Origin of the sequence: Paenibacillus sp. MSJ-34, from assembly GCF_018918005.1 — a bacterium.
GTDB lineage: Bacteria > Bacillota > Bacilli > Paenibacillales > Paenibacillaceae > MSJ-34.
The window spans coordinates 57,672-113,462 of the sequence record NZ_JAHLPR010000012.1 but is presented as its reverse complement, the minus strand read 5'-3'; the positions used below and the strand labels follow the sequence as shown (position 1 = coordinate 113,462).

At 51.4% G+C, this 55,791-nt stretch carries 48 protein-coding genes and 1 pseudogene (1 of these 49 cut by a window edge); 15 read left to right on the top strand and 34 right to left on the bottom strand.

Going from position 1 to position 55,791, the window contains the following annotated elements; all coding sequences use genetic code 11:
* Window positions 1-142 precede the first annotated feature (142 nt).
* The 13 genes from KQI79_RS08470 to KQI79_RS08410 form a co-directional block, all read right to left on the bottom strand.
* The gene (locus KQI79_RS08470; protein WP_253298020.1) at window positions 143-928 is read right to left on the bottom strand and encodes a DUF1906 domain-containing protein; all 786 of its coding nucleotides are present in this window, start codon (window positions 926-928) and stop codon (window positions 143-145) included.
* A 364-nt stretch (window positions 929-1,292) separates the two neighbouring features.
* A complete protein-coding gene (locus KQI79_RS08465; protein ID WP_216537793.1) occupies window positions 1,293-1,790 on the bottom strand; it encodes a hypothetical protein in 498 nt (165 codons plus the stop codon).
* A complete protein-coding gene (locus KQI79_RS08460) occupies window positions 1,768-1,995 on the bottom strand; it encodes a hypothetical protein (RefSeq protein WP_216537792.1) in 228 nt (75 codons plus the stop codon). The genes KQI79_RS08465 and KQI79_RS08460 overlap by 23 nt, the downstream gene beginning before the upstream one ends.
* 43 nt (window positions 1,996-2,038) lie before the next feature.
* Window positions 2,039-2,392 carry a DUF6906 family protein gene (locus KQI79_RS08455; RefSeq protein ID WP_216537804.1) on the bottom strand — a complete coding sequence of 118 codons (354 nt, stop codon included), beginning with the start codon at window positions 2,390-2,392 and terminating at the stop codon, window positions 2,039-2,041.
* Complete coding sequence (locus tag KQI79_RS08450; RefSeq protein ID WP_216537791.1) at window positions 2,389-3,225, bottom strand: ATP-binding protein; 837 nt, start codon at window positions 3,223-3,225, stop codon at window positions 2,389-2,391. The genes KQI79_RS08455 and KQI79_RS08450 overlap by 4 nt, the downstream gene beginning before the upstream one ends.
* Window positions 3,226-3,467: 242 nt before the next feature.
* Window positions 3,468-3,890 (bottom strand): phage protein GemA/Gp16 family protein, encoded by a 423-nt coding sequence (locus KQI79_RS08445; protein ID WP_216537790.1) that lies wholly within the window; start codon window positions 3,888-3,890, stop codon window positions 3,468-3,470.
* 9 nt (window positions 3,891-3,899) lie between these two features.
* Window positions 3,900-4,412, bottom strand: coding sequence for a host-nuclease inhibitor Gam family protein (locus KQI79_RS08440; RefSeq protein ID WP_216537789.1), 513 nt, complete (start codon window positions 4,410-4,412; stop codon window positions 3,900-3,902).
* A 14-nt stretch (window positions 4,413-4,426) separates the two neighbouring features.
* Window positions 4,427-4,639 (bottom strand): hypothetical protein, encoded by a 213-nt coding sequence (locus tag KQI79_RS08435; protein WP_216537788.1) that lies wholly within the window; start codon window positions 4,637-4,639, stop codon window positions 4,427-4,429.
* A complete protein-coding gene (locus KQI79_RS08430; protein WP_216537787.1) occupies window positions 4,636-4,980 on the bottom strand; it encodes a hypothetical protein in 345 nt (114 codons plus the stop codon). The genes KQI79_RS08435 and KQI79_RS08430 overlap by 4 nt, the downstream gene beginning before the upstream one ends.
* Before the next feature lie 13 nt (window positions 4,981-4,993).
* A complete protein-coding gene (locus KQI79_RS08425) occupies window positions 4,994-5,974 on the bottom strand; it encodes an AAA family ATPase (RefSeq protein ID WP_216537786.1) in 981 nt (326 codons plus the stop codon).
* A 15-nt stretch (window positions 5,975-5,989) separates the two neighbouring features.
* Window positions 5,990-8,065 carry a Mu transposase C-terminal domain-containing protein gene (locus KQI79_RS08420; protein ID WP_216537785.1) on the bottom strand — a complete coding sequence of 692 codons (2,076 nt, stop codon included), beginning with the start codon at window positions 8,063-8,065 and terminating at the stop codon, window positions 5,990-5,992.
* Window positions 8,066-8,243: 178 nt separating this feature from the next.
* A complete protein-coding gene (locus KQI79_RS08415) occupies window positions 8,244-8,456 on the bottom strand; it encodes a helix-turn-helix domain-containing protein (protein ID WP_216537784.1) in 213 nt (70 codons plus the stop codon).
* Complete coding sequence (locus tag KQI79_RS08410) at window positions 8,453-8,758, bottom strand: hypothetical protein (RefSeq protein WP_216537783.1); 306 nt, start codon at window positions 8,756-8,758, stop codon at window positions 8,453-8,455. The genes KQI79_RS08415 and KQI79_RS08410 overlap by 4 nt, the downstream gene beginning before the upstream one ends.
* Before the next feature lie 290 nt (window positions 8,759-9,048).
* Between KQI79_RS08410 and KQI79_RS08405 the strand changes: the two genes are divergently transcribed.
* From KQI79_RS08405 to KQI79_RS08395, 3 genes and pseudogenes are all read left to right on the top strand, one after another.
* A complete protein-coding gene (locus KQI79_RS08405; RefSeq protein WP_216537782.1) occupies window positions 9,049-9,468 on the top strand; it encodes a helix-turn-helix domain-containing protein in 420 nt (139 codons plus the stop codon).
* Window positions 9,469-10,037: 569 nt separating this feature from the next.
* Window positions 10,038-11,321 (top strand): annotated as a pseudogene (locus KQI79_RS08400) (ABC transporter ATP-binding protein); the annotation flags it as partial.
* Window positions 11,318-13,204, top strand: coding sequence for an ABC transporter ATP-binding protein (locus tag KQI79_RS08395; protein WP_216537781.1), 1,887 nt, complete (start codon window positions 11,318-11,320; stop codon window positions 13,202-13,204). The pseudogene KQI79_RS08400 and the gene KQI79_RS08395, both read left to right, overlap by 4 nt.
* A 164-nt stretch (window positions 13,205-13,368) precedes the next feature.
* Here the strand turns inward: KQI79_RS08395 and KQI79_RS08390 are convergent, their stop codons facing one another.
* Window positions 13,369-15,138, bottom strand: a complete 1,770-nt coding sequence (locus KQI79_RS08390; RefSeq protein WP_216537780.1) for a methyl-accepting chemotaxis protein — start codon at window positions 15,136-15,138, stop codon at window positions 13,369-13,371.
* Between the two features lie 242 nt (window positions 15,139-15,380).
* Window positions 15,381-17,636 (bottom strand): YusW family protein, encoded by a 2,256-nt coding sequence (locus KQI79_RS08385; RefSeq protein WP_216537779.1) that lies wholly within the window; start codon window positions 17,634-17,636, stop codon window positions 15,381-15,383.
* A 65-nt stretch (window positions 17,637-17,701) separates the two neighbouring features.
* Here KQI79_RS08385 and KQI79_RS08380 point away from each other — a divergent pair, with 65 nt between their 5' ends.
* The gene (locus KQI79_RS08380) at window positions 17,702-17,845 is read left to right on the top strand and encodes a hypothetical protein (RefSeq protein ID WP_216537778.1); all 144 of its coding nucleotides are present in this window, start codon (window positions 17,702-17,704) and stop codon (window positions 17,843-17,845) included.
* 450 nt (window positions 17,846-18,295) lie between these two features.
* On the opposite strand, the gene KQI79_RS08375 is transcribed toward KQI79_RS08380, so the two are convergent.
* Genes KQI79_RS08375 through sigI form a run of 3 tightly spaced genes read right to left on the bottom strand, consistent with a single transcriptional unit; the run spans window position 18,296 to window position 20,708 of the window.
* On the bottom strand, window positions 18,296-18,466 hold the full coding sequence (locus KQI79_RS08375; protein ID WP_216537777.1) for a hypothetical protein: 171 nt from the start codon (window positions 18,464-18,466) through the stop codon (window positions 18,296-18,298).
* 23 nt (window positions 18,467-18,489) lie between these two features.
* The gene (locus tag KQI79_RS08370) at window positions 18,490-19,983 is read right to left on the bottom strand and encodes an anti-sigma-I factor RsgI family protein (protein WP_216537776.1); all 1,494 of its coding nucleotides are present in this window, start codon (window positions 19,981-19,983) and stop codon (window positions 18,490-18,492) included.
* An 8-nt stretch (window positions 19,984-19,991) separates the two neighbouring features.
* Window positions 19,992-20,708: an RNA polymerase sigma-I factor gene (gene sigI, locus KQI79_RS08365; RefSeq protein ID WP_216537775.1), complete on the bottom strand. Its 717-nt coding sequence runs from the start codon at window positions 20,706-20,708 to the stop codon at window positions 19,992-19,994.
* A gap of 247 nt (window positions 20,709-20,955) precedes the next feature.
* Here sigI and KQI79_RS08360 point away from each other — a divergent pair, with 247 nt between their 5' ends.
* From KQI79_RS08360 to KQI79_RS08340, 5 genes are all read left to right on the top strand, one after another.
* On the top strand, window positions 20,956-21,924 hold the full coding sequence (locus KQI79_RS08360; RefSeq protein WP_216537774.1) for an ABC transporter permease: 969 nt from the start codon (window positions 20,956-20,958) through the stop codon (window positions 21,922-21,924).
* Window positions 21,925-21,938: 14 nt separating this feature from the next.
* Window positions 21,939-22,826: a carbohydrate ABC transporter permease gene (locus tag KQI79_RS08355; protein WP_216537773.1), complete on the top strand. Its 888-nt coding sequence runs from the start codon at window positions 21,939-21,941 to the stop codon at window positions 22,824-22,826.
* Window positions 22,827-22,899: 73 nt separating this feature from the next.
* Window positions 22,900-24,582 carry an extracellular solute-binding protein gene (locus tag KQI79_RS08350; protein WP_483311372.1) on the top strand — a complete coding sequence of 561 codons (1,683 nt, stop codon included), beginning with the start codon at window positions 22,900-22,902 and terminating at the stop codon, window positions 24,580-24,582.
* A gap of 91 nt (window positions 24,583-24,673) precedes the next feature.
* The gene (locus KQI79_RS08345) at window positions 24,674-26,578 is read left to right on the top strand and encodes a cache domain-containing sensor histidine kinase (RefSeq protein ID WP_216537771.1); all 1,905 of its coding nucleotides are present in this window, start codon (window positions 24,674-24,676) and stop codon (window positions 26,576-26,578) included.
* Entirely contained in the window at window positions 26,571-28,178 is a 1,608-nt protein-coding gene (locus KQI79_RS08340; protein ID WP_216537770.1) for a response regulator transcription factor, read from the top strand. The genes KQI79_RS08345 and KQI79_RS08340 overlap by 8 nt, the downstream gene beginning before the upstream one ends.
* Here KQI79_RS08340 and KQI79_RS08335 read toward each other — a convergent pair.
* The 9 genes from KQI79_RS08335 to KQI79_RS08295 all read right to left on the bottom strand — a co-directional run bounded on the left by KQI79_RS08335 (window position 28,126) and on the right by KQI79_RS08295 (window position 37,015).
* Window positions 28,126-28,569, bottom strand: coding sequence for a threonine/serine exporter family protein (locus KQI79_RS08335; protein ID WP_216537769.1), 444 nt, complete (start codon window positions 28,567-28,569; stop codon window positions 28,126-28,128). The two genes, KQI79_RS08340 and KQI79_RS08335, sit on opposite strands and share 53 nt — an antisense overlap.
* Window positions 28,570-28,651: 82 nt before the next feature.
* A complete protein-coding gene (locus tag KQI79_RS08330) occupies window positions 28,652-29,413 on the bottom strand; it encodes a threonine/serine exporter family protein (RefSeq protein WP_216537768.1) in 762 nt (253 codons plus the stop codon).
* Window positions 29,414-29,843: 430 nt separating this feature from the next.
* Window positions 29,844-30,740 (bottom strand): transposase, encoded by an 897-nt coding sequence (locus KQI79_RS08325; protein ID WP_216537767.1) that lies wholly within the window; start codon window positions 30,738-30,740, stop codon window positions 29,844-29,846.
* A gap of 549 nt (window positions 30,741-31,289) precedes the next feature.
* On the bottom strand, window positions 31,290-32,747 hold the full coding sequence (locus KQI79_RS08320; RefSeq protein WP_216537766.1) for an erythromycin esterase family protein: 1,458 nt from the start codon (window positions 32,745-32,747) through the stop codon (window positions 31,290-31,292).
* Between the two features lie 76 nt (window positions 32,748-32,823).
* On the bottom strand, window positions 32,824-33,546 hold the full coding sequence (locus KQI79_RS08315; RefSeq protein WP_216537765.1) for an ABC transporter permease: 723 nt from the start codon (window positions 33,544-33,546) through the stop codon (window positions 32,824-32,826).
* Window positions 33,536-34,456 (bottom strand): ABC transporter ATP-binding protein, encoded by a 921-nt coding sequence (locus tag KQI79_RS08310; protein ID WP_216537764.1) that lies wholly within the window; start codon window positions 34,454-34,456, stop codon window positions 33,536-33,538. Before KQI79_RS08310 ends, KQI79_RS08315 begins: the two co-directional genes overlap by 11 nt.
* Before the next feature lie 117 nt (window positions 34,457-34,573).
* A complete protein-coding gene (locus tag KQI79_RS08305) occupies window positions 34,574-35,518 on the bottom strand; it encodes a sensor histidine kinase (RefSeq protein ID WP_216537763.1) in 945 nt (314 codons plus the stop codon).
* Window positions 35,515-36,216 carry a response regulator transcription factor gene (locus KQI79_RS08300; RefSeq protein ID WP_216537762.1) on the bottom strand — a complete coding sequence of 234 codons (702 nt, stop codon included), beginning with the start codon at window positions 36,214-36,216 and terminating at the stop codon, window positions 35,515-35,517. Before KQI79_RS08300 ends, KQI79_RS08305 begins: the two co-directional genes overlap by 4 nt.
* A 61-nt stretch (window positions 36,217-36,277) precedes the next feature.
* A complete protein-coding gene (locus KQI79_RS08295; RefSeq protein ID WP_216537761.1) occupies window positions 36,278-37,015 on the bottom strand; it encodes a glycerophosphodiester phosphodiesterase in 738 nt (245 codons plus the stop codon).
* Between the two features lie 214 nt (window positions 37,016-37,229).
* Here KQI79_RS08295 and KQI79_RS08290 point away from each other — a divergent pair, with 214 nt between their 5' ends.
* The 3 genes from KQI79_RS08290 to KQI79_RS08280 all read left to right on the top strand — a co-directional run bounded on the left by KQI79_RS08290 (window position 37,230) and on the right by KQI79_RS08280 (window position 40,515).
* Window positions 37,230-38,225 carry a carbohydrate ABC transporter permease gene (locus KQI79_RS08290; protein ID WP_230192134.1) on the top strand — a complete coding sequence of 332 codons (996 nt, stop codon included), beginning with the start codon at window positions 37,230-37,232 and terminating at the stop codon, window positions 38,223-38,225.
* Window positions 38,222-39,043: a carbohydrate ABC transporter permease gene (locus KQI79_RS08285; RefSeq protein WP_216537760.1), complete on the top strand. Its 822-nt coding sequence runs from the start codon at window positions 38,222-38,224 to the stop codon at window positions 39,041-39,043. The genes KQI79_RS08290 and KQI79_RS08285 overlap by 4 nt, the downstream gene beginning before the upstream one ends.
* 74 nt (window positions 39,044-39,117) lie before the next feature.
* Window positions 39,118-40,515, top strand: a complete 1,398-nt coding sequence (locus KQI79_RS08280) for an ABC transporter substrate-binding protein (protein WP_216537759.1) — start codon at window positions 39,118-39,120, stop codon at window positions 40,513-40,515.
* Between the two features lie 36 nt (window positions 40,516-40,551).
* On the opposite strand, the gene KQI79_RS08275 is transcribed toward KQI79_RS08280, so the two are convergent.
* The 7 genes from KQI79_RS08275 to KQI79_RS08245 form a co-directional block, all read right to left on the bottom strand.
* A complete protein-coding gene (locus KQI79_RS08275; protein ID WP_253298019.1) occupies window positions 40,552-42,264 on the bottom strand; it encodes a putative bifunctional diguanylate cyclase/phosphodiesterase in 1,713 nt (570 codons plus the stop codon).
* A 136-nt stretch (window positions 42,265-42,400) separates the two neighbouring features.
* Complete coding sequence (locus KQI79_RS08270) at window positions 42,401-43,351, bottom strand: alpha/beta fold hydrolase (protein WP_216537758.1); 951 nt, start codon at window positions 43,349-43,351, stop codon at window positions 42,401-42,403.
* Window positions 43,352-44,137: 786 nt separating this feature from the next.
* Window positions 44,138-44,920 (bottom strand): TetR/AcrR family transcriptional regulator, encoded by a 783-nt coding sequence (locus KQI79_RS08265; RefSeq protein WP_216537757.1) that lies wholly within the window; start codon window positions 44,918-44,920, stop codon window positions 44,138-44,140.
* A 216-nt stretch (window positions 44,921-45,136) separates the two neighbouring features.
* Window positions 45,137-45,331 (bottom strand): helix-turn-helix transcriptional regulator, encoded by a 195-nt coding sequence (locus tag KQI79_RS08260; protein ID WP_216537756.1) that lies wholly within the window; start codon window positions 45,329-45,331, stop codon window positions 45,137-45,139.
* Window positions 45,332-45,341: 10 nt separating this feature from the next.
* A complete protein-coding gene (locus tag KQI79_RS08255) occupies window positions 45,342-45,641 on the bottom strand; it encodes a hypothetical protein (RefSeq protein ID WP_216537755.1) in 300 nt (99 codons plus the stop codon).
* Between the two features lie 114 nt (window positions 45,642-45,755).
* Window positions 45,756-46,751 carry a linear amide C-N hydrolase gene (locus tag KQI79_RS08250; protein WP_216537754.1) on the bottom strand — a complete coding sequence of 332 codons (996 nt, stop codon included), beginning with the start codon at window positions 46,749-46,751 and terminating at the stop codon, window positions 45,756-45,758.
* Complete coding sequence (locus KQI79_RS08245) at window positions 46,748-47,245, bottom strand: XRE family transcriptional regulator (protein ID WP_216537753.1); 498 nt, start codon at window positions 47,243-47,245, stop codon at window positions 46,748-46,750. Before KQI79_RS08245 ends, KQI79_RS08250 begins: the two co-directional genes overlap by 4 nt.
* Before the next feature lie 171 nt (window positions 47,246-47,416).
* Here KQI79_RS08245 and KQI79_RS08240 point away from each other — a divergent pair, with 171 nt between their 5' ends.
* The 3 genes from KQI79_RS08240 to KQI79_RS08230 form a co-directional block, all read left to right on the top strand.
* The gene (locus KQI79_RS08240; protein WP_216537752.1) at window positions 47,417-49,201 is read left to right on the top strand and encodes an ABC transporter ATP-binding protein; all 1,785 of its coding nucleotides are present in this window, start codon (window positions 47,417-47,419) and stop codon (window positions 49,199-49,201) included.
* Between the two features lie 90 nt (window positions 49,202-49,291).
* Complete coding sequence (locus KQI79_RS08235; protein ID WP_216537751.1) at window positions 49,292-54,232, top strand: AAA family ATPase; 4,941 nt, start codon at window positions 49,292-49,294, stop codon at window positions 54,230-54,232.
* A 70-nt stretch (window positions 54,233-54,302) separates the two neighbouring features.
* Window positions 54,303-55,791 carry the 5' portion of an RNA polymerase sigma factor gene (locus KQI79_RS08230; protein ID WP_253298018.1) on the top strand. Its footprint extends 320 nt past the window's final position, so only the first 1,489 of its 1,809 coding nucleotides appear in the window; its start codon is at window positions 54,303-54,305; its stop codon lies beyond the right edge, outside the window.

Sequence of the window (55,791 nt, the reverse complement as noted above, 5' to 3'; positions counted from 1 at the left end):
TCGGGTTCTTTAGCATACGCATTTTTGAAAATTGCTTTCAAAAACACGTTTACATCGATAATTTTAACTCAAGCACCCCAAATTGAGCCTCAATCGCCCGGTTTATTCCGAGATCCTATATACCAAAGCAGAGAGTTGTCAATTATCCGACCTTGATGATCCCGGCGGCTTTTCGAACTTCATCAGCCAGGCGGTTATATTCTGCCTTTGCCTCTTGGGAGTCGGTAGCATACCAAGCAGCCGAGAGGAAACGAATGATTTTTTCTGCATCTTCCTGTTTCATCTTCGGTTTCACCTCCTCGGGTTGGGATGGTTTAGGTACTTCGGTCGATTTCGTATCCCACCAACCTTCATTGCCAAAAGACTCGTTTAAATCTAGCGTAAGATTGATTCCGGCAAGCCTTGTATCATTTTTGTACTGATAAATGTTAGCGTATGCGCTTTGTTTACCCCGGCTCCAGGCGTAGGTTTGCCAAAAATGGGTACATGCTTTGCGCTTATACATGGCCTCGATCACGGCGTACGATCCGTAGACGCCAACCTTATACCCATGTACTTCTGCCGCAGCAGCACGCAAATACGATTCGATATTGTCGTAATCCTTCGGTTGAGCGTCGTAATCTACCGCGAAATAGATCACTGTTCCGGGCGGCTGCTTAATCAATTTCGCTTCCTTGTACGCTTCAACGCCGTCAACCTTTCCCGCTGCCGCACCCCCAGCAGGGCGTGAGGCAGTCGTTTCAAATACCGATACCACTTTCATCCCGACGGCGCTGATCGCTTCCGCCTCCGATCTAGTGAGTCTTTTCCACGCCAGCCGCTCTGGCACAAGATAGCGGCAAACAAATTTCATTCCGGCAGCGGCCAAAGCTTTGGCCGTGTCTGCCTTGACAGGGATTGCACAATCAATTCCTTTCATCTTCTTCATACTCCTTTCTAATTGGTGTAAAGGTAGCTCCTTCGTGGCCGCATTCTTCGCAAACGAATTTTCCGACGCCTTTCTCGAAGGAACCAACAAATCTTTGATCGCCATAGCATTTCGGACAGATATCCATGTTCAAGCTCCTTTCGGTTCAAAATTGATTTCAAGACGCCGAGTCGCTTCATCGTAATGGATCGACTCGATGACTCGATCGTTGTCCTCGCGTTCCACCTGAAGGCACAAGCTCCGAAGGCCAACTGCTACGGTGCTTGCCGTTAGACAGGTTGACGAGAAGAGAACAAGCATACATTCGGGTCTTTCGGCGTAGCGTAAGGCACTCGTTCGATCTTCGACGACTTCGACTTCATAGTTATCCACCATCCCCCCCGGCAGCAGCGCGGCGGACAATGGATTTGATCATATGCCCGTTACCAATCTGCACTTCGCCATCTGTCAGGCGCTTAACTTTGTAGCGCACCGCCGAAGATAAAAGTTGTTTCTCCGTCACGATGGCGTCAACTAGCTTTAGACCATCGCGCTTGTATCCTCCTAATAGGGGGTTAGGAATCATTTTAGGGACTCTGACGACATCCCCAACATCGGCAGACTCCCGCATCTTGATGATGTCCTTGACCTTCCGAGTAACATCCCGTTTTAACGCTGTTTTTTGCTTTACGGTCATCTTGGTTGTATGGATGGAATAGTCACGAAGGCGAATTGATCTCAATGCGATATCGAATTTATTGCCGTTATCAGCACACTCCAGAGCCAGCGCTTCAACGCAACCGATCCGGTCGATCCATTGGAACGTTTTCGAATCGACAGGGATCAGTTCTTCGTGTGCTTCATCCAAAATAACCTGAGTCACTTCCCAACACTCCCTTGCCATTTATTTGTACACCTAAATGTGATAAAGCAATTTCGATATGTTCGAGTGCAAGGCATGCTGCTGCGATCTCTTCTGGATCACGCTCGTTTGCAATCAGATACAATCGTGCGGTTTCAGCTTGCTCCTTGGCCTTATTGAGCGCTTTGATAAGGCTGTCCTTGCGACTTTTATCGTGCTTATTCATGATCTCCTCCAAATTTTTGCCTGTTATTTTGAGAATTCATGTTTCATGCACCTCGGCGTAGCCGCCGGATCGATCCGGTATGACGATGGATAATAACCATTTCTTGCGGAGTATCCCTTTCAACAAACCAGTTGTTCGGGTTCAATCCGTACCCGTCAATTACAGTTTTCTGCTTGCGTGTCGGTCGTTTCGCTTGCTTCATGGCTATCACATCCTTTAAGCGGAGCTTGTCCGCTTCATTTTTGATGATCAGGGTAAAACAGGATAAGTCCCGGTTCCAACGAATATATCGTCTGTCCAGACGGAGGGTATCGCACCAGTCGAATAAATGGTGCCGACGTTGACCAGTAACGTAAAGAGTACCGTTCGAATCGGTATATACTGCTGGTTGCCTCATGAGATCAACCCCCGCAGCCGATAATTGAGCATAATTTGATCTTCGTCCTTACGTAAAAACATCTTTGCCAGATATGGTTTTCCTTTTGGACTCATCGCTCGTTCGAACATTCGTCCAGCCGTTGCTTCAGACAGAAAGCCGATTAACTCTGTAAAGTATTCGGATGTATAGATGATTGGCAGACCTTTTCGGTATCGGTAGTCGACAATTCCGTAAAATTCTGTGATCCATGTGTCCTTTTGGCTTTCCTTGCAGACATCGTCGACAATCAAGAGTTCGCATGTACAAAGACGCTGTCTAATTTCATCTACAACATGACCCTGATCGGCGGCATGGTATGCCATCATTTCCTTGAATCCCGAAACCCAGTTGAAAAAGACAGGATAAACACCAAGCTCGACAAGCGGAACGACGGCTGCCGTCACCAAATGCGTTTTCCCTGCGCCGGTCTTACCCAAGACGCCAAGCCAAGGAACACCCTTTAAGCCATGCCCTTTCTTAACCCGAGCTACCAGAGTGTCGGAATATTCCTTCACCAGTTCGTACGCTTCAACCACGCGGGGATCGACATCCCTGGTTTCGAATGTTTCAAATGTTTTATCGATAAATTCCTCGCTTATATTGCTAGATTTCAACACTCGCTGTATTCTCTTGCGTTCTACACACGCGCAATCAAACGCTACGTTACGATCAGGATCAAAGATTATGCCTTCGTCTTTACAATTCGCGCATTCATAGCCCGAGTCGTCGACGGAGGGCTTCTTCGGCTCCAATATCGCGAGTTCCGGTTCTTTGCCCTGGGGGACTGACAGGACGTTTTTGATTGCTTCCAAAAGGCGCGCCTCCTTTCTGAGTGCTGAGATTACGAAGGATGCCGCGAGTGTAGTTTTCTTTGATGTTAGGGTACTTTTGGATATGCGTCCGTAGCGCTGTAATGACCAGTTCGGGAGGGTACTTGCTCCAGTAATCAAGCTCTTTACATTTGATACCTTCGGAGATTTTTCCCGTCGTACGGGTCCAACGTATCGTTTCCCAGTACGTTTCTATGACCTGTTGCTGCTCTGGCGTGTAACGATCATAAGCGTCTGGCATCGGCAGAACCTCCTTCCAATGACCGGTGCTTCATCGCCTTGAACGCCTCAATATCCTTGCTAGCCTGACTAGGGGAGAGATAGCTAGGATGACTGACGCCTAGCTTTTTTTCTAGGAATCGGCGGAGGCGAAGGGGATCGCTCTTCCAGCCTAATTCTTCGGCAAGTTTGTTAATTTGCCAAATCTGCTTGGGCGTGGCGCGCCCCCGTTCCCGACTACTTCCTTTACCGAGTAAACCATGCAGTCTATCGATGACTTTGATACCCTGCTCCTTGCTTAAGGCTTTAATGCTGGTTGACCCGGTCACAGATTGGACCAGGTCATGGAGTTCCTCGTTGTTCATTTTCACTTGCTTGGCAAGGCCGAATATCTTCTTGATTTGCGGATAGCTGATTGGTGTCGCCATAAGAATCACCTACAGATCGGCGAGCTTCTCGCGGTCAACCTCATACCAAAACGTATCTTCGACCGTGAGTGTCGCTCCGACCTTCAAGATGTCGTTCTGCGGGTATTTCTTTAGGTTGTCCTTATCGACCTTCTCCGGCGGCTGAATGATACAATCCGTCATTCCATATTCCTTGATCCGGCGTATGACTTCCGCAAGTTTAGCCGCCGCGCGAGGTAAGCTAATTTTGGTGCTTTTTCGAAAACCAGTCTTGCCGAAATTGATCTCTTTGGTTTTCTTATTGCCGAGATCATCCCGATTCGCTTCGACAAACTCCTTCATTTGCATTTCCAGCAACTTCAGGCGCTCTTTCAGAGGTTTTGCCGCCATTTCAGCAGCCAGTTTCGTATCGGAGATTTTGGTATTCATGAGCGCTTCGATTCCTTCGATATCGATCAAAATCTCGCCGATCTCCTTCAACGTCAAATCCACGTCATCCCAATTTTTAAGTACCGGTTGGTCCGGTATGCGTACTCTTGCCATGTGCTGAATCCTCCTTATTCACTCATATTTGCTTCGAAAAACTTACCATTCCAGCGGATGCGCCGGAGCTCGACAGCCCCGGCATGCTTCCGCCCGCCGTACCGATATTCGCCTGTAAATCCAAGATCGCCGTTCCTAAAACTTGTCGTGCCGGTGAGCGTCATATAAAGCGATTCGCCACTTGCGAACAATAACTTGACAATACTGCCGATAGTAGGGTGCATCATGCCAGTTCATCCCCTTCAACGTATGCAGCAATGGGGCGCCCGTCTTCGCACAAAAACGCGATTCCGAGCATCTGATAAAGCCCGTAAGCGTGAATCACAGACAAGTTATCCATTCTTCGTAGGCCGCCGGTTTGGTTGAAATAACTTGCTTCGTTGCTGTATATTTCACCGTCGTATACGGCGTAATAAGGGGATGCTGTCAAGATGCGTTCGACTTCGGCATCGGATATTCCGGCCACAATGGCCGTGAAACGAAGCGGAGTCGGATATACTTTTACGTGACTGAGATATTCATACAAGCGATTAATCGCGTTTGTTGGATTGATTTGAACTGCTTCCATAAGATTCAGCCTCCTATAACATCATCATGTTGCTGGCTTTGGCGATCATGTCTGTTGTAATCGTTGGTGTCCCCCCTGACGTATCAGGACTGCGCATGCTCAAGACACGCAAAATGTTGTTTAGCGTACGATCTAACAGGCGGAAACAGCCGTTCTTGTTATTGGTTGCCCGAACAACCATTTCGTGTATCGCATCTTCCTCGAAATTGAAGTTGCCGAGATAAGTGCGAACCTCGTTAGACGAGAGCCCCTTCAGAGCAACGTAGAAATCGACCCGGTTCGCAAAGCGGGATATATAGCTTTTAATCTGTGCTTCAAGTTTCGGTTCTCCAGCGATGATCATTCCAACATCCGACTGATCAAAAATGGCACGGAGGATTTCCATTTTCTTCTGACTATACTTGCTGACGAGCTTGTCCGCCTCGTCGATGATAAGCAGATATCCCGGATGGCAATTGAAGAATTCGCGGATGCCGTTCACACGTTCCCAGATCGTACCGTAGCTGATCGGCAGGCCGAGCGACTTTTCGATAGCCTTTACTAAATCGCGTTGGCCCATCGTGTCATCGCATTCGATATAAGCGACCTTGGGCGAACGAGCGTAATACTTGAGTGTGTGCGTCTTCCCGAATCCCGATTTTCCGACAACGATCCCGAGCCCGGTGAAAGCTTGGCAAGATTGACATGCACCGATGATTGCTGTTGCATCCCGGCTCTCGATGAATGCGGGCTTTGCCAAAGACACGGTCGGTCGTTCGGCGACTGTGACTTCACCGCCTTGAGAAGCGATGAAATTCGCAATCGCCTGTTCGATCTCGGAAGGATCAGAAGGGTATTTCCCACTCAAATATTGGGAAAGGGCTGGGCGCGAATAGTTGATTTCCTTCGCCAACTCGGTAATCGTCATGCCGTTCTTGTCTATTAAGCTTTTGACTTGCAATGCAAGGGCGGTTGGTGTTCCGCCCTGAATCGGATAAAGTGTTACTGCCTCCATATTCAATCCCTCCAATTAACCAAGTTTACGGAGCGCCGCGAGGGCTTTTTCCGCTTGACGTTGATAAAAGTCATCTGCATCGTCATTAGTCGCCTTGACCGTCTTCTTGGATCGCAGTTCATCACGATACTGCTGATCATCCGGCAGTGCAACCAACTTCGACGCGTTTTGCTTCGTCGCGGGGTTCTCATTCTTGAAAATGAACCCGGCAACGTCGTTCCCATAACCTTGATACTGCGGATCGCGTTCTTCTAGCGGTGTTGTATAATAGGTCAGTTCGTCTAGCGTTTGACGAAGCTGGCGCTTCTGCATCTTCATATGGTCTTCGAGTGCCTTCTGCGGCATCTTCGGTGCAATCAGGAGTAACTCTTGACTATATGCCTCGCAAATTTTTTGCCCGTCAACCGTGTACACGTAGAGCTTTGTCACGTCGTTTGCATCCCATTTGATGTCTACTTTGTCGCCGATATAGTGGCACAGTTCGTCTGCCCTGTACTCGTATCCAAACTTCTTGATACCGACATTCCGAACAAGTACGCGCTCGGCTTTCATCATCAGTACAGTTGCATAGGACTTTGGCGGTGGAGCTTTGACGTAGCGCTCGGCGTTCTGGAACACTTCCAGAGGGGTATGCCATTTATCGCCTTGCTCCTTCAGGCCACTATGGAATGAACGATGATACTCGTCGCGCCACTCACACCAAAGGGAATAAAACTCGTCCAACGTCAACAGTTCGTCGCGTTCGAGCATCTTCTGGATGTCCTTATTGACTTTGGCAGATGTCTTTGAACCCGTAAGCGTTCCGGTGTAACTGGCAACCCATTTTTCAAACTTACTGATCAATGTGCCGAAGAATCGTTCGACCTGCGCCTTTGACCACGGTTGATATGGTAAGCTGCGCATGTCGTCTTGAATCCCGATGCTACGGTAGAAGCCTTTTGTTTCTGAATCGAAGCTGACGCGTTCGGATCGCTTGCGTCCAGTCATCGTTTCAGAGGTATAGTCTTTTCCGTTATCAATAAGCAACCATTGTGGTACGCCGCCGATATCGCCATATAACATGTTGAGAAGTGACTGCTTAAGCACTTGTGAATTCGCCTTGACGCAAATCACATCGCCAACAATGCACCGACTTCGGGTATCTAACCATGCAACAAGTTGCGGACGGATCGCCTTGGTCTTGCCGTTGGGATATGTATATTTGACCCAGATGTCGAAGGTATGCTCGTCACCTTGAACGAGCCCCATAACCGGCAGCGCCTTCGTATTGCGCGAAGCTTTGACCATTCGTTTATTTTTAAACTCTCGCATGCCTTGCTCTGCGAGGAACCTTGCATTTTTGCCGCGCCTCACGTTCATGAGGTAATCGATATAGCGTGCGACCGTTGGATAAGACGGAATATCCCAGCAATTGGTCGAACCAACTTTCATAAGCTTGCTATACACCATTTCCCGCGTGCCGTTATTTTCTGCGAATGAAGAGTCAAACCATAAATTTTCAATGAATGCTTTAACCTCCGGCGTCAGAGAAGGGAACGTATTCTTTTGTTTCGGCTTTCGACATAGAGCCAAAACTTTGAAAAAGTCGTAATTCTTGCCGTCTTGCTTGCTCATTTTAAGAGCCCATGCGCTGGCTTCCAGATAGCTCTGCGAATGCCGGTAAAGTGTGCGTTGGCTCATACCGTTTGCTTTGGCGAAGCTGTCCGCGAATTCGGTGCGATCACGGTCACCGTAGTTCAGAAATTCGCGGATTACTTTCATAAGCTCAACCGCCTCGTAGTATGCTTTTCCATTCTTTTCGATGTATTCGGCAGGATCGACGCCAATGTACCACGGGATTTCTTCAGTTCTGGCGTGTTCATTGATAACCAAGTCCGCGCCGTCGATGTTCGATACTTGCTTGTACGCCAATCTTGCCTTCTTACTTAATGAAGATAATGCAATTAGGACACGTTCCTTTCCGCCTGTGATCACAGCTTCCGTCTTTGCTTTAAATGCTCCCGGATTGCGCTGCACTTTCTTTTTCACGGTATCGTAGCTCATGCCCTCAAGCCCGGCGGCCGCTTCAAGGGTAATGTATATTTCCGACAAGCTTGTTCCTCCTTCCCAAGCGAACGCGTTCGTGCTACAATGGAGGAGTCATATAGATTCAATGGTTTGAGGGAGCGTCTTCCGTGGTTGGTGGGGCGCTCTCTTGCTGTTTATCAGACCCATTGAATAAGCCTCCTCTTGCTGACCGCGTTCCTTCGTCTGTACACCCCTGATGCATTTAGGCTGTTTTGCTAATCTCATTCGAATCAAGCCCGAGCGCCTGGGCGATTTTCGGAATAAAACTTCTTCCAGAACGCTCACCGATCATGATCAGGTAAATATAGTTGCTGCTGGTTCCGACTTCGGCAGCTAATTGATATTGCGTCTTACCCATTTCGATAAGACGTTTCTTGATGATCACGCCAACGGGCGACAGTTTACGTTTTTTCATGTAGGTTCACCTGCTTCGATTCTTTCTCTTAGAACTTCCCGCCTGCCAACTTCCTTCCCAATGGTACGGAGCAAGTTGTCGGTCGCTGCAATTTTCGCGCTGTATTCCATCACGATGCGATTTAGTTCCTCGACATACTGACGTTTTCGTTCTTCCAGCATATCCCCCAAAGCATCTAATACACTTTCTTGGGCAGCGGTTGCGATGACGATGTTTTCCGGAGTAGAAAAGTCTATGTTGTCGATCAGCTTGCGAATTACGGATGAAGTTTCATCCATTTGCTTCTTCAATGTCTCATGCATCCAAGTTCCTCCTTTCCTGCCGGTGTAAATCTACATTGTTGCTATTCAATTTTCAAAGAGCGGACTTACAAAAAAACTCTTGAATACATCACCCCTTTTGTTAAGGTGCAATACTTTTGATTTTTTTGGTCAAGGAGCATAGTTTCATCTGTCTTTGACCCGCGATGTGTGATAAGATTTTGATGTGGTTTCCTATCTATCTATCATTATAGATGTGAATTCACATCATGTCAACGGTAAATATGCTTTTTTACATCAAAAATAATCCATTTGCGAGGTGAATAAACATCATGAAAACAATAGGGGAAAGAATTGCCTTTCTTCGAGAATCCAAGGGTTTAAACCAGCGGGAACTTATGAAATTATTGAGTTTTAACAACTTAAGTAGGTTCGAAAGGAATGAAATGAAACCAGGGATTGAAATTGTAGTTGCTTTAGCGGAGTTTTTTGATGTTTCAACTGACTGGTTGTTAACAGGGAAGGAGAGAACCGTTGATGCTAAATCACATCAATCTCAAGTATCGGCGTCAGATTTGGAATTGTTAGCAAAGTTTCATCAGTTGGAAGAAAAGGAGCAATGGAAAATCGAAGAGCGCATCGAGGTATTACTGGAACTGGCAGATAAGAAGTCTGACAGTTCTAGCAAACAGAGGTCGTCAACTTCATCGAGTACAGACGGAAGAGAAGAAGCAGCTTCTAAACCGGCTTAATTTTTTTGGTCAAAATGATAGGCTTTTCTATCTTTTTTTGTCCCTTTGCTTTTAAATTAATTTTACTTCACAATACAGCCGGAATACCGCACCACGACTGCAATGGGACAGGCTTCGCTTGTTTTTTCTGAAATGTCCCTTTGCTCCGCGACTGTTTTTTGCCGTTTTCCGCCGACTTTTTGGAATTCTTTAACGAGATATAACGAATTCGTTAATTCAGCGAAGCCTTGATGCATTTGGTTTTTTGCGATTTTATCACATTCCTATCAACGCCGAATAACGCTCATTGACGGGCCGTTAAAACGCGACACCTATTTTTGAACGAGTTCCGATTGTGGTATGATTGAAGCACAACACGAAGAAACGCCGAAAACCTTTATGTATCAAGGCTACAGCGCTTTTTTTATCCTCTATCCGCACTTATCAGTTGCGCGATTTTTATTTTCATCTTTTTTGTCATTGGTTTTCAGACATTGTCCCAGCCAATCCCCAGTAAAATCGGTCTTTCCCGCGTTTTCCCGGATCGTTTTTTGTCCCCTTATCTTTGTCAATTATCTTGAGAGAGTACAGTATCGAAGGATGCGAAGCTGTCGCTCATTCTTGTGGCGGTCATTCCGATTCTCGTCGGGGCCATTCTCCTCGTCGTCAGCAAAGGAATGCCGCTCTTCAAAGCGATGCAGGTGAAACTCGACAAGCTTAATCTCGTGCTGCGGGAGGGGCTGACCGGAATTCGCGTCATTCGCTCGTTCAATCGCGACGGTTACGAGCAGCGGCGCTTCGATCAAGCGAACCGCGATTTGACGGAAACGGCGATTAAAGTCAATAAAATTATGGCGTCGCTTATGCCGGTCATGATGCTTGTCATGAATTTCTCGAGCATTGCGATCATTTGGTTCGGCGGAATCCGGATCGACAGCGGGGATATGCAGGTCGGTTCGTTAATGGCTTTCCTTCAATATGCGATGCAAATTATGTTCTCGCTGCTGATGATGTCGATGATGTTCGTCATGATTCCTCGCGCTTCGGTCTCTGCGGTGCGGATTAACGAAGTGCTGGATATGGTTCCTGATATCAAGGATGCGCCGCAGGTGCAGCAAGCCGGCGGCAATGAAGGGTATGTCGAGTTTCAAGACGTTACCTTCAGCTATCCGGGCGCGGAAGAGCCGGCGCTTACGAATATTTCGTTCCGCACCGGTCCGGGGGAAATTACAGCCGTTATCGGCGGGACCGGATCGGGCAAGTCGACGTTGATCAGTCTCATCCCAAGATTTTACGATGTCGATGAAGGCGCCGTGTTCGTGGACGGGGTCGATGTGCGGAGCATGTCCCAGGAAGCGCTGCGCGCCAAAATCGGGTTCGTTCCGCAGAAGGCGGTCCTGTTCTCGGGAACGATCGCGGACAATATCCGTTACGGCAACGAGAAGGCGACGGAGGAAGAAGTGAAGCATGCGGCGGATATTGCGCAGGCGTCCGAATTTATTGCAGGCATGAAGGACGGCTTCGACTCGGTCATCGCGCAAGGCGGAACGAACGTCTCAGGCGGGCAGAAGCAGCGCTTGTCGATCGCGCGGGCGCTTGTTAGAAAGCCGGCGGTTTATATATTCGACGACAGCTTCTCGGCGCTCGACTTTAAAACCGACGCCAAGCTGCGCGCCGCGTTGAAGCAAGAAACGGCGGAGGCGGCTGTCATCATCGTCGCGCAACGCGTCAGCACGGTTATGGATGCGGATCGCATCATCGTCCTTGACGAAGGGCGTATTGCAGGGATCGGCAAGCATCAAGAGCTGATGGATACTTGCGGCGTATACCGCGAAATCGTATCCTCGCAGCTCTCGGAGGAGGAGATAGCATGAGTGCGCAAAGCAGACAAGGGCCGTCCCTCGGCGGACCGGGCAGGGGCCCCGGCGGCGGCCCGCCGGGGATGGGCATGCCTGTACAGAAGGCCAAAGATTTCAAAGGCACGCTCAAACGGCTGATACAATATTTAAAACCGCATCGGGTCAAGCTGATTGCCGTATTCGTCGCGGCCATTATCAGCACCGTATTCACGATTGTCAGCCCGAAAATATTGGGGAATGCGACGACGAAGCTGTTCGAAGGCATTATGATGAAAATAAACGGCGTGCCGGGTGCGGCGGTCGATTTCCAATACATTTGGCAGTTGATTATGATATTGGCCGGACTATATGTCATCAGCGCGCTGTTCGCCTATATCCAACAATATATTATGGCGGGCGTGTCGCAGAGAACCGTCTACGATTTGCGCAAACAAGTCAACGCCAAACTGGCGAAGCTGCCGCTGAAATTTTTCGACTCGCGCACGAACGGGGAAATTTTGAGCCGGGCCGTCAACGACGTCGACAATATTAGCAATACGTTGCAGCAAAGCTTGATGCAACTCATCACCTCGATCGTGACGCTTGTCGGCGTCATCGTGATGATGCTGACCATCAGCCCGATCATGACTTTGATCGTTATCTTGACGCTGCCGCTCAGCTTCTTTGTGACCAAATCGGTCGCGACCCGGTCGCAGAAACATTTCGCTAGCCAACAAAAGGCGCTGGGCGAATTAAACGGCCACGTGGAAGAAATGTTCACAGGCCACAAAGTGGTCAAAGCGTTCGGCAACGAGCAAAAATCGATTGCCAAGTTCGACGAAATAAACGAGGAGTTATACCAATCCGGCTGGAAGGCGCAGTTTATTTCCGGCATTATTATGCCGCTCATGATGTTTGTCGGCAATATCGGCTATGTGCTCGTCAGCGTCGTAGGGGGCCTGCTGGTGACGAAAAGAGCGATTGAAATCGGGGATATTCAAGCGTTTATTCAATACGCCAGACAGTTCACGCAGCCGATCTCGCAACTGGCCAATATCGCCAATGTCATTCAATCGACTATCGCTTCGGCCGAGCGGGTATTCGAACTGCTCGACGAGGAGGAGGAAGTGCCGGAGGCGGAGAATGCGAAGCGTATCGCGTCGCCGCGGGGCGATGTCCGTTTCGAGAACGTGAAGTTCGGTTATAAAGACGACTCTCCGCTAATGAAACAATTGAACATTGACGTGAAACAAGGACAGACGGTGGCGATCGTGGGGCCGACCGGGGCCGGCAAGACGACGCTGATCAATTTGCTGATGCGCTTCTATGAAGTGAACGACGGCAAAATTACGATCGACGGCGTCGGCATTACGGAGATGGAGCGCGGCAAATTGCGCGGCTTGTTCGGCATGGTGCTCCAGGACACATGGCTCTTCAACGGAACGATCCGCGACAATATCGGATACGGGCGCGAAGGAGCGGCCGAGCGGGAGATTATCCATGCGTCGAAAGCGGCGCATGCCGACCATTTCATCCGGACGCTGCCGGACGGGTATGATACGATTTTGAACGAGGAAGCGTCGAACATCTCCCAAGGGCAGAAGCAATTGCTGACGATTGCCCGTGCGATCCTGGCCGATCCGGCGATTCTGATCTTGGACGAAGCGACAAGCAGCGTGGATACGCGCACCGAAGTGTATATCCAGAAAGCGATGAACGAATTGATGAAAGGCCGCACCAGCTTCGTGATCGCGCATCGGCTTTCCACGATCCGCGACGCCGATATTATTCTCGTCATGAAGGACGGCGACGTGATCGAGAAGGGAACGCATGAAGAACTGCTTGCGCAAACCGGCTTTTACGCCGATCTATACAACAGCCAGTTTACGGGCGGCAGCTTGCAGCAGGAAGTGGGCTAAAACCCAATTGTCCGCCAGGGAAAAACACTCGCTATCGCAGCCGTGCGCAAGCTTTATGACCGGCTCGAGTGTCGACGAGAACGGCGGATTGACGCTGTAAGTTAATTCAACAACAAATAACCCCGGCATCGCATCTTATCGAGCCGGGGTTATTCTCTCTATTTTTAATCGCGATCGCGGTCAATCTTAAATCGATGTACCGTTTCCTGCAATTGCTCCGCCATTTCGGCCAGATTGTTCGAGGCGGCCGAGATTTCTTCCATAGAAGCGTTTTGTTCTTCCGCCGCTGCTGCCACTGTCTCCGCATTGGCCGCCGACTCTTCGGAGATCGCGGCAACATCGCGTATGTAACGAACCAACGATTGCGACGCTTCGTTCATTTGCCGGATCGCTTCGTTCATCTCACCCGCTTGCACGGTTACTTGCTCGATCGCTTGATAAATATCGTTGAACGAACCGCCCGCTTGACGCACCATATCGATTCCGCTCTGCACCGTTGACCTACCGTCTGTCATCGCATCGATCGCTTGGACGGCGCCCGATTGAATTTCCCCAATGAGTTCGCTAATTTGCTCGGCCGCCGCGCTCGATTGTTCGGCTAATTTACGCACTTCGCCTGCCACGACGGCAAATCCGCGCCCTTGTTCTCCCGCTCTGGCCGCTTCGATCGCCGCATTGAGCGCCAACAAATTCGTCTGCGCCGCAATTTCAGAGATCAACTCGATGATGCTGCCGATTTGCTGCGACTTGTCGCCGAAAGTATGAACAACTCCCGCCGCTGCCGAGACTTTCTCATGAATGGCGTTCATCGTGTCGACCGCTTGGCGGACGACTTGATTCCCTTCGCCGGCAATCGCCGAAGCTTGCCTTGATGACGCATGGACCGTCTGGAACGTTGCCGTCATCGTCTCGAGACCTTCCGACATCTCCGTTACGTTGCGTGTCGTTTCATTGATCCCCGCGACTTGCCGTTCGGCCCCGCTCGCCATCTCTTGGATCGAGCCGGCGATTTGCTCGGCCGCTTTGCTCGTCTGCTCCGAACCGGCCATCAATTGCTGCGAAGTGGCGGCTACCTGCATCGAATGGAGCGACACTTGCCCGATCAATTCCTTCAGATCGTGAACCATTTGGTTGAAGTTGCGGTTGAGATCGCCGACCTCGTCCCGGTTGCGAATGTTTTGCAGGTCGATCGTCAAGTCGCCTTCGGCGATCCGTTTGGCTTTGACCGCCAAGGTCGAGATCGGCTTGCTGAGGCTGCTCGCAAACCACACGATGATCGCCGTTCCGAGGAGGATCGAGACGATCAACGTAAGAATCAGCTTCGTTAAAATATCGTTGGCGCTGCTGTTAAAATCCATTAAATAGGTTCCGCCTACGACGACCCAGCCCCAATAGGGATCCAGCTTGGCGTAAGCCAACTTGGCGGCGATCACGTCCGGCTCGTTCGGCAAGGCGAATTCGTAAGTGGTGAAACCGCCGCCGTTCGTCGCTTTTTCAATCAGTTCCCTGGTGAAATAGCGCCCGTCTTTCGTTTGCGAATCCCATGAATTTTGCCCTTCCGTAATCGGCGAAGCAAGAGTCATCCCTTGCTTGTCAAGGACGAGCAAATAACCGTTCTCCCCTAAATCGATGCTCTTGTCGATCGGCCTTTTGCCGTTCGCGTCTTTCTCCCCGAGAATTTCGATCTTTACCGCTTCTTGCGCTTCTTCTAACGTCATGCTGCCGTTCTTCACTTGCCAATCCATCACTTCGATTAATTTTAGCGTAAAATTGACGGAATTTTGCAGCCCGGTTCCGCCAAGGTCCTCCAGATTGGTCTTGGCCGATTGATATCCGATCATTCCTACCGTAAGGCTAGGTACAGCCAACAAAAGGATTGAAACAATCATTAATTTCATACGTATGGTTAGTCTCATATTTTTGATCCGATGCATATACTCACCCTCCTAAGAAGTATAAGTATATATCGACAATTTTCGATATTATATTATAGTATTCGACAAAAATTTCTAATTCATATCGCCCTCACCGCAAACGAAAAGCCCCCGGCGCATCTTGTACCGATGCGCCGGGGGCCGGCTCATGTGTCGTTATCAACTTTTTTGGGTAAAAACAGAAACGCAACATGATTTTCTTTCGACTTCCATATTTGCAAATTGCGATTTATTTGCTTATCTTACTTATCTTTTTTGTTCTTGTGGTCTTTCTTGTCGTGCTTCTCATCGTGTTTTTGATTTTTGTCCGTTTCGATCTCGATTTCTTTGCCGTTCGCGAATTTGATTTCGATATCCAGCTTTTTCAGGTTCTTTTCATTCAAGTCCAAGAGGGCAGCGGCTTTGTCGATTACTTGCTGCTTGGTCATATCCGGCGTGAAATTCGCTTGTTTCAGGAAATTTTCCACAAATTTGACTGCCTCTTGACCTTCTATCTTTTCTTTTTTCTTGTTTTGCGCTTGTTTTTCGACTTCGGCTTTTACTTTCCCGTCTTTGTTCTCGTATTCCAACTCGATTTTCCCATTGCCCGGGTATTCGGCCTCCAACTCGAACTTGCGGATGTCGATATTCGGATTGGACGGAACGTCAGGCTCATTGTTGAACTTTTTATCTACCGTAATGCTTTTGCCGTTGGCAAACAGAATGTTCACTTTCAAGGCTTGAATCGAATTGTCCGACACATTCAATGCGGCGAGGACGCGTTTTTGCACTTCGTCTTTCGTCATTTCCGACGTTAGATTCATTTGCGTCAACAAGTTTTTCACTAGAGCGACCGCATTGCCGTCTTTGTACGTCTGGCCTTTATTCACGATTTCAGCGCTTAACGTGCCGTGTTCGTTGTGAAAACGAAGCGAATATTGCTCTTTGTTGGTAAAATCAATCTTTACTTGAAAATCGACGAACGCCGATGCGATATCGGATTGGTCGAGCAGATAAGCTTCAACGACGGTGTTGTTCCGGACAACGAGGCTGACCATATGGCTGACGGACAATTGATCCGCACGAATGGTGCTGTTGCCGAACTTTACGGTTAATTGCTTAGGAATATCGTAAGACAGCGTTCCTCCGGCAAAGCTAATGATTGTAATGCGGCCGGTCGTCTCGTCGTTGTTGAAACGGATTTCGCTAATTCTGCCGCTTACTCGTACCGAATCCGCCGTTTTTTGATCCACGATCGTTCTCTTTCCATTTGCGAAATAGACATTGACATAGATCGATTGCGTCGAACTTTCGGCAATATTCAATGCCGAGAGGACGCGGCTTTTTACTTCCTCTTTGCTCATATCGGAGTCGATGCTCATGGACGCAAGCAGCTTCTTGGCCTGCTCGACCGCCGCTTCGTCTTTCGTAACTTGGCCGCGGTTTGCAATTTCAGCGTTCGCCCGGCCGAATCGGTCGTTATATTGAAGCGAGTATTCCTGCCCGTCGGTAAAACTTATTCGAACCGTAACATCGACTACGGCAGAAACCGCGTCTTGCGAGCTCAATATTGCGGCTTCGAGAACTTTGTTGTCTTTCACGACAAAAGTGACTAAATCGTCTTTCACAAGCTGGTCGGCGCGAATGTAGCGATCGCCGTATTTCACCGGCAGCTGCGAAGAAATCGAATAGGTGAAAGTACCGCCTGCGAAACTGTTCACTGTAACGCTGCCTGTCGTTTCCGCGGAACCGTTCGCCGATTCGAAACGGATATCTGCAATTTTGCCGCTGACGCGTACCGCGCCGATCGTATCGTTGATTCCGTCGTTGGTCCGGTCAAGCAGCGCGGCCAACTCCGCTCGGGTTACGCCTTTGTTCGGCAGGAACGTTCCGTTCGGATAACCGCTGATCAAATTGCGTTCGACCGCAACGTTGACATAGCCGACCGCTCCGGCCGGGATGGCTTTCGCATCTTTGAAATCCGGCTTTACGGACATTTGGTTCAACGCATCCTGTTGCAATCCGAGCGATTTCACCAACAAGGCCGACACCCATACGCGGCTTGCCGGTTTTTCCGGCATAATTTTGTCTTCCGACGTATCGAACAGGCCGTGTTCCAAGGCGACAGCTATGTACCCTTTGGCCCATTTATATTTATGATCGATTTGGTTCGCATCCTTAAAGTGCAGCTTCGTGTCTTCCGGCTTCGCCTTCGCTTCGTCTTCCAGACCCATCAGGCGAACCGCAGCCACGATCGCTTCCACCCGCGTAACCGGTTGGTTCGGACGGAACGTGCCGTCTTCAAATCCTTGGAATACGTGCTTGAGCTGCATTTTGCCGATATATTCCCGCGCCCATGCGGCTTCGGATATATCTTTGAAGTCTATGCTAATTTCCTCCCGGTCTTTCTTTTTCTCCCCTTGGCCTTTTCCGCCTTTGTCCGCAAAAATGTTGCTGGCCAGCCCGAAGACCAATAAAAACGCCAGCATGAATACGGACGCTTTTCTAAACTGCTTCATCGTATCCTTCCTCTCCATTGTAATCGAATTGATCGATTAGTTATTACGTCCGGCAGTTTCGGTTTATGGGGGTAAGCGGGGAAAAAGCTGCCGCGCAACAAAAAATGACGACCGGTTTGGTCGTCATCGTCTGGAACAGGGGCTGTCGGCATGAAACCGACACTTCGCTCGCAGCCTTTCTAGATAACTGGGGAATGGGAGAAACCTGAGGGCCGATCACGCACTGGCGTTGCATTAACTTCTACCGCCCTGCTCCCCAAGTTCGGGGACACAGGAGACGCTAATTGTGACAAACGACCCGATTTCGGCCAGTTTGCGGACAGACGATCCTTTATTCGCGGCAAAAGCGTAAAAATAAGCCCTGCGACGAACGGATAACGGAACCAATGTCCGCCGAAACCGCGAATAAACGGTTTTGACGCAAATTAACGGTCGTACGGTCCGGATAGCCATTTCTCAATGCAACGCCGTTGCCGATAACGGGAAAAACCGGCGTTACATTGCCTATTTTCGAGTGATGGCCTCATTTAGATGGATTTTCTACCGTTAATCATGCCCAAAAGGCCTTAGTGCCCGGCAACGGTCTGAATTAGAGGTAGAAAATGGAGCTAAAATGGGCTGAGGGCTTATAACCAAGGGAATAGCGGCAGTTTTTACCGTTAATTCCTGCCGGCTGTTGCGGCTGCGTGCGAGTATAAGCGTGCAACGCCGCGTTCCGCTCCGTTCATACCCGTCTCCGCCGCCGCGAAATCGCCGGATCCTTCCGCTTCTTCGTCAGCCCGTTCCTTGCCATGACGATTTGCTGACGATGCGGCCGTCACGGTCTTCATCTCCGCGCCGGATCCTTCCGGCCTTACTCATCCCGTGCTTCGCCGTTTCGATTGCCGCCGTCACGGTCGTCACGGTCGTCTCCGTGGTCGCGGCCGTCGCGGTCGTGCCAATGATGATCACGCTTATTGCCTTTCTCGCGTTCCTGTTTGGCGCCGCCGCCTGCTTTGTCACCGTCCGCTCTGTCTCCGTCCTTATATTTGTCCTTGTCGCAATCTTTTCCTTTATCCTTATCTCTATCTTTCTTTTTGCTTTCGTTTATCCTGTCTTTCTTCTTGTTGTTATCACTCTCTTTATCTTCTTTGCCACGATCCCTGTCTTTATCTTTATCCTCAATGTCCCGCTTTTCCTTCTCTTTTTGCTGCTTTTCCTTTTCTTTCTCTTGCTTCTCTTTTGCCTTCTGCTCCTTCTCTCGTTCCTTTTCGGCTAGATTGCGTTGTTTCTCCTGTTCCTTTTCGGCTAGATTGCGTTGTTTCTCCTGCTCTTTCCGCTCCTCTTTTCTCGCTTTTTCCAGCTCTTTTTGCCGTTCCCGCTCGAGCTTTGCCTTTTCTTGCTGCTGCTTGGCTATTTGCTTCTCCCGGTTCTCTTGCTCTTTTTTCTTCTCTTTCTCCTCTTGCTCTCTGGCCTTCTCCTCTTCTTTCTTTTGCCGTTCTTGCTCGCTCTGCTTCCAATGTTCGTCCTGCTTCCGCTCTTCCGGCACTTCTTGCTTTCCTCGCTCTTCCGGATGCTCCTCCTTGGCCGCCGCCGTGCCCACCGGTTTCTCAAAGAACGTTTGCGGATTCATCCCCGCTTCGGATAGCGCCGTGACGAAGGAGCGGCTATGAAGCTCCTCGACGTCCAGATCGACGCCCATCTGCTTCGCTTGCTCGTATATGATATATTTGTTGACGGTTAAGCCGGTTTCCTGCGCCTTCTCCTTCTCCGTTAAACTGACGTTGTACACTTGGACTTTCACATCCTGATCGGAAGCGATCAGCTTCTGTTCGTCCACCGTAAATGCGGATTTGCCTAAATCGACGACCGAGACGAGAACGTATTTATGCTCGGTTAGCGGATCGAGGTAACCTTGTTCCCTCGCTTTGGCGATAATCGCTTGCGTCGCTTCGTAGACGCTTAATCCGATCAGCTCCTTCTTCCGAAGCAGCCATTCGGCGTCGTCGTTCACGAGCGATACTTGTTTCACCGTTCCCGCGTCATTCACCCATAGCTCGACGCTCGGGTTGATATCGATCGCAATCATCGCCGCGGCGGCATGATCCGGCGTGAAAACGCCAAGCGCCCGCAGCAGAAACGTCGCGCCGATCAGCAGAAGCAACGATGCCGCGATCGTGGCAATTCGCCTGCCGAGCAAGTTGCGGGCCGCCGCCGGCCGTTTGGGCTGCTGGAGATACCGTTCGGGAATGTCGATCGTTTCTCCCAATTCAGGCATCGGATTCCGGTGAGCGATGTTGCGGAATTTTCCGTCATCACACAGCACGACAATTTGATTTTCTGTCATTTTCATTACGACGCCGCGCATGTCCTTCTTCACTCCCCTATGTCCGCAAAAGATACGTTGCTGCGAATTTTGCCGAATTCGTCACATGTATAGATAAGTATGAGCGCGATCAAATATTTGCGGTTCCTTTCAATCGTTTTCCGGCTGACTTGAACCGTTTTGAGCATTTCTTTCACTGGCAATTGCTTCTTCTCATACAAATGGGCGAGCCATTCCGGCCGCTGCCCGCACTGCTTGGCAATTTGAATAAGACGAATGCGCGCATCCCTGTGATCGGGGGAGCAATCCTCCAACTCTTCCAGCTTGATGCCGTATTGCTGCAGCGTCTCGTCGTATCTTAGCAGCTCTTGGGCCAATTCGGCCTGCGCTTCCCGCTGCTCGTAAGCGGTCAAAGACGCTGCGATTTCGCCGGACACCGCTTCATATTCGTCATTCGCGTCCAGCACCAAGCTTTCCTTCTGCGACAGCTTTCCCTTTTTGCGAAATTCGTCCGTTAACCGGTTATGTATGATCATATAGGCGAAATTTTGAAACGACTTGCCGTGATTCGGCTCGAAACGGTCGATGGCTTCATTGAGAGCAATCAAGCCGATGCTGGATTCGTCGTCGTTCCATCCGATTTGCCTCTTACATATATGACTGACGGTTCGTATTACAAACGGGCGAAACTGCAGGATGAGCTGTTCGCGCGCCATGCTGTCGCCAGCTTGAATTTGCAGCAAGACATCCTCAACCGACTTCTCCATTTTCGAATCACTTCCTAGTACGATACTGCTACCTCATTTATGGGGGTTCTCCCCTCAAAAGAAATGTTACAAAAATTTAACCGAAGTGTAAACCTAGATTCGCTTGAAAAAACTGACATGCCGATCTGAAAAATAGCTACCAAATCAGAAATATGAATCCTTTTGCGCAATAAAAAAATCAATTACAATTGGATTACGACGAAAGCGCTTTCGTGACTTTTTTTCCTGATTTGGAGGTACGGCTAGCATGAACATCCGTCCAAGCTTCGACATTCCGTCGTCCCAATCCGCCGGCAGAGGAGCCAAGTTCAAGAAACTATGCTTGAAAATCGCTGCGCAAAAATATTTGCAGATCATGGCGCTTCTCGGCGTCATATGGATGATCGTCTTTAACTATTTTCCGATGTACGGATTGATCATCGCCTTTAAAGATTATAATATTGCCCGGCCGATCGCGGAAGCCCCTTGGGCTGGACTGGAACATTTCAAAGCGTTCATGGAAGACGACAACTTGACGAACGTCATTCGGAATACGCTTGGCATAAGTTTGATCAAGCTGATCATCGGCTTTCCGCTGCCGATCGTATTCGCGCTTTTCCTGAACGAATTGAGGTCGCTGCGGTTCAAGAGAGCGGTGCAGACGATATCCTACTTGCCTCATTTTTTGTCATGGGTCGTCTTGGGGGGCATTCTCGCCACATGGCTGGCGGACGTCGGGATCGTGAACCGGATTTTGCTGGCGCTGCATCTCATCCAGGAACCGATCAGTTATTTGGCGGAGCCGAACTACTTCTGGACGATCGTCATTACGTCGGATATATGGAAGGAGCTTGGCTGGTCGGCCATCATTTATTTGGCGGCGATTGCGGGGGTGTCTCCCGAATTGTACGAGGCGGCGACGATCGACGGGGCGGGACGATTTCAGAAAATGTGGTACGTGACGCTTCCTTGCATCAAAACGACGATCAGCATTTTATTTATTCTCGCGGTCAGCGGAGTGTTGACCTCCAATTTCGATCAAATTCTAGTGCTCCGCAATTCGTTGAACCAGAGCGCGAGCAATGTCGTCGACATCTATGTCTATCAGATAGGGATCGCTTCCGCAAGATATTCCTACGCTACGGCGGTCGGCCTGCTGAAATCGGTTATTGCCTTCATCCTGTTAATCATAGCAAATTCCGTCTCCAAACGATTGAACAATACATCCTTATTTTAAAGGCGGTTACGAATATGTCATCCCTTTTGCTCAAAAAACGAAAAAGTACCGCGTTTGATTACTTGAACGTTTTTCTGATGCTGATCATATGTTTCGCCACGCTCTACCCGATCTGGTACGTACTCGTTAATTCGCTGAACGAGGGGAAAGACGCCCTGAGAGGGGGCATTTATTGGTGGCCGAGAGTGTTCAGCCTGGAGAGTTATCAGGCCGTATTCGCCAATCCCGGCATTATGACGGCGATGGGCGTGACCGTAGCCAAGACGGTCGCGGGCACGATCGCGCATGTGCTGTTCACCGCCATGGTCGCTTACGCGTTCTCCAGGCAAGAACTCGTCGGCCGCAAATGGTATATGCTGCTCGGGACGGTGACGTTGTTTTTTAGCGGCGGTTTAATTCCTTACTTTTTATTAATCAAGGATTTGGGGATGCTCGACAACTTTCTGGTCTATATCATTCCCGCGCTGTTCAGCTTTTTCGATTTGATCATTTTCATGACGTTTTTCCGGGAAATCCCGGCAGGGCTGGAGGAGGCGGCGAGAATCGACGGAGCGAACGATTTTACGATCTTCTTCCGGGTGATCATTCCGGTATCGCTCCCGGTCGTGGCCACCATTGCGCTGTTTCACGGCGTCTATCAATGGAACGATTATTTTACAGGAATGATTTATATTAACAAATCCGAGCTGCAGCCGATTCAAACCTATTTATTCCGGGTCGTCGCGCAGGCCAGTTCGAATCAAATGATGGCGGCGATGCCGGGGGGCATTTCGAAAGGCGTCACTTCGCAGTCCATCAAACTGGCAACCATGGTCGTAACCACATTGCCGATCGTCGTCGTTTATCCGTTTTTGCAAAAATATTTCGTAAAAGGTTTCATGATCGGATCGATCAAAGGTTGAAACGAGTCGTAGCACAGCAAATCAGACTCAATTAAAAGGGGGAAGGGAAGAGATGAAGATGCATGGGGTAAAAATGAGATCGGTTCTTGCCATATTTGTTGCAGCGATACTATTGTTTGCTTTGGCGGCCTGCTCCGGATCCGGGACGAACAATAATTCGACCGCAGGGAAGGAGGAGCAGCCCGCCGAACAGAAGGAAACCGCGGCCCAGAACGAGACGGTTCAGCAGCCGTCGCCTGACGAACCGGGCTGGAAACAGGATACGTCGCCCATTACGTTCGATTGGTACTTGAACTTCTCCTGGTTTCCGAATAAATGGGGCGCCGATCCGACATCGCAATATGTGACGAAGAAAACCGGCGTCAACATTAATTTTATCGTTCCCGCGGGCAATGAGAACGAGAAGCTGAACACGATGATCGCATCGGGCACACTGCCGGATTTCATTACGTTAGGCTGGTGGGAGGACGGCGTCAGATCGATGATCGAAGGGGATATGGTGCTGCCGCTCAATCAATTGGCGGAAGAGTACGACCCGTATTTCTTCAAGGTCGCCGATCCGGCCAAGCTTTCCTGGTACACGAAGGAAGACGGCAACGTATACGTATATCCGAACGCGTCGTCGTCGCCGAAAGATTTCGAGAAGTACGGCGTCAATTACGTCTCCAACCAAACGTTTGTCGTCAGAAAGGACATGTATGAGGCGCTCGGCAAACCGGATATGAGAACGCCGGAAGGATTTCTGGACGCGCTCAAGGCGGCCAAGGAGAAATTCCCCGAAGTCGGGGGGCAGCCTCTGATCCCGTTCGGCATGCATGAATTTACGGATACCGGAAACGATTCCCTGGAAGACTATTTGGCAAATTTCCTGGCGATCCCGCGGGAGAAGGACGGCAAATTATACGATCGATTGAGCGATCCCGAATCGGTTCGTTGGCTCAAGACATTCCGCAAGGCGAACGAGATGGGCTTGCTTGCGAAAGATATTTTCATCGACAAGCGGCCGCAAATGGAAGAGAAGATCGCGCAGGGAAGATACTTCGCAATGCTCTATCAGCGCAGCGATTTTACCGCGCAGCAAAACGTATTGTACGCCCAAGACCCGAACTCGGTCTATATCGCGGTTGACGGCCCGGCCAACGCCAAGCTCGATCCGCCGACACTGAACGGTCCCGGCATTTCCGGCTGGACGGTGACGCTCATATCCAAGAACGTGAAAGACAAGGAGAGAGCGATCCGTTTCCTCAGCTATCTGCTGAGCGAAGAGGGACAGAAGGATCTATATCTCGGCGAGAAGGGATTTACCTACGACACGATCGACGGCAAAGACCAGTTCAAGCCGGAAGCGCTGGAACTGCTGAACACGGACCGTTCGGCGTTCGACAAGCAGTATGGCGCATCGTATACGTTCTGGATGCTGATGGATACGAATATGAATCTGCAATGGGCTCCGCCTAGCGTCGAGCCGTTCAAACAGATGGAGGATTGGACCAAAGGCAAGACGATCAGCGTCTCGCAATTCGATCAGTTGGACCCTCCCGCCAATTCCGAGGAAGGCATTTCCAAGACGAAAATCGATCAGTTGAAATCCGCGACGCTGCCCAAATTGTTGATGGCGAAATCGGACGAGGAATTCGATCATATCTTCGCGGAGTTTCTGGAGAAGAGGGAGCAAGCGGGCAATGCCAAGCTGGTTGCATACAAGCAAGTCAAATATGAGGAAAACGTGAAAAAGCTGCAGGAGTTTCTGAAATAACTCCGGCCGCGCCTGTTAAAAAACCCAGTTATGCTGGGTTTTTCGGCATGATCGGGGAGGTTGCCGTCAAGATCGCGATGGAGGGGGTATTATGATAAAACGCATTCATGCATGGCTTCATAGGTCGGGGATGCAACTGGAAGGACTTTCTTTGCAAACCCGATTGATCATCTCTTACGTGGTCATCATATTGCTCCCGATGACGCTGATTTCGACTTTGCTTTTTAACGAATTTAATCAAAATTATATTCGGGATATTTGGAAGAAGAGCGAATACATGCTGGAGATTGAAAAAGTCAATACCGACAACAATATCGAAACGATGGAGCGAATCGCCCAACTGACGATCTCGGACAAGGAGGTGCTCCATTATATCCAAAGGAACAGCGAGCCGGATCCGGACGAGCTTATGGAATTCAACGCTTACGCATTGTCCAATATCGTCAGAAACCAATACGCGAATCCGAATATCGAGCATATTCGAATCTATTCGAATAACGATTATATCAGCGAGCTTTGGCCGATTTTTTTCCATGAAAAAAGAATAGCGCAGAAATACTGGTACCCAAAGGTATTGGCGGCGGGAGGGCTCGAGCATTGGGAATTCGAGCAAACCGATACCGATATTATCCGCAGATATACGACCGAAAGGGAGAAAGGCGCGAAAATATCCATTTTCCGCAATATCGAATATCCGCAAGGCCGCCATGCGGGCATTTTGCAAATCGATATGCTCTTGAATCATTTTTTTCCGAAAACGTTCAGTACCGTTCAGGAACATCAGTCGCAAATGTTCGTCGCCGACCGCGCGCTGCGTATGTATTATAAACCGGACAGCCCGTTCCTGGAAGGTACGGGGCTGGATCCTCGCTATCTTCTGGCGCAGCTTGCGAAACGGGAGCAGGCGAAGGACGGACATTTCGAATTCAAGTATCAAGGCTCTTCCTTTCTCTGTACCTATATTTATCTCGACCGGTTGGACGCCTATATGTTGAATGTCGTTTCCTTGAACGAATTTTTTACGAACCTGTCCAACATCAAAAATTGGCTGATTCTCGCCAATATCGTACTGATTATCATCCTGTCGGTATCCACATACTTTCTCAATTCGTTGATTCTCAAGAAGCTTCGCATTCTGATCGATTCGATGAAAAAAGCGCGCAAAGGCGATTTCAACTTCGATATCGACATTCGGGCGGGCGGGGAAATAGGCGAATTAGTGTTGCATTTTCGGAAAATGCTGAGCAAATTGAACGGCCTGATCGCCGATGCGGTCCGCAAAAACGCGATCACGAAAGAAGCGGAATTGAAGACGCTCAAAAACCAGATCGACGCTCATTTCCTGTACAATTCATTGGAAAATATTAAAATGCTTGCGGAAATTGAAAATCAAATCGTCATCGCGGACGCGCTGACCTCGCTGGGCGGCATGATGAGATACAATATGAAATGGACAAGCGAATACGTCAGGCTGCAGGACGAAATCAATCATATCAAAAATTATATCTCGATCATGAATATCCGTTTTGACGACTGCATTTCGCTTAGGATCGATATCGATCCGGCCGATTTGGAACAGGAAGTGCTGAAAATGTCGTTGCAGCCGATCGTGGAAAATTCGGTCAAGCATGGCATGAAGTCGCTGGCGAAAGCCGGGCGGGAATTGACGATCGTTATTAGCGCCGTCGCCCGGGACGGCGAGATGGTCATCCGCATTTCGGATAACGGCTGTGGGATGCCGGCCGAGCGGGCGGAGTTTATCAACCGGACAATCTCGTTATCGGAGGAAGCGTTCGAACGTCAACAAGGGGGCGGCGCCGCCGGTCCGTTCGCGGGTGGCAGCGGCATCGGGCTGCGCAATGTCAATTGGAGGATTCGGTTGTATTACGGAGAGCAATACGGTATTCGGCTCGACAGCAAGGATGGCCTTTATACGGATGTATATATGAGAATTCCATACATGATGATGAGCGGAGGGTTGACGAAACATGCGTAGGCTCTTAATCGTAGACGACGAGAAAAATATTAGGCTCGGCTTGAAGGCGATGATCGAACGCGAATACCCCGGCATGTATGCGATTAAGACGGCTAGCGATGGGGCGGAAGCGTGGGAGCGTTGCTTGCGGATGCATGCCGAAATCGTCATTACCGATATTCGAATGCCCGAGATGGACGGCATTGCCTTGATCCAGTCGCTCGCCGAACTGGACGCCGGCCCGCATATCGTCATATTGAGCGGGTACGACGATTTTCAATATGCGAAGGAAGCGATCAAATACGGAGTGAAGGACTATTTGTTGAAACCGATCGTGCGCGAGGAATTAAGGCGGGCGTTGGAGCGGATCGACCGGGAAATGGCGCAGAACGAGCGGATATTGGAAAAATTGGAGGCGGCGGAGAAACAGGCGGAGGAAATACGCGGAAGCCTGCTCAATTATATCGTGATCAATCCCGATCTTCCGCAGCGGGAATTGGAGGACATCTGCGAACAGGTCCGCCTTCGGGATTTTGCCGGCCAATATTATGTCGGATTGATCAAGCTTTGGAGCGACAAGTTCGGGGAAGGCGAAGGAACGATGCAATGGGTTCTCCCGGCGATGTACGATGTGCAAACGGAGCTTGGCTGCCGAATCGTCCATTTTTGCGATAATGAAGGACAGCCGGTCGTCATCGCGGACGATGCCGAATTCGTCACCGGTTTGGCCGAACGTATGGCGAAGCCGGGCCATATCCGCTGCATGATCGGGCTAAGCGGCAAGGGCGAGGATGTGACGTTGCTAAGGCAATATTATTTGCAGGCGCAGAAGGCGTTGAAATACGGCTTGCTTCGGCCCGAGCCGGGATTGATTCCATATGAACGAATTCGAGACCGCTCCCGCGATTTTCAATTGCCGATGGAGCAAATTCGGAAACTGGCCAATATGCTGGGCACCGATCGGGAGGAAGATATGAACGGGTTGCTGCGGGACATTTTTGACATGGAAAAAATAGGACGTTACGATATTTTCTACGTTGAGGAGATTGGCGCAATGTTGAACGAGCATGTATTCGACCGGGTCTTGCACATGTACGGGGAAGAGTCGGCCCAAATTGCCGGCGCCTATCGGAAAGTGAAAAATATATACCATTTCGCGGGGTTTCACGATTATTACCGCAGCGTGCAGAACCTTCTATTTCAATTGAATGATTATGTGAGGCATGTCGTCTCGGCTCATGCGGAACATAAAGAGATGAAGAAGGCGGTTCAATATATTCAGGATCATTACGACAAAGATTTGAACATGGCGACGGTGTCGAATTACGTCTCCTTGAATTATACGTATTTCAGCCAGGCGTTCAAAGAATATACCGGAAGCAACTTCGTGCATTACCTGAAGCGCGTACGCGTAAGCAAGGCGAAGGAATTGTTGGCGAGGACGAATTTGCGAATCGGCGAAGTCGGCAGAATGGTCGGGTTCGAGCATGCCAAACATTTCAACCGGGTCTTTCGCGAAATCGAGGGCATTTCCGCTACGGAGTATCGGGATAAAGCGACCATCCATATTAGCGGCGAGACCGGGGAAATCCGGATGCCCTGCGAATCAGTTGATAGATGACTTCCGAGAAAATAAGGCCGACGGCGATCGCTCCCGAGATCAGCAGCGCCTTGACAGCAAGCTGCAGGGCGATATCATACCGGCTCTCGACGACATTCCTCATGGAATCGTAGGCTAATCCGCCCGGTACGAGCGGGATAATGCCGGCGACGTTAAATACGATAATCGGCGTCTTGTATATTTTCGCAAACAGTTGGCTCACGACCGCCACGACGAACGAGGCGAGCAATGTAGCCGGAACGGCCTCCAAATCCATACGCAAAGACAATATATAAACGATCCAGCCGAACATTCCGACGAACCCGCATTGCAGGAGCGTTTGTCTCGGAACGTTAAAGATGATGGCGAATGCGGCGGAAGCGATGAAACTAACGACAAGCTCGATCAGCATGGGATCCCCCTGTGAACACATTGAAAAATATCGCGGTTCGTTGCAACCGGCATAATGGAGCACTTAGCGCGCGTTGTTGCGCTTAGTAAAACCATAGTACGACAGCAATGCCCGATCCAATGGCAAATGCGGTTAGAAAAGCTTCGGCCCCTTTGGACAGTCCGGAAACGAGATGGCCCGCCATCAAATCCCTGACCGCGTTCGTAATGAGCAGCCCGGGAACGAGCGGCATGACGGAGCCGATAATAATTTTGTCCAGATCTTGTCCGAGACCGTACTTCACGCATAATCCCGATACCGTGCCAATGACGATGGAAGCCAGCAATTCGGCGACAAACTTAATGCGGACCAAGCGGTGCAAAAATACCATGAACGCAAAGCCCGATCCGCCTGCCAATACCGAAGGAAGAAAGTCCTGCCAGCCGCCCCGAAACATAATGGCGAAACAGCCGCTCGCGACAGCGGCGGCAATCATTTGAAACCAGGTCGGGTAAGCCAAGTTGGAGCGTTCGATCTTAAGCAGCATCCGGTGCGCTTCGGCTGTCGATAGTTCTCCATTGCTTATTTGCCTGGAGATGTGATTGACCATCGTTACTTTCTGCAAGTCGGTGGAACGTTCGGAAATGCGAAACAGTCTCGTCGTCGGCGCCGAGCCGTCGATCGCGAAGATGATGCCGGTCGGAGTGACGAAGCTATGGGAATTCGCATACCCGTAGGAAGTCGCGATGCGAAACATCGTATCTTCGACGCGATGCGTTTCTCCGCCGTTTTGCAGTATGATTTTGCCTGCCAATAAACAGATTTGCGTCACTTCGTCATGATCGTGGGCCATGTTTGTATCCATTCCTTACCCTACTGTGAAAATTTGTTATTCTACCTATACATTACACGGGCGGCGAGTCCTTTTCAATAGGGAGGCGGGCGAAGCATTTCGCCTAATGTTCGATAATCGGTGCAGCGCTTGTTGGAGTATGTTTGTGGGCCTGGGGCGCTCCCGGTATATCTATTTTTTTCGCCTTCTGTCGATATCCCCTTCGTTCAGAAATGAGGTTTGATCGCTTGTTTGCCATGAAGCGAAGAAAAATTGAGGTTTGATCGCTTGTTTGGCATGAAGCGAAGAAAAAACGAACCCAGATAGTGCTGCAGCTTATGTATTATGTAAAGCGCAAGGCAGAACTGGAGTAGAGATAGAGGTGCAAATGATGTAATCTGCTACGAAATCGAAAGTGAAATAATGCGGCATCGCATGAAAATACCGAAATAAGGACAATCGATTAGGATGCGATTTTATAAGGAACTTTACCGGAATCGGAAGTACGGCCGACAAGCTCAGGATAAGTAATCGTTCGTGAAGTAACGCAGCTGTCGAATAGCGATTTCAGCGGGGATGGTTGACTATGGTTAAACATGTAACAATAATGATTCAAATAAGCTTGCAGATGCTTGCTTCCAATGCCCCCGAACCGGCAAGCAAGCCACGTTTCCACTTCCCATCCAAGCCGTATTAACGTTAGGTTCCTGTCGCGTCCGATGCGGCGCGTCACAATCGCACCGGCAGCCGCCTTCGGATCCACATAACGATCGATAAAATGATCGACCGGAAAAGGCTTAAAGCAAGTTTTGATCGGTTCTTTGCGTTGTTTTTCGATTTTTATTTTCACGATCACCCCGTTCTCGTCCTCCGAAGCGCCGATGAGCAGAGGTTGTGCTTGTTTATGCCAATTCGAGCCGGGCGTGATCCTCAAGGCATAGATCGCTTCCGAAATGCGAACCAGTCCGGACAACAGCTCCGTCGATTCCGTCTGGGACATGGCATACCGCAGCTTGTGGCAGATGAGCCAAGCGGTTTTGTAAGTTACCTCGATGATTCGGGATAATTGTATCGCGTTGACGCCCTCTGGCCTTGCATGGAGATAGATCGCCTGAAACCATTTGCGCAGCGAGGTGCGGCTGCCTTCCATGACCGTACCGGCAATGAGCGAAGTTTGCGCCCTGCAGGATTGGCACTCATATAGAGGGAGTTTGCGGGTCGTGATAACGTAAGCGGTATGATGCTGGCACCGGGGGCATCGGAACCCGTCCGGCCATCTCATCTCGTACCATGCTTTCGCGCATGTCTCTTCCTTCTCATAATAGGCAGAAAACGCCTCAAATGATAACAACTCGGTCATGACAATCCCTCCTGGCACAATAATTAGAACCTACGTTCCCCTTTATTTTACCAAACGAATGTTCCTATTTCAATATTATTTATTTAATTTTTGGAAGAAAAATTAAATACTTTCTCGAGCAATTAAAAATTCCCTTTAGAAAGCGAATGAATGGCTTGGCCGCTGAAAAAAGCTGGTTTTTCCAACTTTCTGAACGAAGGGGATTTCGACAAAGGGGATGAGAATGGGATAGAAGGAGGAAGTCAGATCTGGACGACTGAACGGAGCTCATATTACGGAGCTTTCTGAACGAGGGGGATTTCGGCAAAAGGGGCGAAAGAAGCACTAACGCGCGAAGGAAGAAACCTCTATAACGAAGGGCTGTCCCAGCCATCATGGATGACTTGGAGACAGACCCGTTTCGCTAACACATTAATGCAAGGTAATTTCGTACTTCGAAACTGCGTCGCCCGCGAACAACGGTACCGTTTTGCGGCAATACGATTTCGTTCGCGCCGCTAATAACGGTATTGTTCGCGCAAGTACCGCACCGAGTACCACTTGGCATGTTTAAGAGTCGATATAATCGGGCAGATGCGCCGTGTCGATCCATATGATTCCGTCATATTGATTGCGCGGAATGAACGTTTCCTCAAGCATGCCCCAATACAATGATTTCCGCGGCGTAAACATCCAAGCGTTGCCTACGTTAGGCCGTTGATGCTTCATATCGACGAAGACGGCATCGCGGCCGGCGAGCTTCATGATCGCTTCCAAGCTGCCCGGATCGTGCGGAGATTGAACCTTCACGGCTTCTCTCGTATTTGACGCGGTTTCCCCTTGGTACATATACAGCCCGACGGAATAGACTTGGTCCTTCAAGCGATCGGGGAGCAATTCGCCCAAAGTCGGCATGGGCAGACCCATATACAACAGATCGTCCTGCACCGACGTATTTTGTTTGCGCAGGTGATAGTTATGGCCCCAGACGATGATCTTTTTGTCCGGATACATTTCTTCCGCCAGCCAAGTCAAATGTTCGGCCATCGCCAAATCTCGAATATAGTTGAAATTGTCGTTTACGCTAGTGGGAATTTCGAAGGTTTTCTCATCTTGGGAGTATAACCACGTTCTCGCTTCGGCGAAATCGTTCAGTACGCGAATTCTTTCGTCTATCGCCCGTTCCAGAATGCTTGCCAGTTCAGGCCGGTCCGGGCGCGCGGCAGACAATTCCACGCGACGAAGACGGACGAACTTTTTCAGTTCCTCGTATCCTTGGATCCATTCGGGCCGCTTCTTCTTAAGCTCATTCCATGTTAATTCCGGGGAGTATACGGCATCGCTGTAATTGTCCTCCAGCTTGTTCCACTTCTCGGCTTGCTTCTTATCAACTTCGGCGAGCCATTTCTTGATATAATCTGTGAATGCGTTCATCGGCTGCATGTCGACCCCGGCCAACTCAAGCGGATGATCGGTTTCGGCTTGCTTTCGTATATATTCGAACAACGATTGCACTTCTTTCGTATGCCATACGGGAAAAATGCTCTTTTTCATCATCTCGAGCCCCGATAGAGAAGTGGCTTGCGCATTCACGGCATATGCGTCGGCCCAGCCGGATTCGAAGGCGACGACATCGAAGCCGAGCTCCTGATGCAGAAATCGAACCAATCGGGCTTTGACCGAGTTGAATTCCTTCACCCCATGCGAGCTTTCGCCCAGCATGACGATTCGCTGATTTTGCAGCAGCGGCTTCAAAAATTGCAAATCCGCGAACTCGTCCTTGTCCCGCGTCGGCACGCTTGCGATCGGGTTCGCATTTTCCCGCATCCAAGCTTTCCATTCGCTTCGGTTGTTCGCATGATTCCGAATCATTTCCACATAGGGGTTGGCCGGCTCCTCGGCCGACGCGCGGATGGCGTTCGCCGGGAATAGCGTCATGCAAGCGGCGATCGCCAGCATGAGCGGCTTTGACCACGACGTCCATCGCTTGCGGTTCGTTCCCGTTTTCTTCTCTCCGTTACGTATCATTACAAGTACTCTCCTTTATCTCTTCTTCGATGCGGCATCCCCACGGCTTCCCCTTCTCCGTCGGCCGCGCCGCCGCCTATTGATGGAAGTCCGCTCTGCTGTAATACAGCAAATTGGCGTACAAACCTGCGGCAAGGACGAGAAAGGCGGTCATAAACGCGTAAAACGGGTCGTAGGGTACCATGTTCAAGGGCAGCAACGGACAGAAAAAAGGATAATATTGCATAGGAAACGGCGCATTCAGGACGAAAATATTACCGAAAGCTCCGATGACCGCGAAAACGATCGGTACGGTCGCATTTTTAAATACGGATATAAGGAACGTGTACATCGGCAGGATAGCGACTTGAAACAGGTAGGAGCTTCCGTCTGCCTTCAGTTGTGTGAGAACGCGGCCCATCGTCAGAGGCTCATTGACGAACCATACTCCAACCGCCAAGGTCGTCGCGGTTTTGAACACATACACGAGAGCTGCAACGATGCATAAGAACAGAAACTTTCCGATATAGACTTGCCGGCGGGACGCCGGATAGGTCAGCAGCGTATTCATCGTCTTGTCCGTAAACTCTTTCGCATATAGCGAGGCGGCAATGATCGAGAAGATCAATACCCCGGAGAAGGTGAACATTTGAAAGTCGATTGTCTTCAGGAGCGCATCCCAACTGTCGTGGCGAACGCCGTCTCTGATCCAATTCCATGCATTCATCAGCGGAAAAACGACGGCGCCTGCAAAGACGTACAATAACAGCGGCGTTCTCTTGAATTTCAGCCATTCACAGCGAATCAGTTCAATCATCATGTCGATCCCCCGTCAATCGCACGAAATAGTCTTCCAGGGATTGCCCCGCCACCGATATATCGTGCACCTTAATTCCGTTCGTCACCAACATTTCGTTGATCGTTGCCGCATCGTCCAACCGTTCGTAAAGACGGAGCGCATTTTTTTCCCAGACGGTATAATCGGTTACGCCTAGCTTCTGCTCCAGCAGCATGGCCGCTTTTGTATCGTTATCTACCTGAATGTGAATATAGCTGCGGTTTTTCTTCAAGAGATCCCGGTAGTCGATCTGTTCAAGCAATACGCCTTGATGAATAATTCCGATCCGGGTGGCCAACTGTTGAATTTCGCTTAAGATGTGGCTCGAGATCAATACGGTAAGCTCCCTCTGGCGGCAAAGGTTTAAAATCATTTCCCTCGTTTCCTTCATGCTAAGCGGATCCAATCCGTTGGTCGGCTCGTCCAAAATAAGCAGTTCAGGATAGTGGAGCAGCGCTCTTGCGATGCCGAGCCGTTGCTTCATGCCGAGCGAGAATGTCTTCACCTTCTTGTCCGCCGCGTCCTGCAAGCCGACTAACTTCAGATGCTTGCGAATCGTATCCGGATCTTGAACGCCCATGAGACGGCGGTGAATCTCCAAATTTTGCTCCGCCGTTAAATGGAGATAGAAACCCGGCACTTCGACGATCGATCCGATCCGCCCGTGAAGATTGTGCCGGCCTTGACGCACGTTCCGGCCAAACAACTCCACCTCGCCGGATGTCGGCTGGACCAATCCCATGATCATACGCAATGTGGTTGTCTTGCCGGCTCCGTTTTGTCCCAGAAATCCGTAGACCTCCCCCTTCCTGACCGTCATGTCGACTTCGCTGACGATCCGTTTGCGTTTATACGTTTTCGTCAACTTTCGCGTTTGCAATACAATATCCATTCTGCCGTTCATCCTCCTAGTTCCGATGCCGACGCCGACAATGTATCGGCTTCCCGGCGTCCTTGCTGCTGCTTCTTTATCGTAAAGGAGAGATCTTACACTGTTTTTACACGGTTCTTACAAAAGTCTTAACTCTTCGCCGCCGCGATCTTTCGGCAGACGGAAGACGAATGATGTCCGCTCGTACGGGACGCTGCCGGCATCAATGCCCCCTCCCATCCGCTCCACCAATTGCTTAACGATATGAAGTCCCAGCCCGCTGCCGTGCAAAGCTTTATTCCTGGACGGCCCCAGCGTATACATCCGGCTCCAGATGCGATCCAGTTCCGGCGCGGGAATCCCCTTCCCGTTGTCCCATACTTCAACCGCTACATTATCCGCTTCGTCCCGCACCCGTACGCCGAAACGGTCCCCGCCTGCGCCGTGCCGCAAACTGTTGGCGATCAGGTTCGTCAAGATCCGCGTCAGCGCCCTTCGATCGGCCACAGCGAATGCGTCGGCGTCCGGCAAATCCAACGACGGCTCCAAGTGGCGGGCTTTAAAATCTTCATAGTATGAAAATAAAATTTGCCGGACCGTCTCGGATACATTGATGCGTTCGCGGTGCAAAGGCTCCTCGCCCGCCTCCAGACGGGAAAGCTCGAAAAATTGCTCCGCGAGCTCATAGAGCGTACGGGCTTTATGATGAACGATCCGGATATATTCCGCTTGCTCTTCTTTTTGCAAATTTTCGTCCGTATCAAGCATTTCGACATAGCCGAGCAATGAAGTGAGCGGGGTTCGCAAGTCGTGGGAGATGTTGGAGACGAGCTGTTTTCGGGCCGTTTCGCTCTTGTTTTTTTCCTCGGTAATCCGCTCGATTTGCCGCAATACTTCGTTGATGTGCCGTATCAACTGCCGATTGGCCGCGAAGACGGACGGCTCGCGGACGAAGGGATGCTGCTGCCTGTCAAGCATCTGTTTCAACTGACGGTTCATCCGCGTAATTTCCCTATGAAACTTGAACAGCAATACGAAAAGAAGTACCGCGGCCGCGGTCGCCGCAATCGCCCAGGCCATCATTCCGTGTCCCCCAACTTGTAGCCCATTCCCCATACCGTCACGATATATCGGGGTTCGTCGGGCCGATCTTCGATTTTCGCCCGCAAGCGGCGGATATGAACCATTACGGTATTGTCGTCTCCCATGTACTCTTGGCCCCATACTTGGTAGAACAATTGCTGCTTCGTAAATACTTGCTTGGGATGGGTCATGAAACATTTGAGCAGATGGAATTCTTTCGCCGTCAAGTTCAGCGGCTCTCCGTTTTTGGCGACCGTACAGCGTTTCGGATCCAGCTCCAAATCGCCGTGCGACAAAGGGCGGTCCGCTTCCGCATCGCTGCGGTTGAAAAAGACATGCCGTCTTACATGCGCCTGCACGCGGGCGATCACTTCGTGAATCGAAAAGGGCTTGACGATATAATCGTCAGCCCCCGCTCCCAAACCGATGACCTTATCCGTCTCCTCGCCTTTGGCGGTCAGCAGAACGATCGGCACGGTGCTATGCTCGCGAATCCGGCGCATCACTTCGAGCCCGTTCACGTAAGGCAGCATAAGGTCCAGCAGAACAAGGCTGTACGTTCGATTGGCTGCTTTTTCCAACGCCTGTTTGCCGTCAAAGGCCTGTTCCACGGCATATCCTTCTTTGCGCAAGTTAATGGTCAACAGTCGGTTAATATCGATGTCGTCTTCCACGACAAGCATATGAATGGGGTCCATTCCATACCTCGCGTCCTTCCTTTACCAAATCTAGTACTGCTTCGAGTGCGTTGATTGGATGTTACGACGCCCCGATCATGCGGCGCAGCCGCCCCGGATAATCGGTAATGATGCCGGATACGGACGTTCGCAGCAAAGCCCGCATCGACGCCTCGCCGTTGACGGTGTAAGGGTATACTTCCAGCCCGCTTTCCACGGCGAGGCGGATATCTTCCGGCGCGATCAGTTCATAGTACGGATGCAGCGAATAGACTTCCGCCCCGAACGTGGAGGCGAGCAATCGATGGTCGACGAGATTGCTTGTGTACAACAAGCCGACTCTCGTTTCCGGCGCTTGTTGTTTCATATAGTGCAAGCATTTATGATCGTATGACGATATGACCGCTTGCTCCATGCGCCGTCCGCCGCGCAGCAGCGCGATTAGCCGGTCTTCCAGCGCGCCGCCGGTTGCGGCTTTAATCTCGATATTGACCATGGCGCGATCGGGAACGATCTCGAACACTTCCGCCAAGGTCGGTATTCGTTCTCCGCGAAACCGTTCATCAAACTTAACCCCCGCGTCCACCCGTTTCAATTGTTCCAACGTCAGTTCGGCAACGGCTCCTTGGCCTGTCGTCGTGCGGTCGATCGTGTGATCGTGAATGACGACCAGCTCCCCGTCCGCAGAGAGATGAACATCCAGTTCGATAGCGTCGGCTCCTTGCTCGAACGCAAGGCGGAACGACGACAGCGTATTCTCCGGCGCTTCCCCGGCAGCCCCCCGATGCCCGATGACGAGCGGCGATCGTTTCTTTTCCATGGCAAACAACTCCTTCATCATATCGTTATCGTTTCCTTATTCAAGTATATCGCATTGTCGTTTCCTTATTGTAAAATTTCGCGGTCGACTCTGTAAACACGTCCCGTATTTTGCAAATTGCGGATATAAGTTAATACGAGTTTAACGCTGCGATGATTCGCAGCTAACAGACCGGGTATATGATGGAACGGAAATGGGAAGAGGGGGACTGGATATGGAAGAGATCAACATGATGAAACCGCTGGATCGTCCGGCGCGCCCGCGCGCGCTTCCGTCCGCGAAGGCCCGCCGGAAACGCAAGGCGCGAGCCGCAGAGGCCGCCGCAGGAGCGAAGCGGAAGGATTGGCGCGAGATCGGTTTGGGCTACGCGTTATTGGCGCCTTCGCTTGCATTATTCTCTATTTTTTTATTCTATCCGATGGTCAAATCGGTCTATCTTAGCCTTCATTTGACCGATCCGCGCGGCAATGTCGCCCTGTTCGTCGGTTTGGACAATTATCAAGCGATGTTCGCTTCGCCGGCATTTTACGAGAGCTTGAAGGTGACGATGATGTTTATGCTCATGACCGTACCTCCCGCCATGATCGTCGCTCTCGCCTTGGCGGCGTTAACCTGCCATAAAGGTGCGGGGATGCGGCTGTTTCAGTGGATATTCTCCATGCCGGTCATCATTTCCGTCGGAACGGGCTCGATTATTTGGATGATGTTGTTTCATCCGAGCGTCGGCATGTTGAATTATTGGCTCGGCTTAGCGGGCATTGATCCGATTTTTTGGCTGGCCGATCCGAACTGGGCGCTTCTATCGGTGTGCATCGTAACCGTTTGGATGAATTTGGGCTTCGTCTATATCGTCATGCTTGGCGCATTGAAAGGGATCCCGCCGGAAATATACGAGAGCGCGAAAATCGACGGAGCCGGCGCTTGGCGAACCTTCTTCCGCATCTCGATTCCGCTCGTCTCGCCGTCGTTGTTTTTTGTCGGTATCGTCTCGGTCGTCGGAGCGTTTCAAGCGTTCGGACAAATTAACATTTTAACGAAGGGCGGACCGGCCCAAGCGACGGATGTCATCGTATATTCCATTTACCAGGACGCATTCGTCAATTTCCAATTCGGCACGGGAAGCGCCAAAGCGCTCGTGCTATTCGTCATTATTCTTATTTTGACCGTGATTCAGTTCCGTCTGGTGGAAAGGAAGGTGCATTATCAATGATCGCCGCCGCGCGCAGATCGGTTCATTATGTCGTATTGGCGATATTGGCCGTCCTGATCTTATACCCGGTGCTGTTCACCGTTTTGTCCTCGTTCATGACGCCGGAGGAGGCGAGCGTATATCCTCCGCCGTTGTTGCCGCAAGGGCTCTACTTCGGCAATTTCGCCACCGTGCTGGATACGGTGCCGATCGTCAGATTTATATGGAATTCGTTTGCGGTCGCCGGCCTGATCACCCTCGGCCAGTTGCTGCTCGCCTCGACTTCCGCTTACGCCTTCGCTTTCTTGCGGTTTCCCGGGAAGCCGCTTTGGTTCGCTGTGTTTTTGTCTACGATGATGATTCCTTGGGAAGTCTCCGTCATTCCGAATTATATCACGATGAAATCGTGGAATTGGCTCGATACGTATCAAGGGCTCATCCTGCCGTTTATTGCCACGGCGTTCGGCACGTTTCTGTTGCGCCAATTTTTCCTGCAACTGCCGCGCGAATTGTTCGACGCCGCCAAGATCGACGGGTGCGGGCATATGCGCGCGTTCGTCCGCCTTGTGCTGCCGCTCTCAGTCCCGGCGCTCGGCATGCTTGGCATTTACGGGTTTCTTAATGCCTGGAATATGTACCTTTGGCCCTTGCTCATGACGAACTCCGATACGATGCGCACCGTGCAAATCGGCATCTCGATGCTGCAATTCGAGGAGTTCACGTCGTGGAATTTGGTCCTGGCGGGCGTTGCGCTTGTGCTGCTGCCTTCGTTCCTGCTGCTGGCCTTCGGTTTAAAACAGCTGGTGCAAGGCATTCTGGCGGGCGCGCTTAAAGGATGACAAGCCGGTTTGCCGGTATCCGGACAAACCTTGATATAGATGAAGAAAACGTTCATGGGAGAGAGGTCATAAAGATGAAACCGTTCAAAGGTAAGAGTTGGTTCGTATTGGTTGCGGTCCTGCTGCTGTTCATAACGACCGCTTGCAATCAAGCGGGCAAGGAGAACGCTGCCGGCGCGTCCGCGGAACAGAATAAGGGGAATCAAGCCGCCTCAGAAACGAAGCCGGAGGGGCAAACGCCTGTCAAGGTGACATGGTGGCATTCGATGGGCGGAGAGCTCGGCAAAGCCGTCGATCAACTGGTGAGCGACTTCAACGCTTCGCGCGGCGACATTCAAGTCGAAGCCGTATACCAAGGCACATATGACGAGAGCTTGAACAAGATGAAGGCGTCGTTCGATTCCAAGAGCGGCCCGACGATGATTCAAGTGTATGAGATCGGATCGCGCTACATGATCGATTCGAAGGCGATTACGCCGATGCAGACGTTCATCGACAAGGAACGGTTCGATCTAAGCCAACTGGAGGAAAATATTTTAAGTTATTACACGTTTGACGGTCAATTGTACGCGATGCCTTTCAACACGTCGAATCCCATTATGTACTATAACAAAGATTTGTTCCGGGCTGCCGGACTCGATCCGGAGAATCCGCCCGCGACCTACGAAGAAGTAACCGCCGCGGCCAAGAAGCTTAGCAAAGACGGCGTGACGGGCGCTTCCTTCGCCTTGTACGGCTGGTTCATGGAGCAGTTCTTCGCCAATCAAGGGGCGGAGTATGTCAATAACGGCAACGGCAGAGATTCGATCGCGAACGAATCGCTGGCCAATACGGAAGCGGGCGTGCAGACGATGGCCTGCCTGAAGGACATGCTCGACCAGAAAGCGGCGATCAATCTGGGACGGAAAACCGACGATACGAAAAAAGCGTTCACGGCAGGACAAATTGCCATGACGCTCGACTCGACCGCTTCCTTGCGCGGCATCGTCGACGCTGTCGGCGGCAAATTCGAAGTGGGAACGGCATTTCTGCCGAAACCGGCCGGCGCGCAAGAGGGCGGCGTCGTCGTAGGCGGAGCGAGCTTGTACATCTTGAACAACCGTCCTGCTCCGGAACAGCAAGCGGCATGGGAGTTTGTCAAGTTTCTGGCGGCTCCGGAGCAGCAAGCGTTCTGGCATACGAAGACGGGATATTTCCCCATTACGAAAAAAGCGTATGAGCAGCCGATCGTGAAGGAGAACTTGGCGAAATTCCCGCAATTCCAGACGGCGGTCGATCAACTGCATGCGACGAAAACGAGCAAAGCGACGCAGGGAGCCGTCATGGGCGTCTTCCCCGAAGCCCGACAAATCATGGAGCGGGCGATGGAAGAAGTCATGAACAACCAAAAGTCGCCGAAGGACGCGCTGGACGCCGCGGCAGGCGAAATTACGCAAAAGATCGAAGTATACAACAAAACAGTAGGGAAATAAGCGTTAAAGCGAAAAACGGCTTTCGACCGAAAAGGGTCAGAAGCCGTTTTTGATATATCTTTTGAACTCGTCCGGCGGGAGCGGTTTGCTGTACAAATATCCTTGTACGAAATCGCAGCCGTGATCCCGCAGCAGGCGCAGCTCGATCTTCTGCTCGACGCCTTCCGCTACGACGCGCAAATTGAGCGCATGGGCCAATTGGATAATGGCGGCAACGAATGCCGGTCCGTCGACTGCCAAATCGCGGACGAACGATTGATCGATTTTGAGCACGTCAATCGGGAATTGCTTCAAATAATTGAGCGAGGAATATCCCGTTCCGAAATCGTCTATCGCAATCGTGACGCCCATCGCTTTCAGTTGCACCAGCGTCTGCATCAGCTGCTGCGTATTTTGCATCATGCTGTTTTCCGTAATCTCCAGTTCGAGCAAATGAGGCGGTACGCCGGTATCGTTAAGCGTTTTCTGCAATTTTTGCACAAATGTCCCTTGCATCAGCTGATTGGCGGAAATATTGACCGCAACGCGCAGCGAAGGAAGCTGTTCGGATTGCCAAGCTTTAATTTGCCGGCATGCCGTCAGCAGCGTCCAGTCTCCTATGGCTGAGATGAGCCCGCGTTCTTCCGCGAGCGGGATGAATATGGAAGGGGGTACGTACCCCGACTCCGCATCGAACCAGCGTATCAACGCTTCCATCCCTATCGGCTTGCCGGTATGCAGATCGATCTTCGGCTGGTAATAGAGTTGGAGCTGATTTTTTTCGATCGCCCTCCGCAGCTTCGTCTCCAAAACGAGCAATTCCTCGGAATTGGCGTTCATGGCCGGATGGTATATCCGGAAGGAGCTTTCTACCGATTGCTTCGCTTCATACATGGCTGTGTCGGCGTTCTTGACAAGATCCTCCGCGGTTGTGCCGTGATACGGGTAGATGCTGATGCCGATGCTGATTGTGGCGTAGTATTCATGCCTTTCCACGCGGAAGCTCTCGCTGAACAAATGGATGGCCGCTTCGGCTAATTCCTTGATTTTGGCGTAGTCGTCCGCATGCTGCATCGTGATCATAAATTCGTCGCCGCCCACGCGGTAAATGGTGTTGCCGCCGGACAGACCGGTTAAGCGTTCCGCCACTTGGGTCAGGAACAGATCGCCGATCGAATGGCCCAAACTGTCGTTCAAATGCTTGAACCGGTTAATGTCGATAAAAAATAAAGCAAGCTTCGATTTCGCCCTGGCGGAAGATTCGACCGCTTCGGCCAGGGACGCATTGAACATTCTTCGATTCGGCAGGCCGGTCAGCTCGTCATGATATGCCAAATGGCGGATTTGCTCCATACTTTTCTGGGCGGTAATATCGGAGCGAATCGCGATATATTGGTACGGTTTGCCTTGCTCGTTCAAAAAGGGGACAATCGTCGTCTGGACCCAGTACCGGCTTCCGTCCTTGGCGCGGTTGCATATTTCGCCTTTCCACACTTTCCCTTTACCGATCGTTCTCCACATATCGCGGAAGAAGCTTTTCGGGTGATGCCCGGAATTGAGGATGCGATGGTCTTGCCCGATCAATTCTTCGCGCGTATACTTCGATATTTTGCAGAAATGATCGTTGACGAAAATCATTTTCCCTTGTTGATCCGTAATAGCGACAATCATCGATTGGTCAAGCGCATATTTGATATCTTTCAGTTCTTTTAACGAATATTCGACATCGGCATATTCCACTCGCATTTTGTTCGTCGTATCGTTTGCCATAGTACCTCCATCTCACAATATGCGCATAAAATGATTGGAAATTTTGCGAAATACGGGCATTGCTATCGTTATCATCTATTTCGGCATATTTAGGTGAAATGTTTATCCCGATCGTCGAATTTTCGGTTTTTTTGTATTATGTTTCCTCCGATACCTGTTTGATCGCTTCAAGCACGGCTTCGGGATGCGCTTGCGGAATCATATGCGCGGCATGCGGCAATACCGTCAGCTTGGAATTCGGAATCGTCTCATGAAAGAGGAAGGAATGGCGTTTCGAAATAAACGGGTCAAGCTCTCCTACGACAATAACGGTCGGAACGCCGATGTCGCCGTAACGGCCGCTAAGCTGATAGGCTGCCGGACTGAACGCTATAATATCCTCCCGATTGGCTTTGAATTGCGCCGGCCGGAGCCAGAGCGCTTGCGCCGCTTCCGTATATCCGGGCGGCACCGGATCGGGCGCGAACGTTTGCCGGACCATCGATTCCATCGCGAGGGCGCCGAGCGGTCGGAGCAAAGTGGCTGTGAACAGATCGCCTACGACCGGGGTTGCAACCAGCTTGGAGAGCGGGTCTCCGTCGCCGGCCGGATATAACTTCCCGCCGTATCCCGCCGCGCCGACAAGGACGATGCCGGCCGTATCCTCCGGGTAATGGAGGGCATAGGCGAGAACGGGCAGGCCGCTCCACGAATGTCCGACCAGAATCGGCTTGCGGACGCCGAGCTGCCGCAGCGCCTCATGCAGGAGCCGCGCCTGGTCGATCGGCGTAATACGCTCGCCGCGCGGGCGTTCGCTGTAACCGTAGCCGGGGCGGTCGAACGAGTAGGCTTCGTACTCGCCTTCGCCGGCGGCTAAATCCAATACCCTGTCGAAATCATGAGCCGATAAAATGCCTCCGTGCAGAAAGACGACCGGTTGTTTGCCATCCCCTTTCTTCAGGTAATGCAGCCTGATTCCTTCTACCGTAACGAATTGGCCTTTCGGCGGATACTGTTGTTCCGCTCTGCGAACCGCCAAGCGGGTATAAACGTACAAACCGGTTAATATGGCGATTGCCGTAGCAATGATGGTGATTGTTGCGATCATAACGATCAAACTCCTTTTCATTTTTATGGCGATGGGGTGGTGATGGTATTCTTACAGGTACGTTATTAACATACTGATAAGTATGTTAAAGGCATAGAAAAACCCGTGTGGCACCGGTTCGGGTCAGTTGAGAGCTTGGAAGTTGCGACGCATGATGTACAAATTGCAACATAGTGGGTGCGTTTTGTCTCGCTTTACTGCTCATGTGGCACGATGTACGGGTTCGATCTGTTGCTGGGAATTGCGACGCATGTTGTACAAATTACAACATAGAAGGCCTGTTTCGCCTCGCATCCTTGCCTATGTTGTATGATGTACAACATGATGGGGGCAAAAAGGTCGATTAGAGCCTTTATCTCGCAAAAATGTTGTAAAAAGTGCAGCATAACGCGTCCTATCACCCTTCAACCCCACTTTATGTTGTATTTCGTACAACATACGCAATTAGCATGCGATTGGCATGGGACGCCCATATGGTACACGGGTTCGATCTGTTGCTGGTGTTGCGACGCATGTTGTACAAATTGCAACATAGAAGGCCTGTTTCGCCTCGCATCCTTGCCTATGTTGTATGTTGTACAACATGATGGGGGCAAAAAGGTCGATTGGCGCCTTTATCTTGCAAAAATGTTGTAAAAAGTGCAGCATAACGCGTCGTTTTGCCTTTCAACCCCACTTTATGTTGTATTTCGTACAGCATACGCAATTAGTATGCGATTGGCATGGAGCGCCCATATGGTACACGGGTTCGGTCTGTTGAGACACTTGGAAGTTGCGATGTCAGCGTCAGCGCGGAACGTCAGCCGGCGCCAGTCCATCCCACAATATGCGCGACAAATTCGGTGCGAATTGATCCAACCGCACGCTGTCGGGATCGATCAGCCAGGACATGACGAGGCCGTTGACCATTGCGTTGAAAAGGACGGCCAGCGCCGTCGGATCGACATCCTTGGCCAGCAGCCCGCGCTCCTGAATTTCGCGGATGGCGTCGCCGGTCTGTTCGTATATGCCGGCAAACGTCCTGCGCAGTTGATCCCGTATGGCGGGATCGCGGCTTGAAGCGATGAATTCGAAGAATAGCATCGGTTTATCCCGATCCGTAGCGCACGCCGCCAATTGCGCCGACAGCCATGCCGCCAAAGCTTCTTGCGGATCGGAGCCGCCGAGCATGCTTTCGGCTTCCTTCGGAAATCCTTGCAGCTGCTGGGCCATGCTCTTCTCGCATAAAGCCAAATATAAGTCGCTCTTGCCGGCAAAATGCCAATAAACGGCCCCCTTCGTCATTCCGGCATCCGCCGCGACATCGTCGAGCGTCGTGCCCGCGTAGCCTTGCTCGGCAAATACCCGGGCGGCCGCTTCCAATATACGCGTCTTCGTGTCCGCGTTCGCGGCCCCCGGCTGCTTTTCCGCCAGCAGCGCTCTCATCTCCTGCTTGCTCCCCAAATGTCTGCGCACCGTGGTCCAGTGGACGCCCGCAGCCTCGGCGACGTCGGCGTAGCCGATTTTATCGGCCGGCCGGTCGGCGGCCAGACGTAAGGCGGCTTCGACGATCTTGTCGCGCACGCTCATAAAATTCACCCCCGCTTTCACAAAATGCGATATACATACTTATGAGTATGTAAAAATCATAATATGCAAATGGCGGATTGTCAATCAAAAGAACGCAGCGGCCTTATCGGAGCCCGGTTGGGCTGCAGGCGACAGGACTTGTTCGAGCGTTAGGCGTATCCTTGCGGACTGCCAATCCCTATGAAAATCGCATCGCATGTCATATCCAAAGTCCGCTTATTTTTTATAAATAAACAAATCGTCCACCTTGGCACCAAGTACTTCGGCAAGCTTGAATGCGAGTTCCAGCGTCGGATCGTACTTATTGTTTTCAATCGCATTGACGGTCTGCCGGGAAACGCCGCAGCGAATCGCCAGTTCCTCTTGAGATAGTCCTAATTGCTTTCGTAAATGTTTAATTATATTTTCCATGTAACTTCACTCACGATTTTTTCCAATAATGATAAGCGAAAAGAATAACGTACACAGCAATCGATGTCCCAAGTAAAGCCGGTATACTAATGCTCCCCGCATTGCCGAGAAAAGAGAAATCGATATTGACAATTTGCAGCAAAGTCTTAACGCCGGCCCAAATCACAATGAAACTCCAAGTTCCAAATCCGGCAGAATGAGCGATCCGCTTCATCCGTTCGTCGCCCTTTTCTTGCCGGAGCTTGACATAGAGCCAATTCAGCAGCAATATACCGATGATAAGGAAAAAGATCTTAATGGCTGTAATCATAAAACACTCCCCCTTAAATGTAAAAAGTATTTGACATCTGGATTATAAAAAAATTTGTACGGAATGTCAAATTGTTTTGACATTGGGGTTGTATATGCAGCCACGATGATCGATCTAACCGAACGATTCGGGGTATTGCGCCAACAAGCGGATCACTTCATCTGAAAAATCCCAATGGAAGACGGAAGTCAATTTTTCGTCTCTAAAAAAAGAATGTACGACGTGATGATTAAATTGTGTCGTATAGGCCACGAACTGTTCCCGCGCGTTTGCGCCTTGAAGCTTTTGCAGGTCGGCTGCTAAGGATGGCGATGTTTTAGCCAAATCGAACTCGGCTATCCGAATCCTCTTTCTTTCACGGTTCCGGTTAGTCATCGCATGGATCTCCATGTTTGCCAGATCATAGACAATACTAAACACCGTATCTTCCCGTTTTGCCTCCTCCAGGGTTGTAAATCCAAAGTCGACCATCTCCGCTTGAAATGTTTTGTTCTTTACCCGCTCCCATACCGTATGTACACGTTCCATGGAGTTTTGCTCGTATTCTCCAAGGTCGTCCCAATTTGCAATACCGGACATCATTTCGTCTATTGCCTGCTGATAAGGCGAGTTTGCCATAACCGGAGCGGACAGAGTATTGTTATAAACGTGCATGTTTCCGTTCAAAAAATCGATAATCGCCCAGTCTCCGCTTCGGTCCGCTATCAGGTAGTGCAACTTGGATGTGCTCTGGTCAATGCGAATCGTTGTTGCTGCTTGCAGTACTTCCTGAACCGTACCGCAAGTATCGAGCATATATTGAATCCATTGCAATTCATTTACCGTGTGCCTGTCGTCCGCAGGGGGATGTTCCGTTGCCCACAGCGTCGTCTGTTCCACGACGAGGCCCAACTCATTCATTCCGCCGTTGGGGTTTTCCTTCCCGTTCTGGGAAATCGTCAGACTGCCGTAGCGGGACACCCACGATGCAGGAACGGCCGGCGGCAGCATAAGCGCTGTTTTGCGAATTCCTCGATGATTGGTAAATAAAAACACACCGTCGTAAATAACATCTTGATTTTTACATACAAGAATTTTACCATCCCAATGAAGTTGGAACACTGTGCTCATCGCTCGGACTCCTTCAAATTTAACATCGTTTTCATAGCGGTTAAATCTTCTCCGCCTTCGATATGACTCAAAAAAGCGCGGCATAAGCGAAGGGTCTGAGCATCCGCTTGCTCCACAATCGCGGCAAATCTTCCGATAATTGTCTGATGTTCTCTTTCTTTCTCGAGTTGAATCAATTTCTCGCGATATGCTTCTATATCCGCTCCTTCTTCCGCATTTTCTATTAGACGGTTCAGGAAAAGAGTTTGAATCTGAATCTTCATTTCGATCGACAGGTCTTTCAAATAATAGTGATCGTCGACGAGTATTTTGGCATCCATATTGAAATATTTTCCCAAGGCGCGAAGCCGCTCTTTGGGCACAGGCCGTCTCTTTTTGATCCAATCGGAAAATTGTTGGGGGGTTATTTCTACATCTTTACAAACATTGGTGTACGAAACTTGATGAATCAGCGCAAGATATTGCAAAGTCGTCATGGTTGGATCGGTTCTCATGTTTCATGGCACACTCCTCATGACATAAAATATGTCAAGTATATCTACTATTATATTCGAGACATAATTTATGTCAAGTTGCCTTGTTTCAAGTAACCGATGCGCATTCATGATACAATAAAACTAAGAAAATGATCGGAAAAGCGGACCGAGGAGAGGAACAAAGCGATTATGGGTTATGCCTTGGAACTGAAAAATGTGACATATACGTACGAGGGAGAACGAAAGCCCGCGCTTCGCGACGTTTCGTTACAGGTGCGGCGCGGGGAATTCGTGCTCGTCGTCGGACCGGGCGGAGCCGGCAAAACGACGTTATGCCAAGTCTTGTGCGGGATCGCCCCGAGAACGACGGGCGGCAAGCTGACCGGCGGCGTTGAGGTGAACGGCAAGGACCTATCGCAACGAACTATGCCCGAGCTGGCGGGCGGCATCGGCATCGTGTTTCAAGATCCCGACGCCCAGCTTTGCAATATTTATGTGGAGGACGAGGTGGCGTTCGGGCCGGAAAATTTGCGCGTCGATCCGGCGGAAATTCGGGAGCGGGTGACGGATTCCTTGCGGCAGGTCGGGCTGTCCGGCTTCGAGCGCCGCAAAGTGTTCGAGCTGTCCGGCGGCCAGAAGCAAAAAGTGGGCATCGCGTCGGTTCTATCCATGCATCCGGACATTCTGCTGTTCGACCAGGCGACCGCGGGTCTCGATCCGCAGTCGGCGAAGGACGTCTTCGAGCTGCTCAAGAAGCTTCGCGACGAAGGAAATTATACGATTGTCGCGACGGAGACGAAGCCGGACGATATGATCCATCTGGTAGATCGGCTCGTCGTGATGGAAGCGGGCATGATCGTATTCGACGGCGCCCCCCGCGAATTACTCGCGCGATATGGGGACCGATTGGCCGATATGGGACTATGGGTGCCCGAAATTTCGGAACTGGCCCACGCTTTGCGCCGGGACGGCTATGCGTTCCGCGAATTTCCGCTTACGGTCGAGGAAGCCTACAGCCAGATGAAAGGCTTATGGAAGGTGAAGGAGGAGGAGGCGGTTGCCGGAGCATCCGGCCCCCTTAGGCACAACACCGCGGAACCGCGGGCGGGGCAGCCAATGCAAGCATCCCGTCACGAGGCCATTACGGTTCGGAATGCGAACTATACGTATCCGAACGGCGCGAAGGCGCTCAGCGGCGTCAGCTTCTCTGTGAAAACCGGGGAATTCGTCGCGATCCTCGGTACGAACGGTTCGGGGAAAACGACGCTGGTCAAGCATATATTGGGATTGATCCGCCCCGCGCGCGGCACCGTCTGGGTAGACGGTCAGGATGCGGCCGGACGAACGCTGTACGAATTGACGGATAGGATCGGTTTCGTATTTCAAAATCCGGAGCATCATTTCGTCACCGATACCGTGTTCGAGGAAGCGGTCTACAGCCTGCGTGTCCGGAGCGGGTTGAAGCATGGGGAGGCGCTGCCGCGGCATATTGCCGACCAAGGCATGAAGGCGCTGGAATTCGCCGGCTTGGCGGACGCGAAGGATCGCAACCCGTATACATTGAGCGGAGGGGAGAAGCGGCGTTTAAGCGTCATTTCTGCGCTTATGCTCGGACAGCAGATTTTGATCATGGACGAGCCGACAACCGGGCAAGATTATGCGAGCTCGATCCAACTGCTTGATTGGTGCCGCGAATGGAACGAACAAGGGAAGACGATCGTCATGATTACCCATCATATTCCGCTTGTTTGCCGCTATGCGAACCGGGTGCTCGTCATGCATGAAGGCGAATTGAAATACGACGGCAGCGTGAGCGGGTTGTTTGCGGAAGACAACATTTTGCGCGAAGCTTCGCTATCGGAGCCGCCCGTGTCGCAATTGGCGAATCGGCTCGCCGGCGCTCCGCTCCCGCAATCCGTCGTTACCGTTCGGCAATTTCGGGATCGGATCGTATTCGCGGGAGAGCGAAGGTAGAAAAGAGCCTGTTCCCGACCTATTTCTTATGGTAAGCTCAAACTACCAATTGCCATTTATTTCATTCTTTTGGAAAAGGATCTTGAATGAATGAACGTACAAGGTTATGAAATCTACCACATTTTATATGAGGATGCAACGACAGTCATTGGTCGGGCGTACCGCACCAAAGACCGGTTTCCCGTCTTGTTGAAACTGGGGAACATCGGGGCGCATATGCCTATCGACGAGGATGCGGCGCGGTACGCGGGAGACGAAGCAGCGGCGCGCAAACGGAAAATAAGCGGCTTCGTTGCGCCTTTTGCCGTGGAAAGAAGCGAGACTTCCTATATGCTCGTTTACGAGGATGCAGGAGGAGAGCCGCTGCGATCCATATTGCGGGAAGGGCGGCTGTCTATGGAACGGTTTCTGCGCATCGCCGTTCGTTTGGCCGATATCGTCGGCCAGCTTCATCAAGAGCATATGCTTCATGGCGACATAACGCCGGAAAATATAATCGTCGATACAGGGACGTGGACGCCGAGACTCGTCGATTTCGGCGGGACCGTCCATATGGCGGAAAGGACGCCGGGCGCTCGCTCTTGGCAGGGAACGATGCAATATATGTCCCCGGAGATGACCGGCCGCTTGGGCCGTCAAGCGGATGAACGGGCGGACCTGTATTCATTGGGCGTCACTTTGTACGAAGCGATCACGGGACGGCTTCCGTTCGACGCTTCCGCCCCGATCGAATGGGTCCATGCGCATCTTGCCAAAACGCCCGTTCCGTTAGACGACATCGTCCCCGGCGTTCCGGGAGCCGTTTCCGGAATCGTGATGAAGCTGCTCTCCAAAAACCCGGAAGACCGTTATCAGAGCGCATTCGGATTGCAAGCGGATTTGGAGCGCTGCTTGGAACGATGGAACGAAGAAGGAGCAATCGGGGATTTTACGTTGGGTGAGGCCGACAGGAGCGGCGTCTTCCGAATCCCGGCCGATCTGTACGGACGCGAGCGGGAAATGGCATTTATCCGGGACAAATACAGGTGGACTTGCCTCGGATCGACGGAAATTATTATCTTATCGGGCCCGGCCGGAATCGGCAAGACGGCGCTGGTTCAGCAAATACGGCAGCTGGTTGCCGGCGGGAAAGGCTGCTTCGCTGCGGGGAAATTCGAGCAATTCGATCGCGACGTTCCTTACGCGCCGCTAATCGCGGCCTTTCGCGATTTGGTCCGGCGCATCTTAAGCGAAGACGAGCAAGCAGTCGCCTTATGGAAGAAGCGGCTAAGCGGCGCGCTCGGAACGAATGCCGCGTGGGTTGTCGACCTCATCCCGGAGATTAAATTGCTGACCGGCGACGTTCCTCCGCCCGAGACGTTGACGTCCGCGGAATCGCAGCATCGGTTCCAGCTCGCTTTTCGCAGCTTGCTTCAAGCGTTCGCCCGCAAAGACAGCCCGCTTATCTTGTTTTTGGACGATTTGCAATGGGCCGATGCGGCTTCCCTCTCGATGCTGCAATCCTTTGTCAAAGATCCCGGAAGCGAGTGCTTGCTGCTCATCGGCGCTTTCCGCGACGATTCGTCCAATGACAGTCAAGCGCTTGCGCCGATCCTGGACCAATGGCAGCAATACGGCGTCGGCGTTCACGAACTTGCCTTGACGCCATTGACCGCGGAAAACTTGAACCGGATCGTAGCCGACACGCTTCAATCCGATCCCGACCTCACTCTATCGCTTACCCGAATTCTTTTTCGAAAAACGGCGGGGAATCCGTTCTTTTTCAAGCAATTGTTCAAATCCGCATACAACGAAGGCATGCTAACATACAGCAAAAAACGAAAACGTTGGGAATGGGAGGAAGAGCGGATCCAATCCAAGGAAGCGGCCGACGACTTGCTCCAATATATGATTGCGAAAGTGAACGCATTGCCCGCCCGCGCCGTGACGACGCTGGCGCTCGCGGCATGTCTTGGCAGCAAATTCGATCCGGAACTGCTGGCAGAGGTAGAACGGCTGCCGTTCGAGCGGCTCGCAGCCGAGTTGCGGATCGCCGTTCGGGAAGGGCTGATCGTTCCGACGGAAGAGGAGGCGAATTCCGCTTATCGTCCCGAGCGTCCGTCAGATGCCGGCCCGGCCGCCGCGATACAACGATCCGGTCCGGGGGAACAGGGCGTCAGTCGAGTCTGGTATTCATTTCTGCACGACCGTATTCAACAAGCGGCGTATTCGCTGCTCGACGAAGAACGGCGCAGCGTCTTCCATTGGGAAGTCGGCCGCAGGCTGCTGGAACGGGGGGACGCTTCCTCCGATCCGGCTCTCCTGTTCGACCAGGCGAAGCATCTCAACTTAGGCGCTTCGCACATGAAGGATGATTGCGACAGGCTGCGACTTATGGAATTGAATCTCGCTGCGGGCCGCAAAGCGAAATCGTCGTCGGCCTACGACGCGGCCGTTGAATGGTTCCGCGCCGGGACCGAACGGGTGCGGGAAAAGGACTGGGCCGAACGGTTTGAGATCTGTTTCGCGCTTTATCTGGAACAGATGGAATGCGAATATTTATGCGGCGAATTTGGCCGGGCCGAGTATTTAGGAGAACAGTTGAACCGGCGTTCGCGCAATCCGCTGGACCGGGGCGCCATCTGCAAGGTGATCGCCACGCAACGCGTCAACCTCGGCCAATATGCGGAAGCGATATCCGCGGGGCTGCAAACGCTCAAGGAATTCGGCATTGTCGTCTCGCCCAAGCCGGCAAGATATGCGGTCGTCAAAGAAATGACGCTTGCAAGAATGCAGCTTGGCAAACGAATCGAGCGGCTGGCCGATTTGCCCGCGATGGAGAACGAGCATGTCAAGATGGCGATGGACATTATGTTCACGTTGGCCGCGCCGACGTTCTTTTCCAATAAAGAAGTATTTACCGTCATGATGTCCCGATCGGTTCGCTTATCGTTGGAGTACGGTTTATGCGCCGCCTCGTCCGCCGCATTCGCGGCATTCGGGCTGATGAACAGCTTTGGGCTGGGCGATTACAAGACCGGATACCGCTTGGGGGAAGCCGGCTTGGCATTGGCGGACAACGGGCGGATCGCTTCCATCCGCAGCAAAACGTACGTTATTTTCGGCTTGCTGACGCAATGGCTTGCTCATGTGAGCGAAGGGGAGGCGTATTTGGAGAAAGCGTTGCAATTCGGGCTTGAATCGGGCGATTACGTTTTCGCCAGCTACGCGATGGGTGCGCATGTCAATTCGCTGTATACGACGCAGAAATTAGAAGACTTGAACCGGAAAATTACGCATTATCTGCAAATTCTCGAAGAGACGAAAGATGAATTCGTTATCGATAACTTTCATTTGTTTCAACAATGGATTATGGCGTTGCAAGGGAAAACGGAACATTCGTTATCCTTCGATACGGCCGATTTTCGCGAATCGGAGTTTCTGAACCGGATGAAAGGCAAGCAATTCGCAGCCACCACGCTGTTCCAATACTATACATATCGGGTGCAGCTTCATTATTTATACGGAGATTATGCGAAAGCGCGGGAATTTGCGGAAGCCGCGAGGCCTTATTCGGCTTACGCGACGCATTTGCCGCATGTGGCGGAATGTTGTTACTATGAGGCGCTGGCCGTTGCGGCGCAATATGACGACGCCGGAACCTCCGACCGGAAAAGGATGATGCGGCGCTTAAAGCGAAACTGCAAGCAAATGCGCAAATGGGCCGAATTCGCCCCGGACAATCATATGCATCGATTGCGTTTGGCGGAGGCGGAAATGGCCCGGATTGCGGGCGACAGCCGTATGGCGATGCAATTGTATGAGCAGGCGATCCAAGCGGCGACGGCAAACGAATATGTCCCGGCCATCGCGGTCGCCTTGGAGAGAGCGGCTTGCTTCTACCGGGATGCCGGCGCGGAGCGAAGCGCCGCCATGTACGCTTCCGGCGCTTACGATGCCTATATGGCATGGGGGGCGAGCGTGAAGGCGAACCGATTGATCGGACAGTTCCCGGGCATAGGGCTCTTCGATGTTCCCGGAAATGCCGGGAAGTTCGGTCCGTCCGTCCCGCTGGCGGCAACCCCGGCAGATCATGAAGCGGCCGCGGGAAAAGCGCCGCCCGTCGCGGCTTCCGCTGTTGGAACGTCGCCGGTCGCAAGCTCAGTCGTCTATCGTCCGTCTCGCCCCGCGCTTCCGGAAGGCGAAACATTGGATTTGGCAACGATTGTGAAAGCTTCGCAGAGCGTGTCCGAAGCGATGGACCTGAGCGAGCTGCTGCATCGTTTCATGGCGTTGATCGTCGAGAACGCGGGCGCCCAACGGGGGTATCTGGTCGTCGAAAACGGCGGACGGCTGGAAATCTCGGCGGCTTTGGACGTGAAGGAACAGTGCGGAACAGTCGCCGGGGACGTTTCCTTGGAAACGAACGGCGGGATTTCCGAAGCGATCGTACGCTACGTGTTCCGGACAGGCGAAGAGATTGTCCTTGCAAATGCCGTGCAAGAAGAAATGTTCGCGCATGAGGAAGCGATACTTCGTCACGCCACGCGTTCGATTCTATGCGTACCGGTTCCCGTACAAGGCGAGATTGGCGGCATTCTCTATTTGGCCAACGACGATATGGCAGGCGCATTTGCAGCCGCGCGCCGGGGAGTGCCGCATATGCTTGCCGTCCAAGCCGTTTACGTGACAAAACTGCTGCGGTCTTTCGGCGAGACGAGCATTGCCGTCGAATCGGCGAATCGGCCCGAAACATTAAACACAGCGTACACGGAACAGCGGGAACGGACGGACGGGGCGGAACGGGAGCCTTCAAGCCAAGAGCAAGCCCCGGCGATGACGGATCCGCTGACCGAGCGCGAACTCGACGTGCTAAACTTAATGGCCGCGGGATTATCGAATCAGGAGATTGCGGATCGGCTTGTCATCGCCGTCGGTACGGTCAAATATCATGTCAAAAATATTTTCGCCAAACTTCATGTCAAACGACGGACGATGGCGGTAGCCGAGGCGAAGAAATACAATTTGATTCAAGGAGAAACGCGGGATTAGCCTTTTTGTCAGAAAATCGATCCTTTCGCAGTCTATATAACAGGTCGATGCATTGCGGGGTGTGAAATCATTGGATGACAAATTGAGACAGAGGCTGGACTCATTGGCGGACAAAGAACGGGAAATAAGGGTGCGGGAGGCGTCCGCTCCGGAAGACTTGTCCGAAGCGGACGACGGATATCTGGTGCGGCAAGCCCAGAGCGGAAACCGCCAAGCCTTCGGAGAGTTGGTGCGGCGTCATCGAAGCCGGATTTACGGTTACGCGCAGACGATCACGCATGAGCCCTTCATGGCGGAAGATATTGTGCAGGATGCGCTAACGAAAGCATTTCTGCATTTGGGGAGGCTGTCTTCGATCGATCGATTCCTGCCTTGGCTGCACCGGATCGTCCGCAATCAGGCGTACACGAAGCTGAGGAGCGGAGCGGCCGCGAAAGAGCGGGCGTTTACCGCGCTGCGGCTGCCGGCGTCCGAGGAGCCGGCCCGGGAAGAGGGTTGGCGGGATATGGATTTCGTTCTGCGCCGGTTGTCCCGCTCCCTTGCCGAGCGCAAGGCGCAGGAGACCGATCCCGAAGCGAGGCTGATGCGAAGCGAATTGGTGGAGACGATCATAGGAATGCTGCGTTGTCTGAACAAGCGGGAGAGACGCATATTCGAGGCACATTTCTTCGAACAGCTGTCGCCGCAGGAAATATCGAAGCTGTTCCAGCTTTCGTCCGCCAATGTGTATCAATTGATTTCCCGTTCTAGGAAAAAAGTCGTTCAGGAGAACATCCGGATTGTCGTTGACCAATACGTTCAGAATAGAAAGGAATTCGGTCAAATGAAAAAAACAATTCTACCGAAACACCGGACGCTCGCTGAAATGCAATCATGGCTTACGGCGCCGGAAGCGCTGTACGCCGCCGTCCAATATACGGATCGGGCTTGCTCGCTTCCGCTCGCGATGGGCTTGACGGGGCAAGCGTTCCGGATCGGCATTTTCCAGGACGATGTGCATATCGCGGGTCCGACGGCGTTCGATTTTGCCGGGCTGCTTACCTCGGGGCTGCGCAACCTCGGATTTGATTCGCGCTATGTATCCGGAATGAAGCCCACGATCGGACAAAACTCCAATCTTGCCGATCCGGCGGAAATGTCGGAGCAAGCGAGGGAACGCAGAAAGCTTCCCGACGCGTTGCCCGAGGCGCTGGAGCTCATTCATCGCTCCATTGACCGGGGCTATCCGGTCGTGGCTTGGGATTTGTTTATCCCCGAGTTCGGCGTGATCTACGGTTACGACGACGAGCAGCGCCGCCTGTTGGCCGTCGAATGCGCGCGGGAAGACGTTCTTCCTTACGAACATTTGGGACGCGGCATGTTGGAAGATCTGTTCGTGATCGCGATTGAAGGTCCGGTCGAGATCGACAAGCGGACCGCTCTCCGCAATGCTTTGCAAACGATTATGCGGCATTATGACGGCGAGGAGGAGCGGATCGACCGCTGCGTCACCGGTTTGGCCGCCTATGAGACGTGGCGGGAAGCCTGCCGCGGCGGACGAATCGAACCGAACGGCAATT

Excerpts from the sequence above, each read along its gene's own strand:
- KQI79_RS08415 (WP_216537784.1), bottom strand. The coding sequence starts at position 8,456 with ATGAAAAAACGTAAACTGTCGCCCGTTGGCGTGATCATCAAGAAACGT.
- KQI79_RS08250 (WP_216537754.1), bottom strand. The coding sequence starts at position 46,751 with ATGAGCACAGTGTTCCAACTTCATTGGGATGGTAAAATTCTTGTATGT.
- KQI79_RS08435 (WP_216537788.1), bottom strand. The coding sequence starts at position 4,639 with ATGATGCACCCTACTATCGGCAGTATTGTCAAGTTATTGTTCGCAAGT.
- KQI79_RS08245 (WP_216537753.1), bottom strand. The coding sequence starts at position 47,245 with ATGAGAACCGATCCAACCATGACGACTTTGCAATATCTTGCGCTGATT.
- KQI79_RS08295 (WP_216537761.1), bottom strand. The coding sequence starts at position 37,015 with ATGGAAAAGAAACGATCGCCGCTCGTCATCGGGCATCGGGGGGCTGCC.
- KQI79_RS08240 (WP_216537752.1), top strand. The coding sequence starts at position 47,417 with ATGGGTTATGCCTTGGAACTGAAAAATGTGACATATACGTACGAGGGA.
- KQI79_RS08445 (WP_216537790.1), bottom strand. The coding sequence starts at position 3,890 with ATGGCGACACCAATCAGCTATCCGCAAATCAAGAAGATATTCGGCCTT.
- KQI79_RS08320 (WP_216537766.1), bottom strand. The coding sequence starts at position 32,747 with ATGATACGTAACGGAGAGAAGAAAACGGGAACGAACCGCAAGCGATGG.
- KQI79_RS08270 (WP_216537758.1), bottom strand. The coding sequence starts at position 43,351 with ATGATCGCAACAATCACCATCATTGCTACGGCAATCGCCATATTAACC.
- KQI79_RS08455 (WP_216537804.1), bottom strand. The coding sequence starts at position 2,392 with ATGAGGCAACCAGCAGTATATACCGATTCGAACGGTACTCTTTACGTT.
- KQI79_RS08340 (WP_216537770.1), top strand. The coding sequence starts at position 26,571 with ATGCGTAGGCTCTTAATCGTAGACGACGAGAAAAATATTAGGCTCGGC.
- KQI79_RS08300 (WP_216537762.1), bottom strand. The coding sequence starts at position 36,216 with ATGGACCCCATTCATATGCTTGTCGTGGAAGACGACATCGATATTAAC.
- KQI79_RS08265 (WP_216537757.1), bottom strand. The coding sequence starts at position 44,920 with ATGAGCGTGCGCGACAAGATCGTCGAAGCCGCCTTACGTCTGGCCGCC.
- KQI79_RS08430 (WP_216537787.1), bottom strand. The coding sequence starts at position 4,980 with ATGGAAGCAGTTCAAATCAATCCAACAAACGCGATTAATCGCTTGTAT.
- KQI79_RS08330 (WP_216537768.1), bottom strand. The coding sequence starts at position 29,413 with ATGGATACAAACATGGCCCACGATCATGACGAAGTGACGCAAATCTGT.
- KQI79_RS08380 (WP_216537778.1), top strand. The coding sequence starts at position 17,702 with ATGGGGGTAAGCGGGGAAAAAGCTGCCGCGCAACAAAAAATGACGACC.
- KQI79_RS08310 (WP_216537764.1), bottom strand. The coding sequence starts at position 34,456 with ATGGATATTGTATTGCAAACGCGAAAGTTGACGAAAACGTATAAACGC.
- KQI79_RS08410 (WP_216537783.1), bottom strand. The coding sequence starts at position 8,758 with ATGCATGAGACATTGAAGAAGCAAATGGATGAAACTTCATCCGTAATT.
- KQI79_RS08440 (WP_216537789.1), bottom strand. The coding sequence starts at position 4,412 with ATGGCAAGAGTACGCATACCGGACCAACCGGTACTTAAAAATTGGGAT.
- KQI79_RS08350 (WP_483311372.1), top strand. The coding sequence starts at position 22,900 with ATGAGATCGGTTCTTGCCATATTTGTTGCAGCGATACTATTGTTTGCT.
- KQI79_RS08280 (WP_216537759.1), top strand. The coding sequence starts at position 39,118 with ATGAAACCGTTCAAAGGTAAGAGTTGGTTCGTATTGGTTGCGGTCCTG.
- KQI79_RS08395 (WP_216537781.1), top strand. The coding sequence starts at position 11,318 with ATGAGTGCGCAAAGCAGACAAGGGCCGTCCCTCGGCGGACCGGGCAGG.
- KQI79_RS08385 (WP_216537779.1), bottom strand. The coding sequence starts at position 17,636 with ATGAAGCAGTTTAGAAAAGCGTCCGTATTCATGCTGGCGTTTTTATTG.
- KQI79_RS08470 (WP_253298020.1), bottom strand. The coding sequence starts at position 928 with ATGAAGAAGATGAAAGGAATTGATTGTGCAATCCCTGTCAAGGCAGAC.
- KQI79_RS08375 (WP_216537777.1), bottom strand. The coding sequence starts at position 18,466 with ATGAAGACCGTGACGGCCGCATCGTCAGCAAATCGTCATGGCAAGGAA.
- KQI79_RS08290 (WP_230192134.1), top strand. The coding sequence starts at position 37,230 with ATGGAAGAGATCAACATGATGAAACCGCTGGATCGTCCGGCGCGCCCG.
- KQI79_RS08275 (WP_253298019.1), bottom strand. The coding sequence starts at position 42,264 with ATGGCAAACGATACGACGAACAAAATGCGAGTGGAATATGCCGATGTC.
- KQI79_RS08255 (WP_216537755.1), bottom strand. The coding sequence starts at position 45,641 with ATGATTACAGCCATTAAGATCTTTTTCCTTATCATCGGTATATTGCTG.
- KQI79_RS08305 (WP_216537763.1), bottom strand. The coding sequence starts at position 35,518 with ATGATGGCCTGGGCGATTGCGGCGACCGCGGCCGCGGTACTTCTTTTC.
- KQI79_RS08345 (WP_216537771.1), top strand. The coding sequence starts at position 24,674 with ATGATAAAACGCATTCATGCATGGCTTCATAGGTCGGGGATGCAACTG.
- KQI79_RS08355 (WP_216537773.1), top strand. The coding sequence starts at position 21,939 with ATGTCATCCCTTTTGCTCAAAAAACGAAAAAGTACCGCGTTTGATTAC.
- KQI79_RS08405 (WP_216537782.1), top strand. The coding sequence starts at position 9,049 with ATGAAAACAATAGGGGAAAGAATTGCCTTTCTTCGAGAATCCAAGGGT.
- KQI79_RS08460 (WP_216537792.1), bottom strand. The coding sequence starts at position 1,995 with ATGAATAAGCACGATAAAAGTCGCAAGGACAGCCTTATCAAAGCGCTC.
- KQI79_RS08260 (WP_216537756.1), bottom strand. The coding sequence starts at position 45,331 with ATGGAAAATATAATTAAACATTTACGAAAGCAATTAGGACTATCTCAA.
- KQI79_RS08360 (WP_216537774.1), top strand. The coding sequence starts at position 20,956 with ATGAACATCCGTCCAAGCTTCGACATTCCGTCGTCCCAATCCGCCGGC.
- KQI79_RS08370 (WP_216537776.1), bottom strand. The coding sequence starts at position 19,983 with ATGCGCGGCGTCGTAATGAAAATGACAGAAAATCAAATTGTCGTGCTG.
- KQI79_RS08325 (WP_216537767.1), bottom strand. The coding sequence starts at position 30,740 with ATGACCGAGTTGTTATCATTTGAGGCGTTTTCTGCCTATTATGAGAAG.
- KQI79_RS08315 (WP_216537765.1), bottom strand. The coding sequence starts at position 33,546 with ATGATGATTGAACTGATTCGCTGTGAATGGCTGAAATTCAAGAGAACG.
- KQI79_RS08425 (WP_216537786.1), bottom strand. The coding sequence starts at position 5,974 with ATGGAGGCAGTAACACTTTATCCGATTCAGGGCGGAACACCAACCGCC.
- sigI (WP_216537775.1), bottom strand. The coding sequence starts at position 20,708 with ATGGAGAAGTCGGTTGAGGATGTCTTGCTGCAAATTCAAGCTGGCGAC.
- KQI79_RS08285 (WP_216537760.1), top strand. The coding sequence starts at position 38,222 with ATGATCGCCGCCGCGCGCAGATCGGTTCATTATGTCGTATTGGCGATA.
- KQI79_RS08235 (WP_216537751.1), top strand. The coding sequence starts at position 49,292 with ATGAACGTACAAGGTTATGAAATCTACCACATTTTATATGAGGATGCA.
- KQI79_RS08390 (WP_216537780.1), bottom strand. The coding sequence starts at position 15,138 with ATGCATCGGATCAAAAATATGAGACTAACCATACGTATGAAATTAATG.
- KQI79_RS08335 (WP_216537769.1), bottom strand. The coding sequence starts at position 28,569 with ATGCTGATCGAGCTTGTCGTTAGTTTCATCGCTTCCGCCGCATTCGCC.